The sequence below is a fragment of the Ruminiclostridium herbifermentans genome (genome assembly GCF_005473905.2).
GTDB classification, from domain to species: Bacteria; Bacillota; Clostridia; order Acetivibrionales; family DSM-1351; genus Ruminiclostridium; species Ruminiclostridium herbifermentans.
The window spans coordinates 57,672-115,342 of sequence record NZ_CP061336.1 but is presented as its reverse complement, the minus strand read 5'-3'; the positions used below and the strand labels follow the sequence as shown (position 1 = coordinate 115,342).

The 57,671-nt window shown below is 32.1% G+C and carries 47 protein-coding genes and 1 tRNA gene (2 of these 48 cut by a window edge); 20 read left to right on the top strand and 28 right to left on the bottom strand.

The window, feature by feature from the left end:
• The 19 genes from EHE19_RS00485 to EHE19_RS00395 all read right to left on the bottom strand — a co-directional run.
• On the bottom strand, positions 1-845 hold the 5' portion of the coding sequence (locus tag EHE19_RS00485; RefSeq protein ID WP_171003543.1) for an HlyD family secretion protein. Its footprint begins 289 nt before the window's first position; only the first 845 of its 1,134 coding nucleotides appear in the window; it begins with the start codon at positions 843-845; its stop codon lies off the left edge, out of view.
• A gap of 41 nt (positions 846-886) precedes the next feature.
• A complete protein-coding gene (locus EHE19_RS00480; RefSeq protein ID WP_137697137.1) occupies positions 887-2,956 on the bottom strand; it encodes a B12-binding domain-containing radical SAM protein in 2,070 nt (689 codons plus the stop codon).
• 143 nt (positions 2,957-3,099) lie between these two features.
• The gene (locus tag EHE19_RS00475; protein ID WP_137697136.1) at positions 3,100-4,746 is read right to left on the bottom strand and encodes a hypothetical protein; all 1,647 of its coding nucleotides are present in this window, start codon (positions 4,744-4,746) and stop codon (positions 3,100-3,102) included.
• Positions 4,743-5,453 (bottom strand): ABC transporter ATP-binding protein, encoded by a 711-nt coding sequence (locus EHE19_RS00470; protein WP_137697135.1) that lies wholly within the window; start codon positions 5,451-5,453, stop codon positions 4,743-4,745. Before EHE19_RS00470 ends, EHE19_RS00475 begins: the two co-directional genes overlap by 4 nt.
• Before the next feature lie 79 nt (positions 5,454-5,532).
• Positions 5,533-6,414 carry a class I SAM-dependent methyltransferase gene (locus EHE19_RS00465; RefSeq protein ID WP_137697134.1) on the bottom strand — a complete coding sequence of 294 codons (882 nt, stop codon included), beginning with the start codon at positions 6,412-6,414 and terminating at the stop codon, positions 5,533-5,535.
• Between the two features lie 55 nt (positions 6,415-6,469).
• Positions 6,470-7,831: a B12-binding domain-containing radical SAM protein gene (locus tag EHE19_RS00460; protein ID WP_137697133.1), complete on the bottom strand. Its 1,362-nt coding sequence runs from the start codon at positions 7,829-7,831 to the stop codon at positions 6,470-6,472.
• Positions 7,828-8,793: a radical SAM protein gene (locus EHE19_RS00455; protein WP_137697132.1), complete on the bottom strand. Its 966-nt coding sequence runs from the start codon at positions 8,791-8,793 to the stop codon at positions 7,828-7,830. The genes EHE19_RS00460 and EHE19_RS00455 overlap by 4 nt, the downstream gene beginning before the upstream one ends.
• Complete coding sequence (locus EHE19_RS00450; protein WP_137697131.1) at positions 8,756-9,076, bottom strand: PqqD family protein; 321 nt, start codon at positions 9,074-9,076, stop codon at positions 8,756-8,758. Before EHE19_RS00450 ends, EHE19_RS00455 begins: the two co-directional genes overlap by 38 nt.
• Positions 9,077-9,078: 2 nt before the next feature.
• The gene (locus EHE19_RS00445; protein WP_137697130.1) at positions 9,079-10,119 is read right to left on the bottom strand and encodes a radical SAM protein; all 1,041 of its coding nucleotides are present in this window, start codon (positions 10,117-10,119) and stop codon (positions 9,079-9,081) included.
• A gap of 15 nt (positions 10,120-10,134) precedes the next feature.
• Positions 10,135-11,283 (bottom strand): radical SAM/SPASM domain-containing protein, encoded by a 1,149-nt coding sequence (locus tag EHE19_RS00440; RefSeq protein WP_137697129.1) that lies wholly within the window; start codon positions 11,281-11,283, stop codon positions 10,135-10,137.
• Positions 11,284-11,296: 13 nt separating this feature from the next.
• A complete protein-coding gene (locus tag EHE19_RS00435) occupies positions 11,297-11,746 on the bottom strand; it encodes an SPASM domain-containing protein (protein WP_244648410.1) in 450 nt (149 codons plus the stop codon).
• A 411-nt stretch (positions 11,747-12,157) separates the two neighbouring features.
• On the bottom strand, positions 12,158-12,337 hold the full coding sequence (locus EHE19_RS00430; protein WP_137697127.1) for a FeoB-associated Cys-rich membrane protein: 180 nt from the start codon (positions 12,335-12,337) through the stop codon (positions 12,158-12,160).
• Positions 12,338-12,445: 108 nt separating this feature from the next.
• Positions 12,446-14,455 carry a ferrous iron transport protein B gene (gene feoB / locus EHE19_RS00425; protein WP_137697126.1) on the bottom strand — a complete coding sequence of 670 codons (2,010 nt, stop codon included), beginning with the start codon at positions 14,453-14,455 and terminating at the stop codon, positions 12,446-12,448.
• Positions 14,452-14,691, bottom strand: a complete 240-nt coding sequence (locus tag EHE19_RS00420; protein WP_137697125.1) for a FeoA family protein — start codon at positions 14,689-14,691, stop codon at positions 14,452-14,454. The genes feoB (EHE19_RS00425) and EHE19_RS00420 overlap by 4 nt, the downstream gene beginning before the upstream one ends.
• An 897-nt stretch (positions 14,692-15,588) precedes the next feature.
• Positions 15,589-15,762, bottom strand: coding sequence for a FeoB-associated Cys-rich membrane protein (locus tag EHE19_RS00415; RefSeq protein ID WP_137697124.1), 174 nt, complete (start codon positions 15,760-15,762; stop codon positions 15,589-15,591).
• A gap of 13 nt (positions 15,763-15,775) precedes the next feature.
• Positions 15,776-17,932, bottom strand: coding sequence for a ferrous iron transport protein B (gene feoB / locus EHE19_RS00410; RefSeq protein ID WP_137697123.1), 2,157 nt, complete (start codon positions 17,930-17,932; stop codon positions 15,776-15,778).
• A gap of 111 nt (positions 17,933-18,043) precedes the next feature.
• The gene (locus tag EHE19_RS00405; RefSeq protein WP_137697122.1) at positions 18,044-18,271 is read right to left on the bottom strand and encodes a FeoA family protein; all 228 of its coding nucleotides are present in this window, start codon (positions 18,269-18,271) and stop codon (positions 18,044-18,046) included.
• A 213-nt stretch (positions 18,272-18,484) separates the two neighbouring features.
• Positions 18,485-18,694 (bottom strand): FeoA family protein, encoded by a 210-nt coding sequence (locus tag EHE19_RS00400; protein WP_137697121.1) that lies wholly within the window; start codon positions 18,692-18,694, stop codon positions 18,485-18,487.
• Between the two features lie 514 nt (positions 18,695-19,208).
• A complete protein-coding gene (locus EHE19_RS00395; protein WP_137697120.1) occupies positions 19,209-19,583 on the bottom strand; it encodes a metal-dependent transcriptional regulator in 375 nt (124 codons plus the stop codon).
• Positions 19,584-19,889: 306 nt separating this feature from the next.
• On the opposite strand from EHE19_RS00395, the gene EHE19_RS00390 reads away from it, so the two are divergent.
• Positions 19,890-21,137, top strand: a complete 1,248-nt coding sequence (locus tag EHE19_RS00390) for a YibE/F family protein (RefSeq protein ID WP_137697119.1) — start codon at positions 19,890-19,892, stop codon at positions 21,135-21,137.
• A 193-nt stretch (positions 21,138-21,330) separates the two neighbouring features.
• Here EHE19_RS00390 and EHE19_RS00385 read toward each other — a convergent pair whose 3' ends face one another.
• The 8 genes from EHE19_RS00385 to EHE19_RS00350 all read right to left on the bottom strand — a co-directional run bounded on the left by EHE19_RS00385 (position 21,331) and on the right by EHE19_RS00350 (position 33,642).
• Positions 21,331-21,852, bottom strand: coding sequence for a cob(I)yrinic acid a,c-diamide adenosyltransferase (locus EHE19_RS00385; protein ID WP_137697118.1), 522 nt, complete (start codon positions 21,850-21,852; stop codon positions 21,331-21,333).
• A gap of 282 nt (positions 21,853-22,134) precedes the next feature.
• Positions 22,135-24,447 (bottom strand): anaerobic ribonucleoside triphosphate reductase, encoded by a 2,313-nt coding sequence (locus tag EHE19_RS00380; RefSeq protein WP_137697117.1) that lies wholly within the window; start codon positions 24,445-24,447, stop codon positions 22,135-22,137.
• Positions 24,448-24,782: 335 nt separating this feature from the next.
• Positions 24,783-26,315: a methyl-accepting chemotaxis protein gene (locus tag EHE19_RS00375; protein ID WP_137697116.1), complete on the bottom strand. Its 1,533-nt coding sequence runs from the start codon at positions 26,313-26,315 to the stop codon at positions 24,783-24,785.
• Between the two features lie 302 nt (positions 26,316-26,617).
• On the bottom strand, positions 26,618-29,845 hold the full coding sequence (locus tag EHE19_RS00370; protein WP_137697115.1) for an AAA family ATPase: 3,228 nt from the start codon (positions 29,843-29,845) through the stop codon (positions 26,618-26,620).
• Complete coding sequence (locus EHE19_RS00365; RefSeq protein WP_137697114.1) at positions 29,846-31,009, bottom strand: exonuclease SbcCD subunit D; 1,164 nt, start codon at positions 31,007-31,009, stop codon at positions 29,846-29,848.
• 118 nt (positions 31,010-31,127) lie between these two features.
• Positions 31,128-32,012: a diacylglycerol/lipid kinase family protein gene (locus EHE19_RS00360; protein ID WP_137697113.1), complete on the bottom strand. Its 885-nt coding sequence runs from the start codon at positions 32,010-32,012 to the stop codon at positions 31,128-31,130.
• A 124-nt stretch (positions 32,013-32,136) separates the two neighbouring features.
• On the bottom strand, positions 32,137-32,787 hold the full coding sequence (locus EHE19_RS00355) for an ABC-2 transporter permease (protein WP_137697112.1): 651 nt from the start codon (positions 32,785-32,787) through the stop codon (positions 32,137-32,139).
• A gap of 3 nt (positions 32,788-32,790) precedes the next feature.
• Entirely contained in the window at positions 32,791-33,642 is an 852-nt protein-coding gene (locus EHE19_RS00350; protein ID WP_137697111.1) for an ABC transporter ATP-binding protein, read from the bottom strand.
• A 946-nt stretch (positions 33,643-34,588) separates the two neighbouring features.
• Between EHE19_RS00350 and EHE19_RS00345 the strand changes: the two genes are divergently transcribed.
• From EHE19_RS00345 to EHE19_RS00310, 8 genes are all read left to right on the top strand, one after another.
• Entirely contained in the window at positions 34,589-34,726 is a 138-nt protein-coding gene (locus EHE19_RS00345; RefSeq protein WP_171003542.1) for a hypothetical protein, read from the top strand.
• A 164-nt stretch (positions 34,727-34,890) separates the two neighbouring features.
• Positions 34,891-35,145 carry a PqqD family peptide modification chaperone gene (locus EHE19_RS00340; protein WP_171003541.1) on the top strand — a complete coding sequence of 85 codons (255 nt, stop codon included), beginning with the start codon at positions 34,891-34,893 and terminating at the stop codon, positions 35,143-35,145.
• A gap of 25 nt (positions 35,146-35,170) precedes the next feature.
• Complete coding sequence (locus EHE19_RS00335; protein WP_137697109.1) at positions 35,171-36,436, top strand: B12-binding domain-containing radical SAM protein; 1,266 nt, start codon at positions 35,171-35,173, stop codon at positions 36,434-36,436.
• A 24-nt stretch (positions 36,437-36,460) separates the two neighbouring features.
• Complete coding sequence (locus tag EHE19_RS00330) at positions 36,461-36,646, top strand: hypothetical protein (RefSeq protein WP_137697108.1); 186 nt, start codon at positions 36,461-36,463, stop codon at positions 36,644-36,646.
• A gap of 1 nt (position 36,647) precedes the next feature.
• On the top strand, positions 36,648-37,982 hold the full coding sequence (locus EHE19_RS00325; RefSeq protein WP_137697107.1) for a PqqD family peptide modification chaperone: 1,335 nt from the start codon (positions 36,648-36,650) through the stop codon (positions 37,980-37,982).
• Positions 37,983-37,986: 4 nt separating this feature from the next.
• Positions 37,987-39,687 carry an ABC transporter ATP-binding protein gene (locus tag EHE19_RS00320; protein ID WP_137697106.1) on the top strand — a complete coding sequence of 567 codons (1,701 nt, stop codon included), beginning with the start codon at positions 37,987-37,989 and terminating at the stop codon, positions 39,685-39,687.
• A 14-nt stretch (positions 39,688-39,701) separates the two neighbouring features.
• A complete protein-coding gene (locus tag EHE19_RS00315) occupies positions 39,702-40,958 on the top strand; it encodes a radical SAM/SPASM domain-containing protein (RefSeq protein ID WP_137697105.1) in 1,257 nt (418 codons plus the stop codon).
• Positions 40,959-40,966: 8 nt separating this feature from the next.
• On the top strand, positions 40,967-42,265 hold the full coding sequence (locus EHE19_RS00310; protein WP_171003540.1) for a B12-binding domain-containing radical SAM protein: 1,299 nt from the start codon (positions 40,967-40,969) through the stop codon (positions 42,263-42,265).
• Positions 42,266-42,331: 66 nt separating this feature from the next.
• Here EHE19_RS00310 and arfA read toward each other — a convergent pair whose 3' ends face one another.
• Positions 42,332-43,843 (bottom strand): arabinosylfuranosidase ArfA, encoded by a 1,512-nt coding sequence (gene arfA / locus EHE19_RS00305; protein ID WP_137697103.1) that lies wholly within the window; start codon positions 43,841-43,843, stop codon positions 42,332-42,334.
• Positions 43,844-44,543: 700 nt separating this feature from the next.
• Here arfA and EHE19_RS00300 point away from each other — a divergent pair.
• From EHE19_RS00300 to EHE19_RS00250, 11 genes are all read left to right on the top strand, one after another.
• On the top strand, positions 44,544-46,166 hold the full coding sequence (locus tag EHE19_RS00300) for a response regulator (RefSeq protein ID WP_137697102.1): 1,623 nt from the start codon (positions 44,544-44,546) through the stop codon (positions 46,164-46,166).
• Positions 46,163-47,659: a sensor histidine kinase gene (locus tag EHE19_RS00295; RefSeq protein ID WP_137697101.1), complete on the top strand. Its 1,497-nt coding sequence runs from the start codon at positions 46,163-46,165 to the stop codon at positions 47,657-47,659. The genes EHE19_RS00300 and EHE19_RS00295 overlap by 4 nt, the downstream gene beginning before the upstream one ends.
• Entirely contained in the window at positions 47,652-48,671 is a 1,020-nt protein-coding gene (locus tag EHE19_RS00290; RefSeq protein WP_137697100.1) for an ABC transporter substrate-binding protein, read from the top strand. Before EHE19_RS00295 ends, EHE19_RS00290 begins: the two co-directional genes overlap by 8 nt.
• Before the next feature lie 366 nt (positions 48,672-49,037).
• Positions 49,038-50,015, top strand: coding sequence for a substrate-binding domain-containing protein (locus EHE19_RS00285; RefSeq protein WP_137697099.1), 978 nt, complete (start codon positions 49,038-49,040; stop codon positions 50,013-50,015).
• Positions 50,016-50,203: 188 nt separating this feature from the next.
• Positions 50,204-51,730, top strand: a complete 1,527-nt coding sequence (locus tag EHE19_RS00280; protein ID WP_244648409.1) for a sugar ABC transporter ATP-binding protein — start codon at positions 50,204-50,206, stop codon at positions 51,728-51,730.
• On the top strand, positions 51,714-52,820 hold the full coding sequence (locus EHE19_RS00275; RefSeq protein WP_137697098.1) for an ABC transporter permease: 1,107 nt from the start codon (positions 51,714-51,716) through the stop codon (positions 52,818-52,820). The genes EHE19_RS00280 and EHE19_RS00275 overlap by 17 nt, the downstream gene beginning before the upstream one ends.
• Position 52,821: 1 nt before the next feature.
• On the top strand, positions 52,822-53,898 hold the full coding sequence (locus EHE19_RS00270; RefSeq protein WP_137697097.1) for an ABC transporter permease subunit: 1,077 nt from the start codon (positions 52,822-52,824) through the stop codon (positions 53,896-53,898).
• 272 nt (positions 53,899-54,170) lie between these two features.
• Positions 54,171-54,247: transfer RNA gene (locus EHE19_RS00265), tRNA-Arg, on the top strand.
• A 505-nt stretch (positions 54,248-54,752) separates the two neighbouring features.
• Positions 54,753-56,525 carry an HD domain-containing protein gene (locus EHE19_RS00260; protein ID WP_137697096.1) on the top strand — a complete coding sequence of 591 codons (1,773 nt, stop codon included), beginning with the start codon at positions 54,753-54,755 and terminating at the stop codon, positions 56,523-56,525.
• 1 nt (position 56,526) lies between these two features.
• Complete coding sequence (locus tag EHE19_RS00255; RefSeq protein ID WP_137697095.1) at positions 56,527-56,775, top strand: hypothetical protein; 249 nt, start codon at positions 56,527-56,529, stop codon at positions 56,773-56,775.
• A gap of 865 nt (positions 56,776-57,640) precedes the next feature.
• A protein-coding gene (locus tag EHE19_RS00250) for an ABC transporter permease (protein ID WP_137697094.1) crosses the window boundary here: on the top strand, positions 57,641-57,671 show its start. It continues 893 nt past the right edge of the window; only the first 31 of its 924 coding nucleotides appear in the window; it begins with the start codon at positions 57,641-57,643; the stop codon falls past the right edge of the window.

Below are 57,671 nucleotides of genomic sequence, written 5' to 3'. Positions count from 1 at the left end.
GTGCCCTCATCAACATATATATCATTTATAATTCCTTGGTTTAATCCTGATGTAATTTCATTATTCCTAATTTTGGAGTTATTTATTTTCTCTTGAAGTCTTTTAATATCCTCTTCTAATATGCTTATTTTTTGGTTTTGTATCTCTATTTGGATACTTTCTGATGCCTGATTGGGTTTATCTAATGTAATTAGTTGTTGGTTAAGTGCAAGGATTGACTCATTAATCTGATATTGTGTGTTTAACTTATATGCTTCTAATTCATTCTCAATGTCATTTATTTTTTTTTCATTTTCTTCAACTACAATAGCAGATTTGTCCAACTCACTTTTAGAAATAGCTCCCTCATTATAAAGTCTTTGATTTAACTCCATATCTTTTTTTGAGTTTAAATAATCTTTATTTGCTTTCTCTAAATCACTTTTATATTTCCTTATTTCCGGGGTATTATTTGTTTGAATTAATTTTAGCTGCTTCTTTAAGTTTTCTATCCTTTCCATTAAATTAGACTTCTCATTATTAGAAATAGATTGATTACTTTTCCCATATGTTTCATTATACCTAATTTTTTCCAATTCAAGTTTCTCTAGCTTTAATTGACTTTCTTTCTCTGCTATTTGATTCTCAATATCTTCCATACTAATTTGAACCAGAGGATCGTTTTTGTTTACTTTTTGTCCCTTCTTTACAAGAACTTTTTCAATTACTACAGGGATATCAGCTATTATATCATTCGAAATCTCTGCTTTTACTTCACCTGATATAAGGTTAAAATCATTTATATTACATGAACTTGTAAAAAGCAAAACAAAACAAAGAAAAATAGAATATATTAATCGTTTCATAATAGGTATCCTTTCAAAAGCTTCTTGCATATATATAATATCTATTCTGCTAAGCAAAACAATCCTTTTTGTCCAAGTTGCTGAATAGCATAAACTAATTCAGTTTCAATTTGCAAAGCCATATCAGCATCTTCAGTATATAATAATACTACTTCTGAAACAATATCTTTTACAGTTTTTGTGTTATTATTTTGGATTCTTACAATAACTTCAAATAATGACTCCGTTATTTCATACGTACTAATCTTGTCATTTTCATTTAAAAACAATAGCCAATTGTCTCTTTCATCAAATTCTATAAATTCCTTATTTTGAATCAAATGGTTAGTGGTCTTATAAACATCATATTTCAAGTCAACAACAGAAGCTTTTGGAACAAGTTTTATCTTACAATCATTTATATCAGTATAATCACTTTGATTCCATATCAAATAATCACCTTTTTTCTCTAATATCACATTTAAGTATTGAGTATAGCTTATAATATCTATTATGACGGGATTAATATCATTTCTTTTTTCAAGAACCTTTTTAGAATAACTTTTCAATTTCTCTAGGAGCACAAATTGATCTGTTACTTTAGAAGCCTCGTCTTTATCGTAAAGATTAACTTCCTCGTAGAAAGCATCCAAATAATTTATGAAATCATTAACACTTGGAAATGCTTTTATCAATAGTTTTATTTGATACTTAAAAATTCTTTTAATTCCAGAATCATAGAAAATAGTTTTCTCGAATTTTTCTTGGAAACTTTCTGGAACTGTATTGATGGAATGAACAAGAATGTTACTGTTTTTATATTGTCTTCCCTTTTCAATATGCTCCTTCAAATTTGAGACCTTAAGAGTTACATTATATTTTTCAGGTTCCCTATATAACGGTGATGCAGGGTCCGTGGATATTTTTATATAAATTGCCTCAATATAGTGAGCATATTCACTGTTTATCTTCCAGAATGCTTCTCTATCTGCTTTTAAATCATCTATTGTTTCACCAGGAATAAAATAACAGAAATATACATGTATATAAACTTTTTCATCATATAACATGTCCAAAGTATCATATAATTCTTTATTTGAGTAATAAAAAGCATCTTTTGTTATTTTTCTTACGTTCTCAGATATTGTTTCAGGTGATATGTCAAACAAAAGATTCTTAGTTACCTTTTTGAATTCATGCACTATTTCCCTAGTCGGTAGCCTCCAGAATCCAAATGAAAAATCTACATCAAGATTTTCTTCACGTATTGCTTCTAAGTATTCAAAATATTTAGGAGCATTTGGAAGAGGATCAAAACAAACGTACATGTTCTTATACCCATGTGCCATCGCTTGCTTTACAGTTTTTACTATTTGCTCTTTTTTTAAAAACATACATTTTGAACGCCTGTTCAATATATTTTGTGCATCCCTTCCTCCACCACATATTGAGCAATTAATGGGGCACCCCTTTCCAGTTAATAAGTAAAATGTGCTACTTAAAGGTATATCTGTTGGAATAAAGTCCGCTACAAGGCTACTTTTTTCAAAGTAATAGTTTTTTCCATAATCGTAGTTATATAAATATTTGCTGTAATTAGCATATTCTATATTTTCAAGATCCTCAGGCGTACTAATATAAGAAATTTCATTTTTAATAATATCATTATTTGAACGCCAAATAAGATTGGGTACACTGCTAAGATTATTATTCTTATTTTTTAAACTATCGGCTAATTCTAGCAACGGTTTCTCCCCATCGCCTCTTATAACCGCATCTATCCAAGGATAGTTTTCCATAATTTCTTCTGCAAAATAGCTAGCTGAGTATCCACCTAAAAAAGTAAATACATATGGATTAATTTTCTTAATATCTTTAAGTATATCAATAGACTCTTCTACCATGGGGAACCAATGAGCTGAAGCACCAGCAAGCATTAAGTCCTTATGAATATAATCTTTTACGTCAAAATTTTTATTTAATTCATTCTCAATTCCTGTATGTACTATTTTAGTTTCATAACCATTCTTGGTCATCAAATCTGCCAATCCCCACAAACCCATTGTTATGATTGGAGTTATATTATTATACTTACAACAATGAAAAAGCAAACAACTTGTATCATTTATCATAATTATTACCCATTTCCTTTCTACACTTTATGTAATTAATCATTAAGCTCATTATTTTTAATAAAATCAAACTCATAATAATTAATAAACTCTGAAAGTCATTTAGTTATATAAACACCAAAACTTTATTTAATAGCTAAAATTTATATTTCAATTTTCATATAGAAATTTTCAGCCTTATTTCTTAAAAATTTTCCAACTACAAATGAAGAAACTAATGATATTACAGTCAAAGATACTAATATAATAGAATGTCTTATATTTAAAAAAACTCCGATAAATCCCATACCTATAAATACACCAACTACCACGAAGACCCACAGCATATTCAAGGCAACATTCGTATTAGAATTCAAAGCCTGTCGTGGATGATTCCATGTAAGGTTTGGCTTAACCATATCAAAAAATAAAGTACCTGTTTCTATAAGAATAATTAAACTCAATGCAGAAATCAAAACAAGTAATGGATGTTTCATATTCAGTCCAAGTAATAATAGTCCTGCAAAGGAAATCACACATGACCCTAATGCAAATAATGTACTAAACAACAATTTAACAAAATACTGTGTTGAATATGGTATTGGTATAACCTTTGAAATATAAAAATTTTTACCTTCTCTAGATATACCTGTAGGGCCAATTGTACTCATTGTTGATAGAAAAACGAACATAATTACAAGAACTAAATCTAGATATTTAAAATCTTGAATAAGTAAAAATACTTGTTCAAATTGAGGAATAATAGAATGTGAAAAAACTGTAAACAGACTAAATATCAATATTAATAATGGTCCTATAAAAAGTTCTGTCAATCCTTCTGCAATAAAGAAGAATTCATTATTCAAAATCCACCATTCACGTTGAAACAATCGTCCCGTTTTACCACCTATGCTAAAGGTTTTTAAGCGTTTTACTCTTTCAGGGATCATCAAGAGTTTTTCCCCAAATGAACTATATGTACTAGCAGCAATACAAACAAAAATGCTTGAAAAAATAATATTTAACAAAATAAGCAGTATAAATGAAAGGACTCCATTTAATGTGTTCATTTCAAGAATGGTTGATACTGCAAAGCCAATAGGCTTAAAAAACAATACTATGCTGTTTGAAAAATCCATCCATTTTTTAAGTATAACATTTATGGAATCTATCTCGAAATTTGCTAGTATTGGGTATATAATAGAATTTAGCAATAATGATAGAACTATTACACCAGCAAAAAATAGAAGATTAGACCCAAAAACAATCAACCCTCTATTTTTAATCATTACATCACCTTTCACAATAAGCCATGCTAATATTCCAACTAATGACACCAAAAATATAGGATAAATTAATAATATACAAAGTGCCCATAAGCATTGAAGTATTGATAACGAACCATACAAACAAGCTACAATAAAACCAGGAATAGCTATAATCAAATTTATAGGGACTATGTATAAATATGATACACATACTTTTGTAAATATTATTTTTTCTTTTTTAACAGGCATGCATGATAGTAACTGATAATCCTTACTATAAAAAACATTAGAAACAGCTATAGGGAATGTAAATATTACACTCATAGCGCTACATAAAATAAAAACACTTTGAATAATACATTTTGTTCCAAATAAATCATTAAGAAGTTCATATGCAAAAAACTCTTCTACTAAAATGCTACTTCCAAATAAAATTGCTATTATAGCAAGAAACACGTTAAGCATCCTGCCTCTACTGAAATTATTACTTCTAGTTCTAAAAGTAGCTTTTATTAATACTATTAGCATTTCAAAAAATTTCATTTTTCTGTCAACTCCATAAATAGATTTTCAAGATCACTTTTCTCTCTAATCTTGGAAGTTTCAATTACAATTTTAAGATCTCCATTATTGATTATGGCAACTCTATCACATATCTTTTCAGCAACCTCAAGTATATGTGTAGAGAAAAAAACTGTATTACCTTGTTTAGCATACTCCTTCATCATTTCTTTAAATATAATAGAAGCCTTTGGATCAAGCCCTCTCATTGGTTCATCAAGAATAAGTACCTTAGGTCTATATAAAAGAGCAGCCATTGTTGCAATTTTTTGCTTCATACCATGTGAATATGTTCCAATTGCATTATTTAACACTTCGCTCATCTCAAATTGGTTTGCTAGTTCTGCAATTCTTTTATTTGATTCGCCTTTTGGAACATTATATACTGTGCTAATAAAATTCAACCATTCTTGTCCTGAAATTTTTGGATAAATAGTAACCTCATCTGGTACATATCCAAAAGATGCTTTGGCTTTATATGGATCCTTTTTCATATCAAATCCATTTATAATTACATTTCCTTGGTCAGGACTTATTATACCCGTCAGAATTTTTATTGTTGTAGTTTTCCCAGCTCCGTTAGGCCCTAGAAATCCAAATATCTCTCCACTTTTCACTTCCATTGAAAGGCAATCAACTGCAAGCTTATCCTTTTTATAGCTTTTTGATATTTTGTCAATTTGAATCATTATCTAACCTCCATAGCAAAATCGTTAGTATGTTAGTGTACATAAAGACTTAACAGACAACTCTATTGTAAATCCTAATTTATTTTTTATTAGTCCCTTTCACTAACATATTAAACCCTGCAGTAAACATTCCTCCATCTCTTAAAAAATCTGGATTATTTATTATTGCTTCTGACAGTTTAATCTGTGTATTTATATATGAATCAATTTCAGTTTCAGATAAATTCTTTAAAACAGGATGGGATTTAAACGACTGAGCAAGCATAGCCTTTTGTGAAATTACTTGCTGCGACTGTCTTTTCATCATCTCAATAGTTTCTTCAGTAAAATCAAGTGAGCAGCTGTAATTACCATGAAGTTTAATTTTCATTTCAGAAACATCGTTATCTTTAAATCTTTTAGGTAACGATGTTGCTATAGTTCTATCAATTCCCATACTTCTTGGAATATCAACTATCATTTTTTTATAGATTTTTGCCATTATATCTAATTCATCAGGGTTCAATAAAGGCATATAACAGTTTAGCATATCAATTTGATAGATAGGTTCAATACAACATACTGTAGCTCCAAGTTTTGCAACTCTAAACATTTCGCTTAATACCTTATCTGGTTTTTGGCAATCTACAAGAACATAATGACAAAATACAAGGTCGAAGCTGTTATCTTCAAATTCTAATTCATGTATGTTACCTTTCTGGTATTGGATTTTATCTAATTTTAAATCAACCAATCGCTTTTTTGCTATTCCTAATGATTGTTCATTCAAATCAACACCAATTACATTTTCAGCTTTAAGATGTTTTGCTAAAATCTCTGTCATAAAGCCTGTACCACAACCCACATCAAGAACTTTAGGATAAACTTTTGTAGTATCTATAAAATCAAGAAATTCGTTAAGTGAATCTTCCTTCCAATAAAAGCTTCTACTCTGTTCTAAGCTACTTCCTGTAGCAAACATAGTTCCCACCCTTTCAATAAAATATTAGTAACACCGATATTACATCTTAATATTTCTAATTATCTATAAGCTTAATACCCATACTCTCATAAAGGAATATAAGTTCTTCCACTCTATTAAATGATTCTTCTGTTAGTTTAGGATGAGTTTTAAAAAAATTCTCTTTATTACCATTTGGATCTCTAGGAGGTAAAAACCAATTCGGCAAATCAAAGAATTCCTCATTCAAATTTATACCATACTCGGAACGCTTGAACCATAATTCGGACGGTATTAAACTATACCAGCTAATACTACATTGTACGCTATACTCTTCAACAATTTTTGCTGCAAAACGTACTGTCTTAATACACTCCTCTTCACCTTCCCATGGAAGACCTATCATAAAAGAACACCATAAACAATGTGAACTATTAAAAGCTTTAAACTTTGATAAAATCTTCTCTATCTTTTCAGTTGTAAGCCCTTTTCTAAGCCTTTTCAGTCCCTCATTATAACCAGATTCTATTCCTACAAGAAATCTATGTATTTGGTTTACTGGAATACTTTCAATTATCTCTTTTGATTGCAAGTCAGTAATTCGCCCTTCCAGTACAAATTTTGTATTAGGACATGAAATCTTTACTTGATTAAAAAATTCGACTGTACGATTATGGTTAGCAGAAAAACAATCATCTGTTATAAATACATAATCATAATTGAAACGTTTATCTGATAATTTAATTGTTTCACATAAACGCATGATACTTTCATTTGCAGTAAAAGCCCTCCAACTCTTATGATGTAAAATACCACAAAAAGTACAGTTATATAAGCAGCCTCTTGAACTCTCAAATGGTGGTGCAGAATACTTGCCAGAAGGTACTTCATTAAATACTGGTAAAGGTAAAAGTCGATATTTTTCTTCTTCAAGCATATTACTACTAAGGTTACGTATTATTTTCCCATTGATATCTTTATAAGTAATTCCCTTTATATCTGAAATAGATTCAGTACCATTGTTTAAAGCATTTAATAAATCAATTAATGTCTCTTCACCTTCGCCACGAATTATATATGTTGCTGGAGTTGTTTTTAAAATATACTCATCAAAAAATGTTGGATGTATTCCTCCAAGAATAATTGTCAGATTAGGTTTCATTCTATGTATTTCTTCAATAAATATTTTTGAACTTCCCCAATTAAATGTATTTGACGAAATAGCAACTACATCTATTTCATCCAAAAAATCTGCTGGTAGCTTATTGGTTTGCATAAACTTGTTTTCAAAATAACAGGAGGGGTCAACAATCTTACGATTAAAACCATGCTTATCAAGTAATGCTGCCAACAGATAAATTGAAGCAGGAGGTAATACATCCATTCCTCTTGTGTGCTTTGAACTAATTACTGGTAAAAAAGTCAATAATACATTCATAATGAATTCTCACCTTTAGACATAAAATTGTTATTAATTCCCATATTATTAACATTTTTGAAGTTCTTAAATAAGTTCTTTGTCTGAGGATTTTGCCAATAAACACTCAAATTATTATTCCAAATGTCCTCTAGAGAACTTGATAAAATGTTGCCACCGCTAAATCTCACCAGTTTGTTAACATAGACTTCACCATTTTCAGCTATATAAACCTGATAATTAAATTGCCTGTCCTCAAGTAAAGCTTTTATTTCAGCAGATTCTTCACTTATTCTAATATTAATCTTATCTTTATATTGTTGTTTTAACCTTGCCAATTCCAGCATCAATTCTTCCATCTGAGGTCTGTCCAAAGTTAAATCTGTATCTGTTTCTTTATTAGTATCTATGTACTCTTGTATTGTAAAATAAGCAATATTATCAAATGTACTGCATAATTTAATTATTTCCTTCAATTCACAATAATTTTTTTTTGTTAATAAAAAAAATATTTCTATTTTATTATTTTTTAGAAGCTTTATACAATTTATGGTGTTCTCAAAAGAGCCATCACCCATTTTCAAGTCATGGCTTACTTTATTTCCTCCTGCAAAAGTAAATGATACTATATCACACATTTTGGCAATATTATCAGCCACAGTATTACTTATTAAACCTGTATTTGGACATAGCTGAACATAAATACCATTACTATAAAGATTATGTAATATTTCTATCATCTCTTCATTAATAGATATCTGCTCTCCAATGATTAAGACTACTTGCAACGGAGTCCATTCTATTATTTTCTTTAGAATAGAACTTCTTTTCTGCTTTTCAAAATCAGTTATATTATTCACATCAATAGAATTACAATTTACAAAATTATTTGAATTATCAGCCACTTCCCATATAATTTTAGCTGGAGATTTTAGTGTAAACATTTCATACCTGTTCCTCTCTTGAACTAATTTCTTTCTCATCATCTAACATCATAATTACTCCCGACTTAATCATAAAGTCTAGAAATGAATACACATCTTCCCGTACAAGTTCAACACTAGGTGCAGAATATACTTCAACTATTTTATCAATTATGTCTTTTATTGTATTGGTTCCATCACTCATATGAAATATCATGGCAGCAATAGGATTAAAAACACATATTGAACCGCTTGCAGGATTTAAAAAGGTAATATGTTCTCCCTCTGGTCCGTCCCAACGCCAGCGAATGTTTTTTTTCTTTGGATATAGATCTTGATTCATATTCACTTACCATCCCTAATAAAAATTTTACCATCTATGGCATCTTTGATTACTTCATTCTCACACATAACATAATTATTAAGCAAGTTTAAGACTGTTTGGTTATGCCAGCCTTCTTTCATACTTTCCCAAATATCCTTAAATTTATCTTCTTTTAAGTCTCCGAAGAAAATATCAAGGTAAGGCGAAATACCCATATAACCCTCAGCTGTAATTCTAGCCATTACAGACATCCCAAAATCCTTCCCGAAATTAACATGCGTTGTGGGATCTCCGTAAACTATTTCTGTTTTGCCACCTTTATATTCTTCCATATACTGCTTTAGTCTAATATATGCTTTATCACTAGCTACAAAATCAGAATTACTTTTTACTTTGCCTGATATAGTAAGCTTTTGAGTTCGTAAAGTTGCTACTCCAATATCCTCACAAAGCTTATATACTGCAGGAAAATCATCTACATTATCCTTGGTCACAGCAAAAGACACATTAACTTGTGTTCCTAGTGATACAAAATGTTTAATTGCATTGATAGCATCATTAAAAGAATTGGTCCTTCTTCTGATGCTGTCATGAATTTCAGCACTTGAGCCATCAAGGCTTACCTGGACTGTATTGGCGTAATATGCGATATGCCTTGCTCTTTTTGGATCAATGTTCCATCCACTTAATACAGTCCCCACTTGGATTCCTGAAGTAGCTAAATACTCTAGAAGATGAAAATACTCAGGACGCATTGTAGGTTCACCGCCGCTTAAACAAATATTAAATATTTTTGCTTCAATTATTTGATCTGCTACATCAAATAATTGCTTTGAGGTTAACTCCTCCACTTTTTTAGGTGAGCCATTATAGCAATAAACACAATTTTGCGGACACTTTCCAGTTAATTCCCAAAGGACAAAAATAGGCGATGACAATGACTTAGGTGCCATACCATTTTTAATGGCTTCTGAAAATTCCTTTGACCAATTATCAATTGAATCCTGAAAATCTAGTGATTGCTTTTTTATACCAGAAAAAACCTGCACAACACTTGACAAATATGCTGCACCTCCTCATTTAGGTTTTACTATCTGAACATCTAAACTTTTAGCCTTATAGTTCATATTTTTTGCTGCAAGTTCTATGTCCTTTATATTTCGTACACTACTTAGAGTTGAAATAAGTTCAGGATGTCTCCATCCAACATTGTATCCATTCCTCCATATATTCATGAAACCATTGCTATTTCTTATGTTTCCAAATGTATAATGTAAATAGGCACTAATCTTTAATGTTCCATCATACTTTATTATGCCACCAATGTTTCTGCCTGTTTTAATGCCATAAATAATATGTGTAGACTGATCAATAAGGTTAACTTGAATTTTAGGTTTATCAACATTATTTATTATCTCGGTAAAAATTACATTTCGTATGTCTTTAACTTTAGCTGCTAGCAATTCTAATTGCTCTTTAGACAGACCTAAATCGTTACGTTCGTTACCTCTTCCAATCAATACAACTGGTTGAAAACGAATTTGACTTATCCCATTATCCCTACAAAATTCAACCATTTCATCTATGTAATCTATGTTTTTCTGTGTTATAACGGATTCTACTGAGATATAAGCCATTCCAGCTTCTCTCAAAAGATGTATAGCATTTAGTGCTTCTTTAAAAGCTCCCTTTCGACCTCTTAGTTCATCATGAATTTCTTCCCGAGGTGCATCAAGAGAAAATACTACTCCTACCATATTTTTTTCCGACAATACTTTTGCTATTTCTTTAGTCATGCCCCAGCCTGATGTTACTATATTTACTGCAACTCCATTATCTGAAAACATGTTTACTAAAGTTAATAAATCCTGAGAAAGAAGAGGCTCTCCTCCTGATAGATTTATTCCCCAAATTTTTGCATCAATTAGTTCTTGTGCTAAAGAAATCTTTTCTTCACTAGTTAGTTCATCCCCATTCTCATTAGGAAAATCACCTGAGCAAAAACTACATCTAAGTGGGCAATTACTTGTAATTTCCCAAATTAAAAATGTCGGTGCAATAAAATATTCCATAAACAAGCCCATTTCCTCCAGCCTTCCAAGCTGATCCATGGATTGTTCAAAGTCTATGAAGTATTCTGAAGTATTAGTTGAGTACATATCTGGAAGCACTTCATTTTTGTCTATATGAGAAATTGATTCCCTTTCATAATCAAATAAAGGCAAAGTGTTTTCCTCCTTAAGCCTGATATTTTTTAAGAAAGTTTTTTCTACATTCTGGATCTGGTCCTGAGCCTACTTTCCCATACTTGTGGAATGTACGTACATGACATCCGCCCATACAATTTTTATATTCGCAGGTGCTACAGCCAGGTATATTTGGTTGTCTAACGGCCTTAAATACGTCGCCTTCCATCCATATCTTTTTGAAGTCTTCTTCAAGACAATTACCTGGTGTTATTTTAATCTGTTTTCCTGCACCTGGACATAGTATGACATTCCCATCTGGTCCAATTGAACAATGATATTTTCCTGCCCCACACATAGGCATTATTTTATTTGGATCAATAAAGTCTACAACAGGATTATCTCTGTTATCTGTTAAAAAATCTGTAGGTGCGACATATGCAAATTCATTATTAAATTTTTCCTTAGTCCACTCAGACACCTCTGCATAGAACTTTTGCATTTTCACATGATCTTCCAGAGAAATTTCTAAGTCTGACGCATTTGAATATCCTCTTCCACCTGGTTCTAAAGGTACTGCACATAATTCCCTAACCCCTATATCCCAAGCTTTCTGAATTATTTCCTTTTTGGTATATGTCTTATTTAAAGTTAAATTCTATTATTCTATACTTAAGTGTCATAATAATCGACATCTACACAAGAAAGTATTAATCTTTCTACAATGTCAGATAAAAAAATGTCATATAAAAATTAGTAGGTTAAAAAAGAGGGTCTTGTTTTGAGAGAAACTCTCGTCAGAATAGAAAAGTAAAGGTTTTCATCAAGTACTGCATGAACATGAAAAGACAGTTCAAAGTAGGAGTTATATTTGGATGTATTGAACAAGTGGTAAAGAAAATATTATGATAAGTCAATTTTTATTTTTGTAATTTTTCACTTCGTTAATACAATTGTTGCAACCTGAAGAACAAGAGCTACATCCTCCACAACAACCTCTCTTGCCCTTCTTTTTTGCCCTCACCATAAAACATACTGCTGCTATAATCCATACTACAACTATTGATATAACTATATAGTCTAAAGCATTCATATATGTTCATCCTCTCACTAGATAATACTGTTACAGGCATTTCCTACACTCCACCTATGCAACTGCTTAAAATGTAATTTCATATTATAAAAATTTCACATATTAAATTTAGGCTAGTACCAATCTGCATAGTTGATAAATAATAAATGCCGTCACCCATGCAATTCCACATTGAGCTATTACAATAGCAACAGTCTTAATACCTGAATCCAATTCTCTTTTTATTGCAGCAATCGCCGCAACGCAAGGTGTATATAGCAAAGTAAATGCAAGAAAGCTTAATGCTGTCAATGGTGTAAAAATAGAACCTAAGGCCGTACTTAAGTTAGCAGCTGTCGTACCTGTCAAAACACCCATTGTGCTAACAACAGCCTCCTTCGCAGTAAATCCTGTAATTAGCGCAGTAGCTACTCTCCAGTCCTCAAACCCCAAGGGCCTAAAAATAGGCGCAATAAATTTGCCAATAACTGCCAGCAAACTGTCAGCACTATCTATAACCACATTCAGTCTGCTGTCAAAGGTCTGCAAAAACCATATTACCACAGATGCTATAAATATTACAGTAAATGCCTTTACTAAAAAGTCTCTAGCTTTATCCCACATCAAAATAACTACACTTTTGAAGGACGGAAATCTATAATTAGGAAGTTCCATAACAAAAGGAACAGGATTACCACGAAGAATAGTCCTATTAGAAACAAGTGCTGCTGCAATGCCTATTAGTATCCCTGTTACATAAAGCCCTATCATTACTATTGCCTGGTATTTTGAAAAAAATGCAGCTGTAAATACTGCATAGATTGGAATCTTTGCAGAACAGCTCATGAAAGGCGTAAGCAATATTGTCATCTTTCTATCTCGTTCCGAAGATAAAGTGCGTGTAGCCATTACAGCCGGAACAGTACATCCAAAACCTATTAGCATTGGAACGATACTTCTTCCTGACAGACCAATTTTTCGCATCAGCTTGTCCATCACATAAGCCACACGCGCCATGTAGCCTGTATCCTCAAGTATTGACAGAAAGAAAAACAATGTCACAATAATAGGTAAAAAGCTCAGTACACTTCCAACACCGGCAAACACACCATCTATTGCGAGGCTATGTACTACAGGGTTTAGTCCATAAATGTTTAATCCTATATCAATTAAATCAGTCAATGCAGTAATTCCTAAAGCTAAAAGGTCGCTTAAGTAAGATCCTATTACACTAAACGTAAGCCAGAAAATTGCAAACATTATCCCTAAAAATATTGGAATAGCAAAATACTTATTAGTCAATATATTATCTATTTTTACACTTCGCTGATGTTCCTTGCTTTCTTTACTCTTAACCACAGACCTTGCACATATCTTTTCAATAAAAGTATACCTCATATCTGCAAGAGCAGCATTTCTATCCATTCCGTAATTTGTTTCCATCTCAACTACATTGTGCTCTATCATATCTAGTTCATTCTGATTGAGCTGCAATCTTGATGTAATATCTTCATCACCTTCAATAACTTTAGTTGCCGCAAACCTGAATGACATACCGCATCTTTCGGCATGATCCTCTATAATATGAGATATTGAATGTATGCATCTGTGTATAGGGCCAGCCTCGCAAAAGTCTACTTTTTTAGGATACACCTTATTTTTTGCGGTACTTAATATCTTGTCAATAAGGTCAGCTATACCTTCATTTTTTGATGCACTAATGGGAACAACTGGAATACCTAAGTCTAAAGACAATTGGGCTATATTAATTGTTCCTCCGTTCCCCCTCACCTCATCCATCATATTTAGAGCAAGTACCATTGGTATATTCATTTCAATAAGTTGTAGCGTAAGGTAAAGATTTCGTTCAATATTTGTAGCATCAACAATGTTTATGATTCCGTCAGGTTTATTTTCAAAAAGGAAATTCCTAGTTACAATTTCCTCATTTGTATATGGGCGAATTGAATATATACCAGGTAAGTCTACCACTGAACAATTTTTTTCAGTGCGAATTTCACCTACCTTTTGGTCTACAGTTACACCAGGAAAATTCCCCACATGCTGATTTGAACCGGTTAACTGATTAAATAGCGTTGTTTTACCACAATTCTGATTCCCAACAAGAGCAAATATCATATAGCTTCCTCCTCTAGTGGTTCAACTTCTATTTTTTCAGCATCTTCCATTCGAATTGTAAGAGTATAATCTCGTATTCTTATTTCAATAGGATCTCCCAAAGGAGCGACAGAGCGAATTATAATTTTTGTTTTGGGAATAATACCCATATCTAAAAGTCTAAGTCTCAAAGGGCCCTCGCCGCCAACCTTTGTAATAACAGCATTCTTTCCAATAGGCAATTTACTTAGTGTCATATAATTGCTACCTCCCTTGAAAACCTCGAATATATTTGTTACAAAATACTAACTAAATTTTTAGTGATTATTCAACTTCTCATTTGATATGGGCTCTCACAACCTATAAATACAACTGCGAAAGTTGAATAAATTACTATATATGCAATTACATCTTATATGGTCTCTCACATCTATAAATTCAACTGAGAAAGTTGAATAAGTTACTATATATGATATGCAATCACTTAACTTTTCATCTGATTGGGCCTCTCGCACCAATAATACAACTGCGAAAGTTGAATTATTTACTATTATGCAATTGCTTAACCTTTTACTTAATAGGGCCTCTCATACCTATAAATTCAACTGCAAAAGTTGTATTTTACTATTATGTAATTACTTAACCTTTCATTTGAAAAGGTCTCCTATACTTAAAGCTAAATAGAAAAATTAAGGTTGTAAACTCGGTTAGCTAATTCTAACTCCACGGTTAGTATATTCTAACTAACAACAATTGTCAATATGCTATGGGCATTATTGTTTATTTTTTGTCAATATCATTACTATTCAGCCCATAAAATTAGCTAGTCTATGAGTGTTAAATTCATCAATGTTTTTGCAAAAATAATTGCTAGCAGGCTTAATCAATCCGTATATATTTTTTTATAATAAATAATAAAGCAATCTACCTAATGTAGGTGTTTCTTTCAAATAGGTTCTAAAACATATAACCTGCTAAGGTTGAGAAGCATAAAAAAGATATTATCTGCAGCCGTAAATCTGCAAATAATATCTCACAATTACAAATTGAAACCAATACTATATAGTCTTGCCCAAACTTTAATAATATATCACATATTTCATAGGGTTATAACTCAATTTATCACTAACTTAATTTGTTAATAGTTTTTTATATTATTTATGACACATTGAAGAACTTGGGCAGCTTCCACATCCGCTGCCACAGCCAGAACAAGACTTACCAGCCTTCTTGTCCTTTCTCATTTTAATTATAATAAGCACAACTGCTGTTAAGATTACTGCACTTATAATAATAGTGGCTAAATTTTCTTTTAAAAAAGCTAACATGGTCGTTCCTCCTTTACATGTTTTGAACTACCGCTTTTGTATTTAGAGTTTTGCTTTCCTCTTTATATGGCTTAAATAAAGCAAATAAGAAAAATGCAATAACCGCAAATGCCACAACAGTACCAACGCCAAATGCACCTTCAGTAATCAATTTCCCAATTTGGAATATGCAAAGTGCAATTGCATAAGCAAATAATGTCTGATATCCTATAGCAAACCAAGTCCATTTTGCTGAATTCATCTCACGCTTAATTGCTCCTATAGCTGCAAAACAAGGAGCACAAATGAGGTTAAATACAAGGAAGGCGTATGCTGAAATTGCTGTAAAGCTTGCAGCAAGAGTGCCCCAGATTTCTACACCATCTTCTGCTACTTCCGCAAAGCCATATAGAACACCAAATGTACCAACAACATTTTCTTTTGCAACTAACCCAGTAATAGTTGCCACTGTTGCCTGCCAATTTCCAAATCCGAGAGGAGCGAAAATTGGAGCAATTATACTGCCTAATACAGCAAGGAATCCATGGCTCAAATCTTCTACCATCATAAACCTTCCATCTACTATTCCAAAATTAGAAGCAAACCAAATTACTATTGTTGAAAGTAATATAACTGTTCCTGCTTTTTTAATAAAAGACCAGCCACGCTCCCACATAGAGCGCATTAAATTTCCAAAGGTAGGCATATGATATGCAGGCAATTCCATAACAAATGGTGCAGGATTACCACTAAATACTTTAGTCTTTTTAAGTATAATGCCAGACATTATAATAGCTGCTATTCCTACAAAGTATGCACTTGGCGCGACCCACCAGGCACCTCCAAACAGTGCACCCGCAATAAGAGCAATAATAGGCAGCTTAGCACCACAAGGAATAAACGTAGTAGTAATAATTGTCATTTTGCGATCACGGTCATTTTCTATAGTTCTTGATGCCATAATACCGGGAACACCACATCCTGTTCCAACAAGCATAGGAATAAATGATTTACCTGAAAGACCAAACTTACGGAAAATTCTATCCAATATAAATGCAATACGAGCCATGTATCCGCAGGATTCAAGAAATGCAAGCAAAGTAAATAATACAAGCATCTGCGGTACAAATCCAAGTACAGCACCAACACCGCCAATAATACCATCAACAATCAGCCCTTGTAACCAGACTGCAGTGCCAACTGACTCAAGAGCTGCAGCTACAGTTGGTGCAATCCATTCTCCGAACAAAACATCATTTGTCCAGTCTGTCAGAATAGTACCAATTGTTGTAACAGAAATAAAGTATACAAGGAACATAACAACTGCAAAGATTGGAAGTGCCAGCCAACGGTTTGTAACGATCCTGTCAATTTTGTCTGTTGTAGTTAGTCTGTCTTTGCTTTTTTTCGTATAACAGCTGCCGATAATTGATGAAATGTATGTATACCTTTCATTAGTTATAATACTTTCTGCATCATCATCTAGCTCCCTTTCACATTTTGTAATATCATCCTCAATATGAGAAAGAGTTTTTTTGTCAATATTTAACGCATGTATTACCTTCTCATCACGTTCAAACAGTTTTATGGCATACCAACGCTGTTGGTGCTCAGGTAAGTGATGAAGAACTGCTTCTTCAATATGAGCAATGGTATGTTCTACACTTCCGCTAAAGCTATGCCCTAGAATTGGCATACTATTTTGCTGTGCCGCATTAATCGCAGCCTCTGCAGCCTCCATTATTCCCATTGATTTTAGTGCAGATATTTCTACAACTTGGCAGCCAAGCACCTTAGAAAGCTGCTTCAAGTTTAGCTTATCACCATTTTTATTGACAATATCCATCATATTAATAGCAACAACAACAGGGATTCCTATTTCAATCAATTGTGTTGTGAGATACAAATTACGCTCTAGATTTGTACCATCAATAATATTTAAAATGGCATCAGGCCTCTCGTTTATCAAATAGTTTCTTGCAACTACTTCCTCAAGAGTATATGGTGAAAGAGAGTATATACCTGGCAAATCAGTAATAATTACATCTTTATTATTTTTCAGTTTCCCTTCTTTTTTTTCAACCGTAACACCTGGCCAGTTTCCAACAAATTGGTTTGAACCTGTCAAAGCATTAAATAATGTAGTCTTGCCACTGTTAGGGTTTCCGGCAAGTGCAATTTTAATAGACATTTTCATTCCCCCTCCATATTAAGTTAGCCTTAACTAACCTACATCTAATAAAAATAGGGAATCCCCCCTGATTTTTTTAACAATAATGCAGTTAGTATCAACATAAAAATTTTATGCAAATTGAACTTCAATCATTTCAGCATCAGCCTTACGTATAGATAATTCATAACCGCGTACATTGACTTCAATAGGGTCTCCAAGAGGTGCTACCTTACGAATATTAACTTCAACACCTTTTGTAATTCCCATATCCATGATTCTGCGCTTTGTAGCCCCTTCACCATGAAGCTTTTTTACAATTACAGTCTGTCCTGTCTTAACTTCCTTGAGAGTATTCATATTTATTTGCTCCTTTCAAAATTACGTAAACACATTACCAGTAAATTGTGATTTACAATTTTATGTATATATAGGCATACAAACTCTTCAACCTCTTCAACTATCCAAATATTTTAATTATATTTATTAAAATAGATATCTAGCTTAATTAAAGTTTTAACTTATATAGAACTCAAATAGAACAAAAAGATATTTGCAACCTGTAATTAGCATCTAAATAATAATTCTATTAGCCATTTCCTTGCTGATGGCCACACGTGTATCCTTGACATTTACAATCAAATTCCCTGCATTTTCAGTAATAACAATAATTTCTCCACCTTCTATAAATCCCAGTTTATTAAGAAAATTCTTTGTTTCATCTTTTCCGCCAATTTTTTTAATTTTATTTACTTCTCCTGCTTTCGCAAATACTAAGGGCATAATAATCCTCCTCTCCTACTATGGATTAAAATTTATTAATGACTTTGGTTTCTATCAAAACAAATCTGTGTGAACATTGTACATTTCCCATTAGAGGTAAGCCAAAATTATCTTCTCTTTACTATTTGTGGCGTTTGTGACAAACTATCTTGGCAAAATGCAGGTCATTTCTAAATAAAGTAAATTAGCCTTCCTATACATTAAAGCTTTTCTCCTGAAGCCTTTAATCGGATATATCTGCCTTAATCTAATATTAATATTTTCACCTTTCGCTACTTATCTCACCTATCTTTAGAGCCAAATACCACCTACTTGTATACTTACAGTTCTTGATTCGTCTTAGTAAGACTAGGTTCCTTGGTTAGTTTGCGCTAACTCATTGGCAAAAATATTAGCTAGCCTTGCTAACTAATTAATTTATTACTATCCACTAATAAATTAATTAATAGTTAGTCCCAACTAACTAAGTATATCTTAACATCGATTCCCAAACATGTCAATAGATTATTTACTACTACTTTCTTAATCTCTCATTAACATGCTTTTTTATTGCCTCAAAGCTTTCTGCACTTATTACATGCTCGATTCTGCATGCATCTTCAATAGCAATTTCCTTTGCAACTCCAAGCAAAATCAAACAGTCAGACAACAGTGTATGCCTCTCAAACATTGTCTGTGCAACCTTTATTCCCTCATCGGTCAGAGTAATAAATCCATCGCCGTCAACCTTAATATATCCATGTTCTCTTAAATTCTTCATAGCCACGCTAACACTAGACTTCTTATAGTCAAGTTCCGAAGCAATATCAATTGATCTGACACAATTATTTTTTTTACTTAAAACAAAAATTGTTTCTAGGTACATCTCGGCAGATTCTTGTATTTTCAAAATAGCATCTCCTTTGCCCATTTCATTACCATAACAATTATAATAGCATATTATATGTCTAAAAACAAATTGAATACTTTCACACCAACTTCTAACAAGAAAATATTAGCCAAAAACCTAAGCTTCGAAAAGTAACGCCTCCCTTTTGAAAATCCAATTCCCAGCACATCCTCAAATATATGATTTAGAGAATATATCTCTAATATTCTATTGACAAATCAAAATGATATATGCTAGCTTATGTTTAATCATGCAATACTAACTACAATAAATACTATTGCAATCCATTTATAACAGGAGGCTCTGATGTCTAACATAAAGCCAGTAAAATCATTATTAAGCAAAAATACATTAATATATATAATCACTATTGTTGTTTCTATAGTTCTTTTGGTGTTAGGAAATAAAATAACTACAAGGAACTTATCTCTATTAAAAGGGATGGAAGGAGTTACTGCTGAAAAGGCCCAAGTAATAAAAATTATAAAAATTAAGTCTGTACAGTATAATTTGGGCGGCGAAGATCTAGAAGAAGGTAAAGAAATTGTCTTTTCAGCAGAGATACTATCTGGAGAACATAAATCTCAACAGGTAACTGCTGTTCAAACAACAGACCCTTTTACAGGCATTCCATTAAAATATGTTGAAGCCGGAGACAAAGTCGTTTTATATAGACTAGATAATCAAGATTCTGAATACGATTATGTATTAGGAGAATACTTGAGGACAAATTTATTGATAGTTCTAAGTATTGTCTTCTTCCTATTGCTTATATTATTTGGACGTTTTAAGGGCTTTAACACTATACTATCCTTAATATTTACTGGTATTGCAATTTTTGCTGTTTTTATTCCTGCCGTATTACAGGGCTTTAACATTTATTTTTGGTCAATAATAACCTGTGTATTTATAATAATTATGTCACTACTAATAATATATGGTGCAAATAAAAAAAGCTTGGCAGCTGGTATTGGCTGTATTGTTGGAATATTAATATCTGGAATTTTAACATTAATTATGAACAAAGCTTTGCATCTTACAGGACTGGTAAATGAAGAGTCCTTATATATAATTCGTATGAATAGCCAAAATCCAATAGATTTAAAAGCAATCATATTTGCAGCCATAATTATAGGTGCAGTGGGAGCAATTATGGATATGTCTATGTCTCTTGCCTCAGCTCTTTCAGAACTCCATGAAAAACTGGAATACTCACCCTTTACTCTTCTTGTGAAGTCTGGAATGGCAATAGGAAGAGACATGATGGGAACTATGACTAACACCTTAATACTGGCATATATTGGAAGTTCGCTTTCGGCTGTTCTCCTTCTAGTTTCATATAATAGTTCCTTGCTGGAACTTCTTAACAAAGAAATTATAGTAGTAGAAGTTCTTCAAGCTCTTGTTGGAAGTATTGGAATACTATTTACAATACCTCTGACTTCTGTGGTTTGCGGATATCTGTATTCCGAAAGAGTAAAATCAGAAAGTAAAAAAGATTTCTTAGAAGAATATTCTAATTCAAATGATGAATATACTGATGGTTGGAAGTAATATCTTATGGCATGCTAAACAGTTTCAAATATACAGAAAGTTTATACAAACATTTAATCAACATAGTTTACAATAAAGATAGACATACTCATTCTGTGTTCTATCTATTTCCTCAGCACTTTCTATATAAATAGCAGAGATATTTTTGCCGTTAACTAATTGTATAGTTTTCCATACCCACTTTATAGCTTTATTAAAATTCAATTCCTTTTCTAGCCATTATACCTGAATCCATAGGATGCTTTACAGGGTTTATTTCTGACACGTAGTCTGCCAAGTCAATTAGTTCCTTAGGTGCATTTCTTCCAGTGAGCACTAATTCAAGGTGAGAAGGCTTGTTTTTTATAAACTCAACAACTAGTTTCATATCTATAAAGCCATTTGTTATTGCAGCCATAATTTCATCCAAAATAATCATGTCCTTATTCTTTGAACTGTCCATAGCGTAATTAAACAAATGCAGCGTGTACTCCTCCATTTGCTTTTTTTCTTCAGGAGTCATCTGCCATACAAATTTGCATATTTGTTTATATTTATAAATCTCAAAATCAGGCTTTAACTTGTCTATTGTGTTCTCCTCATTCGTTGAACTTCCTTTACAGAACTGAACCATTAATACCTTCATGCCACTTCCTGCAGCCCTTATTCCAAGACCAATAGCTGTAGTAGTTTTTCCCTTTCCATTACCCGTATATATATGAACTAGTCCATCCATAACCCGTATCCCTCAATCAATCCATATTATATTTGTTTTACATATAATTCTTGTATGTTAAGTATAAAAACATGCTAGCATATCCATTTATAAAGTGTAAATCATTGTTGAGATTTTCAATTTTAGTATCAATTAGTTCAAATGATAAAAGGAGTATGTTAGCACTAATTATAATATTATTAATCAAACTTTGCAGCTAAAACCATTGATAATTCTGCATCACCAATATATTCTTTATCTGCAAAGTTTGATTTATCTAGATTCAATGCTATTATGAATTAACTAACAGTGCTTAACCCTGTCTCTCTCCTCAGCTTTTTTAGCGTCATTAAAGCGGTCAAGGGTTCCTACTAAATAGCCTGTTATACGCCTAATTCTTTCAAAACTTGTATTTCCTTCTGCTCTGCCGCATTTTGGGCATTCATCTCCAATTATACCTGTGTATCCACAAACAGGGTCACGGTCAACTGGATGATTTATAGCGCCGTAGCCTATTCCTGATTCTTTCATGCAGCGAATGATTTTCTCAAAGGCTTCTAAGTTCTGCGTAGGGTCTCCATCAACCTCTACATATGTTATGTGCCCAGCATTTGTAAGTTCATGATAAGGTGCCTCCAGCCTTATTTTGTTAAATGCTCCAATAGGAAAGTATACAGGAATATGAAAACTGTTTGTATAATATTCCTTATCTGTTATTCCCTTAATTACTCCAAATATATCTCTGTCTTTGTTAATAAAACGTCCTGAAAGCCCTTCTGCTGGTGTTGCTAAAAGAGTAAAATTCATTCCATATTTTTTGCTTGCCTCATCCATGCGCTTTCTCATATATCTAATAATTTCAAGTCCTAATTTTTGCGATTCTTCAGATTCTCCATGATGTTTTCCTGTTAAAGCCGTCAAGCATTCTGCGAGACCAATAAAGCCCATTGATAGCGTACCGTGCTTAATAACATCTCTAACTTCATCCTCCCAGCCTAGCTTATCAGAATCAATCCATATTCCCTGCCCCATCATAAAGGGATAGTTTTTAACTTTCTTTCGTGCCTGTATTTCAAAGCGTTCAAGAAGTTGATCTATAACAAGATTTATTTTCTTGTCAAGTTCTTCATAAAAAGCAGCAATGTTATCTTTATTCTTTATAGCAATTCTAGGAAGATTAATTGTAGTAAAACTCAAATTCCCTCTCCCGTTGATTATTTCTCTAGAAGTATCATAAACATTACCTATAACTCTTGTCCTACAGCCCATATATGCTATTTCCGTTTCGGGATGTCCTGGCTTATAATATTTTAAATTAAAGGGTGCATCTAAAAAAGAAAAATTAGGGAATAATCTTTTAGCACTTACTTTGCAAGCCAGCTTAAATAAATCATAATTTGGGTCTCCCTCATTATAATTTATTCCATCCTTTACTTTAAAAATCTGTACTGGAAATATTGGAGTTTCACTATCTCCTAATCCTGCTTCAGTTGCAAGTAACAGATTCTTTATAACCATTCTTCCTTCTGCAGATGTGTCCATTCCATAATTTATTGAACTAAACGGCACCTGAGCACCAGCTCTGCTATGCATTGTGTTAAGATTATGTACGAAAGCCTCCATTGCCTGATATGTACTATTATTAGTTTCTATTTCTGCTTTTTTTATAGCAAACTCTTGTGCTTTTATAACAACAGACTTATCATCAATAATTCTGCCTAAATATTGCTGTTCAATACCTATATATTCTTCCATTCTTCCAAGAGCAGGTAATATACCTTCTTTATTATTTATTTCCTCAAAAATGCTATTTATCTCTGCTCCAATATCTAAATCCTGTAAAGTCCATTCTAATATCTTTATTAAATTACGTCTATATAGCTTTATATATGTTTTTGATACTCCTGGAGCCAGCCCGTAGTCAAAATTAGGAATACTCTGCCCGCCATGTTGATCGTTCTGATTAGACTGTATGGCAATACAAGCAAGTGATGAATAGCTTTGAATATCATTTGGTTCCCTTAAATATCCATGCCCAGTACAAAAGCCTCCTTTGAAAAGCTTCTCTATATCTATCTGGCAGCATGTAGTGGTTAATGAAAGGAAGTCCAGATCATGTATATGAATGTCCCCATTCTTATGGGCTCTTGAATGTTCTGGCTTCAACACAAACATCTCATTAAACTGTTTAGCGCCCTCAGAACCATATCTAAGCATAGTTCCCATTGCTGTGTCTCCATCGATATTTGCATTTTCACGCTTTTTGTCATTGTCTTTTGCTTCTTTAAAGGTCAAGTCCTCATAAACCTTCATAAGACGGGTATTCATCTCTCTTATACGGGTTCTTTCCGCTCTGTAAAGAATATATTCTTTTGCAGGCTTTGCATAACCCTCTTCAATTAAAACTTTTTCAACAATATTCTGGATTTCCTCAACACCAGGTACTTTTTTATCTGGATTTTTATCTAGCTGCTCAGCCACCTTTTCAGCCAAAACTAATGCAATTGAATAATCTTCCTCCCCTGCAGCATTTGCAGCTTTAAATATGGCATTGGCAATCTTCTCAATATTAAAGGGTACTTCTCTGCCATCTCTTTTCCTAATTTTTGTTATCATAAAGTCTTTTTACATCTCACTTTCATTAAGTCTATTTACAGTTGCTATCCATACATTATTTACATAATATAAACATCTATATTTAGTCGAATTGATACTATCACATACAATATATTGTGTCAATATGTTCCACCAATATGTTGTTCTACCCTCTATTTGGAAAGTAAATAACTATCTATATAAAAATCAATTATATCAGCGTATTTACTAAAATACATGCAAAAAAAGAGCATACTTTATAACTTATTAGGGTAACACCAACCTAATTATAGAGTACGTTCTTTTTTAAACTTGCATTTTATTTGAATGTCTATAATTTATTCTATCTTTCTCCATTAATTCTGTGTAATATCGAGTAATTCCTTAGACATACTCTGAATATCTTCAACAGATGAATCAACCTCTTGCATTGATGAAACCAATTGCTCAATGGCAGCCGCAATTAATTCGATATCTTTGAGTGAATTCTCATTTATATTTTTAACATCAATAACTAAATCTACCATTTTCTCTCCATGCTTAGCGGCTTCTTTTGTATCTTCTTCAACTATAATAAGTTTGTCATTCATTTCTTTATTAGCATCAGCAACCTTTGTAAAAGAAGTTCTTGCCTCTTCTATAACTTTAAGCCCATTATCTACCAGTATGGAGCCGTTGTCCATGGAGCACACTGCATTTTTCGTATCCTCTATTACCTCTTGTATTATTGCAGAAATGTCCTTTGCCGCTTGTTTTGAACCCTCTGCCAAATTTCGAATTTCTTGTGCTACTACTGCGAAGCCTTTTCCCTGTTCACCAGCTCTGGCTGATTCAATAGCTGCATTCAGTGCAAGTAAATTAGTTTGTGAAGATATCTGAGAAATTATCTCTACAAATCCCGATATCTTACTGGATCTCTGTTCAAGTTGACTAATAATAGCCTTGCTATGCTTAGTAGCCTCTGCTATAGCCTCCATTTTCTCTGCTGCACTACCTAGAACTCTTTCATTATCAACCGTCAGGTTCTTTACTTGATTTGATAGAATCCCTATTTGTTTGCTTTCTTCTGATATTTTATGTAAGTTTTCAGACATATTTGTTACTGCCAAAGTTGCTTCTTCCATACTCTTTATAGAATTTCTTGACCCTTCAGCAATCTTAGAGGTCTTTTCAGCTATATCTTCATTTGACCTTGCAGTACTTTCTGTCATTATTGATAGACTTGAAACAGAGGCAGATAAAGCATTAGACACCTCTGTGGATTTTTGAGTGACCTTCATCATTTTGTTAATTATTTCTTCTTGTTCCTTAGCCCCCATCATATTTCCCAGCATCGCACGGGTTCTTTTTGACAGCATAATAAAGATAAAAGATATCATTATTAATTGAAATGCTCTTGGCATAACTCCATATTTCATCATACTTCTCATATCCATATAATTCCTATCAATAACACCTACTGTATTTAGTGATAAAATTTGTGAAATTGAATATAGTAAAATGGAAAGTACTGACGTATACCAGCTAAGTTTTGTTGAAAAAAATAAACTTGCTATTGCTAATGGATATGCAAATAGTACAATTGCAAATTGTTTTAAAACTAATATGGTTATACTTACCATAAGTATTGCTGCTGTTACAATTAAATATTTAACCCATAACCCCTGTTGTTTAAGCAGAATTACAACAATAAATGGTAAAGACAATAACACTATGGATGTAATTGTTACAATTGCCATTGTGCCTCTATCTACTGCAAATATCCCCATCAAGTTTACAAAAAAAGCAAATATAACAACTACATTTGTACAGAGCATAACAAGTGCGGCAAACTTATTAGCCTCTATTTCGTTCTGTAATAAAATTGTATTATTACTGTTCTTGCTCATTACCAGTCCTCCCAATTACGCTTTATTTTAGTTATAAACGTTTACTTGATATTATACTACAAACTTTACCATATTTCATCCTTTTTGCACAAAATTTACTATAAAAATTACTATTCCCTTTTATTACCACATTTTTATACAAAATTTTTACATCTATTAACATGTTTGGTTATTATTTATCAATAATGAGAAGTAATAAAAAAAGCTACTGCATTTGAGCAGTAACTTTTCTCTTTTTATAATTTATAAAATTTTGTATATAAAAATTACAAAAAATATCATAGAATCAACTGTAAAACCCTCTAAATTACAAATCTTGCATAGCTTCCTTCTTTATTTGAACAAATCTCTAAAACACCTTTAATTCTCTCTTTGAGTTCATCAACATGAGATATAACACCAACTAATCTGCCTGTTTTTTGGATATCAACTAAACACTGTATGGCGCTGTCCAAGGATTCAGGGTCTAGCGAACCAAACCCTTCATCTACAAAGAGAGTATCCAAACTAATTCCACCAGCGTAAGATTGTACAATATCAGCTAATCCTAGAGCTAACGCAAGTGATGCCTTGAAGCCTTCTCCTCCCGATAAAGTTTTAACATGCCTTGCCTTACCTGTATAGTTATCAAACACTTCAAGTTCCAGCCCCTGTTGTGCTCTACCCTTACTTTTGTCTTCCTTCCTTTTGAGCAAATACCTAGAACATGTCATCTTTTCAAGTCTTAGGTTTGCAGCAGTGATTATCTCATCAAAATATGCCGCCAATACATATCTTTCAAAAGTAAGTCTTTGGGAATTTTCTCCCTTTGCCACCTTGTACAACTCCCCAACTAATCCGTATTTCTCCTCAAGAACTTTCACCTTTGCTAATAAACTTTCCAATTGACTTAAGGCTTTCTGATTATTTGTATTCCTTGAAAAAATAACATTCTGCTTAGCCTGAACATTTTTCTGTTCTTCAATCAATAGATTATACTTAGTTTCCAACTCCTCGATATTTTGGAACTCAAGAGCCTTAGTTTCCTCCTCTAAATGTGTCAGCATATCCTTTTGTGATTTTAATTTCTGAAAAAACAAAGCAATTTCATCTTGTAAAGCAAGTATTTCTGCTTTTGTCTTCTTTATTTTGACATAATGATTATAGTCCTCAAAACCGCCTTCAATAAGTCTTTCATTTAAAATTCTTTCAAGTCTGGCACTCTCTTCGATATTCTCATTCAAAGATGTAGTTTTAACAGCCACAGCTGTTTCTGCCTCACTCTGTTTTTCTTTTGCAAGTTCAGCAGCTTGCTCTGCTTTTTTTAAGTCTGTCTCAAGCTTCTCAATTATAGCTTTTTTCTCATCTAATTTTGCATTTAGCTTTGCTACCGAACGTATATCTTCTGGAACCTCAGCCTCAATGCTAGATACTGCTGTGCTAAGCCTTGCAAGTTCTTCTGAAGCTGATAATTTCTGAATATTAAACCTATTTACATTTGCCTCTAATTCTTCTATCTTAGCTGACGTTACCTTATATTCCTGTTCAAACGTGCCTTTCTTGTTTACTACACCTATCTTTTCCTTATATTTATCTATTAAAACCAAAGTCTCAGCTTTAAGCTTTTTGCCTCTGTCCATTATTTCCTTACGAACGCTTTCAAGTCTATCCTTTGTCAACTTATCTATTTCAAAATAAGTTTTATTATCATTATTTTCTTGGATAGATTGCTGCTTATCTTCACTTAGCTGATTGAAGCTATCCATATCAAATAAATGTATTGACTGAGACTCAAGAGTCAAAAACTTATTTTTTATTTCCAGCTTCTTGCTCTCTAAATTTCCACCTAGTTCTGAGATAACTTTGAGTTTGTCTGTCCTTTGATCACTCAGACTTGCATATTGTTTCTTTAACTCTTTCAGTTCATCTTCGCTGGGAATACTCTCCATTGCCTTTGCTGGATTTGGGTGTTCTAATGACCCACAAACAGGACAAGGTTCATTTTCATGTAATGTTTTGGCTAATATTCCAGCTTGTCCACGAATATAATTATCCTCAAGCTGTTCTAGTTTGCTTCTGAATTTCACAAACTCTGTATCAAATCCTTCAAAGTCTAGCTTTTTAGCCTCAAATAATTCTGCCTGCTCTATAAAAGAAATAATCAGTTTGTTAATGTTGTCTAATTCAATTAAGAGTTTTTTATTTTCTGAAATGTCCTTATCTAACTTAGCACATTCAGACTCCATAATATATAATTGTTTAAGATTTTCTTCCTGATCTTTATAATTCTTTTTTGCTACTTCTAAATTCCTCTGTTCAGCCTCAAGTAAATTAATGATCTCAGCACTTTTTACTTTTGCAGTCTCTAAAGCCTTTAAACTTTTATCATACTGAATTACCTTTGGTAACATATTATTAAGTACAGATAGTTCTGCTTCGTACTTCTTTTTGAGAGGCTCCTTTTCCTTCTCCAAAATAAGCTTCTCTTTGCAAACCAAATAATACTTGCTGCTATTCTCAGCCTGCTGCTTTGCTAATGTCAATTCACCTGATTTTGTCTCTATACTTTGCTTCGTAATTTTGCATTGTTCATCAATCTCACTAATTGACAAAGCTTTTCTGGCAAATTCTAAGTCTGCTTCCTTCTGAGAATATTCCTCCGTTCTAGCAATTGAAATAGCATAATCCCTGCTTATTTGTTCTTTATCCTTGAGTTTTTTATTTATTTCATTGCTCTTTGCTATTTCCTCCTTCAGAGTCCCTTGATTTGCCGTTATAATTTCAAGCTGAGACTTTAATATTCCTAATTCTTCTGTATCTGCCACAGATAATTTCTTTATTTCTTCCAAAAACAAGTCTATATTAACGTTCTTACTATTTCGTATTTCTTCCAGCTCTATTTTATTTCCACAGTCAAAATGCTTAATATATGTATCAATCCGAGTTTTTATATCATGGACTTCCTTGTATAACTCCTTGCTCTCATTCTCAAGCTTTTTTTGAATTTCAGCAAACGCCTCTGTTCCAAATATTTTTCTGAATATTATCTCTCTTTCATTGCTGTCTGCTTCTAACAGTTTCCTGAATTCGCCTTGAGGGAGCATTACAATTTGCTTAAACTGAGATTTATTTATCCCCAAAAGCATATTAATTTTTTCATCTACATTTGATATTTTTGTTATCAATGTCCCATCAGGCATTAGCAGTTCTGCGTCAGCATTTCTAGTTGTATATCCCTCTCCCCTTAGCTTTTTTTGCTCCTGCTGAGGAGACCTTCTTATTTTATAAACTTTTCCTCTAAGTTCAAAATTGAGTTCAACAAAGGTTTCTGTCTCAGGTTCTGCAAAATCACTTCTCAAACTATCTCTATCTCGGCTGCTTCCAGATGGTTCTCCAAAAAGGGCAAAGCTTATAGCATCAAATATTGTTGTTTTGCCTGCACCTGTTGGACCAGAAATTAAAAAGATTTGCTCATTTAATATTGTAAAATCTATTTCCTGTACTCCCGCATAGGGTCCAAATGCACTAATTGTCAACTTTAATGGTTTCATCTATACACCTTCCCTATCTACTTCTCCAATGATTCTTGTCATAATTTCAGTCTGTTCAACACCAAGAGTTTCTCCCTGCATAGCTTCATAAAACTCTTTAAAAAGCTCAAGCTTGGATTTTGATTTATACCCCTCAGCAGCAGAAGTACAGTTTTCTTCCCTTTGACTTGCCAATTCCTTACTTAGTCCCATAATGTTAGGATAAACCGTTCTAAGCTTGGAAATAGGATCTATTAACTCACCTTTATCTGTAAGAATAGCATAAACATAATCCTCAGTATTAGCGTTTCTATATACCTCAGAATTTATTAATTCATTAATGGGGCCTTTTATAATTCTCATATCTCTCTTAGGAATAAGGGGATTAAATGTTACTTTGGTATTTCCTGCCTTATCAATCTCAACTATATTAATGCCCTTACGCTGATTTACTTCAGAAAAAGAATACTTTAGAATTGAACCTGAATATCTGATGCTTTCTGCTCCAGCTTTTTGTGGTGCATGCAAATGTCCTAGCGCAGTATAATTGAAAATTTTAAAATAATCAGAACTTACAAATTCGGTTCCGCCAATACTCAGCGGTCTTTCCGATTCAGAAAGAAGTTCAGCCTCTCTGCCCATATGAGTAATATAGCCATGAGTAATCATGACATTTCTCTCATTATGTTTTATAGCCTGTCCAATAATTTCAATCATCTTTTTCATAGCATCATCATGGGTAGATATTTTATTGTCATCAAATATGTGCCGTACATTTCGAGGATCAACATATGGAAGCATATAGAAATTTACAACTCCAAACTCATCCTCAAGCGTTGTACAATGAACACTTCCGTTGAAGCCTCCCACGATATGCAATCCATTATTAATTAATATCCTGCTGGCAAAGGATAACCGCTCTGCGCTATCATGGTTGCCTGCTATTGCTAGAATAGGAACCTTCAAATCAAGTAGCAGCGTGTTAAATACCTCATCAACTAATTCCACAGCTTCTACAGGTGGTATGCTTCTATCATAAACATCACCAGCAATTATAATGGCATCAGGCTTTTCTCTCTCAACAATTGAAATAAGCTGTTCTAAAACATGCTTCTGTTCTTCAAGCATACTGAACTCATTTACTATTTTCCCAATATGCCAGTCTCCAGTGTGAATTATTTTCATTTGGTACTCCTTTAATGTCTTTCCTATAATATAGATATCTTATATAATTTCCTCATGTATATAATCATCATATATCAACTTTTATCAAATTTCAAAGCACTTCAATGAATTTACCCAGTTAAATAGCTGGCACAACCACCTTTATTCCCTTTTCAATTATTTCAAAAGCTATTTTACTAGAGGAAAATATTTCACCGTCTATGTTTAAACTAAGTACTTCGTCACTTTCTATTTGAATTTTTTTCCCTCTCAAAAACTCAACTTCATCTAATTTCCCATGTTGTCCTTTAATATACATAGGAAATAACCTCAAAATCTTAAATCTACTTGCTTCACTTACTAAGCAAATATCAAATAGTCCATCATCAATTTTTGCCTCAGGTGCAGCAAGCATGCCACCACCATAAAATCTGCCATTTGCAATAGCTGCAAGAAGTATTTTATTCTCCATTCTCCTATCATCAATATTTATCTTTACTTTACAAAATTTCTTTTTAATAACGGTATAAATAATTGAAATTACATATGCCATACTTCCTGTAATTCCTGGAACCTTTTTGAATTTATCAGCATTAAAAACAACATCAGCATCAAACCCTATTGATGATATATTTATAAAATAATTGTCATTAACCTTACCTAAGTCAATGCTTTTTTCTTCTCCCTTAATTGTTCTAACTAGTATATCCTTTATGTCATATGCAGAAGTTAAACTCCGTATAAAATCATTTCCAGACCCTGCTGGTATAACGCCTAATGCTGACTGTGTTCCTGCAATCCCATTTACAACCTCATTTATAGTTCCATCTCCACCAACAGAATAAATCCTGCAATCTTCAATAGCAGAATACTTTCTTGCAATCTCCGTTGCATGACCCGGATGGTCTGTAATTTGTATTATGAATTTCTCAGCTTTATCCTTGAAATACTCTCGTATAATCGGTATCATCTCAAGGGCCTTCCCTTTTCCAGCCTTTGGGTTAATAATAAAAATATGTTGCATTTATACCCTCATATTACCTAAATATTATTTTTTCTTGTTTTAATAAACCGTACTATGCGATATACACCTATTATACCTGCAAATATCAAGCAAAAGATAGTAAATTTAGACATAATTACTCCTTTTAATCTTCTTTATTTTTTAATATATGGGTACTTATAATAATAGAACTAGCATATAGCCCAATAAGTAAAATTAATAAACATATAATAAATAACAGGGGATTTTCGCTTATAAATCTAAATACAAAGGAGAAATCAGCGTTTTTCTTATCCAGTATTAAAAGGATTGCTAGAAACCCCACAATTGGGATATACATAAATGCACGACCCCTAATAGGACCAAATTTATAGTAACCTGGTAATTGAAAGCTTATGTAAATGATATATAAACAAATTCCAACTAAACTAGATGCTACTATATCACCAATAGTTATTGAAACATTTATAGCATTTAACGCAATGGAATCCATAATCAAAGAAAACAATAATGTAAAAATTCCTAAACATAGAAGAAGAAAGTATCTTCCTATGACCATGTCAGATTTAGAAGCAGGTAAAATACCATAAAGTCGATTCATATTGTTTTTCTCTGATATACTGAAGGTATAACCTGATGTCATAGCCATAAAAGTCATAGAAAATGATATACCAGATATTAAAGAACGATTAATTAATACAAAGAAAACAGGTATTAAAAGTACAAAACAAATGGATTTCTTATAATATTTCAACAGATAAGCATCTAGCAAAGTACTTTTTATTATGTCTGTCATATATTATGCTCCTCTCCTGTTTATAAAAACTATAATATCATCTATAGTTGCAGGCTCCGTATTAACTGATGACCCCTTAGGTAAATCATTAGTATAAATAAGTCCTTCAAAACCAGTTGCAGATTCTCGCAAACTGATTAGAGATTGTTTTAAATCACTCGTTAGTTCTTTGATTTCACCTTTCACAATGGAAAAAGATTTGATAAATTTATCTTTTAAACCAGAATATAACAGTTTTCCTTCATTAAGAAATGTAATATAATCAGCTATTTTATCCAAGTCAGATGTAATATGTGTTGAAAATAAAACACTACGCTTGCCGTCTTTAATAAATTCAGAAAGTATATCCAACAATTCATCTCTTGATACTGGATCTAATCCACTAGTTGGCTCATCTAAAATTAATAATTTAGCATCATAGGAGAATGCGCAGGCTAACATTAGTTTCATCTGCATACCTTTGGAAAGTTCTTTTACTCTCTTTGATTTATTTACCTTAAACCTATCTAGGTAATAATAAAATTTACTTGTGCTCCAATTTATGTAAAACTTGCCTATAGCTTTTTCTACATCTGCCATTTTCCATTCATCAACAAAGTAGTTAGAATCAAAAACAACGCCTAAATTCTGCTTGATTTCTTTTTCTTCCAAAATGTGATCCTTACCAAATATTTTAATATCTCCGGAAGACTTTTTAAGCATATTTAATATTAATTTAATAGTTGTGGTTTTGCCAGCACCATTTGGTCCGATAAGGCCCATAATATAACCCTCTGGTAGGCTGAAGCTAATACTATCTAATGTAAAATGATTATAGTTTTTGGATAAATTTTTTATACTTAGCAGTTCATTCATTATCTCTAACCCTCCTTCAATAGGTATGCTTCAAGGATATGTGAAATTCATATAACCATGATTTTCATTTGTATAAGTTTTCTTCTATATTATTTTTTTGTCCGATTAGTTAAGTGTAATTAAATATAAAACATTCATAACCCGGGGGGTGAACTTAATGGTAACTATATTATTTTATCAGTCTACTTAAACTAAATATTAGATTGCAGTATTGTAATTTTTTAAATTCATATTATTTTATCTGTGAAACAAAATGGGTTTAAGTTATAGATTACTCTAACCGTTCCATGACTACTTTATAAACATAAAGTGGTGTTTACTCCCAAATACTGATGAAGTCTTTCTTTGTTATTATTATAGTTTTAATTTACTTGTAAATATGTACACGAGATATAATTAGATATACTTGATATTCACCCACTTTAATGTTTATGTGTATAAAATGTATATTGTTATAATATAGCATTCGCAATTCTAAAGTCAAGAAAAACTGGGAATTAATTTTATAATAGTAAAAATGTCTTATTTACCAATGTCCCTTATCTATTCGGTAATAATATACATATGGAAATTTTATCCAACTCCTTTATTTGTTTATGATTCACATCTATTCTTTCAATAACAACTAATTTCAACTCATTTCTATTTACTCAGACAAAATATTGCATTTATTTTAACATCATTCCATAGAAAATGCTAATAAACTTCATTACTATGGACATAAAGTAAATAGTTGTTATTTTATAATATCTATAAAAATCAAATATTATTGTAAAAAGTAAAAAAAAATAAAATTTTTAAGAAATTTATTGACAGAGTTATACATTTGAATTTATTATTAATTTATAGAATTTTCTTACATTATTGTATATTCATTTTAATTTATGTAGTATGTATATCAATTTCAATTGATTTACATAAATTTAATAGCAGGGAGGTGAACTAGATGAACGTTTATGAAGCACCTAAAAGCGAAAGTTTAGAATCAGCTGCACAGGAAGCAATTTGTGGTTTTAACTGCAATACTGGATTTGGTATAGGTATAGTTATTGCCATGATAGGTCCATTACCTGGTCCAACATGATAACTTTTCAATGAGTTGTCAGATGATAGCTTACCTACATAAACGAATTAGGTGCAGATATGATGCACCTAATTCGTTTACAACTGTAAACTAGTCTCATATGGCTGCTCTCTCGTGAGTAAAATAACCGTTCATCTAAAAGTATGATTAATAAGAGCGATATCTTGCATAGAACAACTTATGTTTGGAAAGAGGATGAGGGTTACGCTATTATAATAAAAAATGATGGTAATAAGGTTATATTAAACCAAGATGCTACTAAACTTTGGAAAATTATTAATGATGAGGATTCCGTAGAAATCATATGTGATCTGATTAAAGAAAAATATAATATATCTGAAGATAAAACCTTAATAGCCATTAAAGCGCTAATCGAAGCTGGAGTTGTTTCTAATCTAGATATGTTTTGGGGGGATTAGTATTTTTAAAAAAATATTGCTGATTATGCCCAATAACAATAAAACCAAAAAGGTTGGTTATTCTGAAAAAACCACTATGCCACCCTTAGGTATTATTTCAATTGGTAGCTATTTAAAGATGCATGGATACGAGGTGGATTACCTCGATCTATTTGCCTGTAGTATGAAAAAAAGTGAATTTCTAAATTATGTATCTGATTTTAATCCTGATATTATTGGAATAAGTTCCTATACGGAGAACTTTAATGTTGTTATAAAGCTAACAGAATTAATTAAAAACGCCTTCCCAAAAATCATAATTATATTAGGAGGGCCTCATGTCACATTTTGTCCAGATGAAGCTTTGGAGCATTCAACAGTTGATTTTGTGAGCCGTGGGGAAGGTGAGATGACTTTCGTTGAGCTTCTGGAAGCTTTAAATTATAATACCCTAAAACTTGAAGAAATTGATGGGTTATCTTTTAGAAATAAAAACGGAGACATAGTCCACACCAATAACAGAAAATTTATTGTAAAATTAGATAGCCTTCCATGGGGTGATATGAATCTCAAAAAGAAAGAGATTTATAATATAAAGCAACTTATTATCACCAGTAGAGGATGTCCGGGAAGGTGTATTTATTGTGCTTCATCGGCACTCTCAGGCAATAAATATAGAATGCGTAGTGCAGAAAATGTATTTAGTGAAATTTATTACAAATATAAATATAAGGGAGAGCGTTATTTCGCATTTTTAGATGATACTTTTACTGCCAATCGAAACAGACTTAATCAATTCTGTGAACTTATCAAAAAACATAAATTGGATATCGTATGGAGATGTGATTCCAGAACAGATATTTTAAGTTATGAGATGATTGACAATATGTATGATGCTGGATGTACTTCTGTTCATATCGGTATTGAAAGTGGATCTCAAGAGGTAATTAACAAAATAAATAAGAACATTAGCCTTCAAAAGTCAGAAGATTTATTGGCATATATGTCAAATAAGGGAATGCAGGTAATGTGCTCTTTTATTATTGGACATCACTGCGACACAAAAGACACCATAAGGTTGACCATTGACTTAGCTCGAAAATTTAAAAATAACTACGGTGCTGTGGTTGGTATTGGCGTTAATACTCCATTTCCGGGTACTACTTTATATGAAGAGAGAGACAAGCTGGGTGTAAAGTTGGAAAGTACAAATTGGTCAACTTATGATCTTGTACAGCCTGTCATATCGACAAAATATTTGACTAGAGAAGAGTTACAGGAAATATTTTATGAAATGCAAGAGCTGATGTAAATAAAATATTGAGAAGGAGATATTATGGATAGAATAGTTGTTGAATTAAAAGGTAATTTAGTATTCTGTGGTGTGGACAAGGGATATTTTGAAATAGAGGGTCAAAACGGTATATTTGTTGAAACTGACAGTGAATATGGATTGAAGGTATGGTGCCCAGAAAAAATGATTGAAAAGATTCACAGAATTAATATTAAAGAGGAGGTTTAACATGGTCATTGAATTAAATAAGGATGTAATAATTAAGAAACATAATAATATAGGATTACTTATCAATACAGAGCAAGCTAGATACCGTAAATTAAATAGTTCAGGCCTTGTTATTGCTGAATTTTTGCAGGAATCACCTAAAATGAGCAGAGATGAACTATTTGCTAAATTAAGTAATCATTATTGTATACCAAAAAAATTATTGGTAGACGATGTTAATAAATTTCTAGATGAGTTGATAGAATTAGGTTTCTTAAAAGACAGTTCTAGTGAAGAAAAAAATATTGTACCAAATGATGATTTTACAGGTAACGGTTTGTGGTTAAAGGTTACAAATCGTTGCAATCTAAAATGTGTATATTGTTATGCCAATTCAGGAACATTTGACTCTAAAAGTGAACTTTCCATTGAGGAAATTGAAAGTTTATTATCTACTATGACCGAGCCAATTAAAAAGATAATTATAACAGGAGGAGAACCTCTTTTAAGGTATGACATATTAGATATAATTAGGCTATGTAATAAATATGGAAAAGTACAATTATTAACAAATGGTACTTTAGGTGATGCGGAATTATATAAAAATATACTTCAGCTTGTTGACAGTATTCAGATTTCAATTGATTCAGATATATCAGAATATCATGATAGGAATCGAGGTGCTGGTAGTTTTGAAAAAGCTGTTAATAATGCAAAAATCATCAGTGAAATTGACAACTCCAAACTGGCGATTGCCATGACACCTACTCCAAAATATAAACCAGATATCGTTGATATGATAAAATTCTGCCAAAGTATTGGAGTATATCAATTACATATTAATAGGTTCGTGCCTTATGGTAGAGCTATAAAATACGAAGATGATTTTGACCTCCAAGAATTTTATAACTGGGTAGATAAAGGATATGAATATATTTATGAAACTTATGTAAGCTATTATAAACAGAATAGGAAATTCAATTTCCTCTTAGATGTGGCATCTGATTTAAACCGAGAAGTTTATTCAACAAATAGAAAATGCTCTTGTGGCATAAATCATAATCTTTTAAGTATTGACTGTAATGGAGATGTATATTTATGTCCTTCACTTCATAAAAAAGAACTTATTCTTGGAAATATAAAAGAAAAGTCGCTGGTGGACATAAAATTAGACAGTAAAAAAAGATTTAAAAGCTTTTCGGTAGGAGATTTAGATAAATGTAAAGACTGTGAATTAAAGTATTTCTGCGCTGGTGGATGCAGGGCAATTGCTTTAAATAATACAAATGATTTATATGGTGTAGAGAATAATTGTGCTGTTTATAAAAAACGTATATTAGACTTAATGGTGAGGTAATCTAATGAAATTACTGATAAGGTCTTTTCTAAAGAAAAATATTGCATTCCTTAGTTTTAGTGTTATCTTACAGACTATAGCCAATATATGCACAATCATAATTCCGTTAAGTTATCAATACTTAATAGATAAAATAATTTTAAAAAATTCATTTGATAAGTTACCTTATTATGTTGTCGGTATTTTAGTAGTATTTATAGTGTACATGATAACAGATATTTTTTCAAATAAAGTATTTATTAAGTATACAATTGAATTTAAGAAAATATTGGAAAAAAGTGTAATGGCAACTCTTTTAAAGTCTGAGGACAAAGCCATGAAAAAGGCTACTAAAGGAGAAGTTATTACAAGGTTAGCTCAGGATATTGATACAGTCATTAATTTCTGGGCAGAATATTTTATAGCACTTTTAATGGGTGTAGCAGAGTACCTTATAGTTATAATCGTTATTTTCAGGATACATTTTGCATTAGGTCTGATAAGTTTGGTAGCTACTCCCCTGTTTTACCTGTTAAGTAAGAAAATGGGCAAAAATATTGGAGAAGCAAGCATCAAACTCAGAAACAGCAGTGAGAAATTTATTGAACAGATTGATGAATGTCTTGATAGCCGTGAAACAGTGAAAATTTACAATTGTTTTAATTATGAATATAACAGATATGTGAATACTTTAAAAACTTATTTAGGAAATACCAAATGGTTGATGAATATTACACTTCTGTCTAAAAAATTTATAGGGGGATTAAGTATACTATTTCCTCTAATAATACTACTAAGTGGTAGTTTTCTTATTTCACTGGAACAGATTACACTAGGTTCTTTAATCAGTGTATTATCAAGTCTCAATTATATATTAGCTCCTTCTGCTATGTTATCAAACAGCTTAATAGCATATAAGCAAGTTAAGGTATCTTACAATAGGCTCCTTCCATTTTTTGAACGCGAAAAAAATATGAATGAGGAGACAGAAACTATAAAAGAGCCTTTACCCTCGTTTGATAAGTGTACCGAAGTGCCTGTATTCTCCGTTAATAAATTATATTTTCAGTATGAAGATTATGAGGTATTAAAAAATATTTCATTTCAAATTAATCAGAAAGATTTTATCAGCATAGTAGGAGATAACGGAACTGGAAAAACTACATTGATTAGAATTTTATCTGGACTATTGGAGCCAACCCAAGGTGAAATATTTATTAATGGATTATTGCTTAATAAGGATACTGTAAACAAAGTCAGAGAAGATATCAGCATTGTAATGCAGAAGGAATTTCTTTTTCAGGATACCATTGAAAATAATATACTTCTTCAAAAAACAGATTCATTAAATGAAATAGCTAAAAAAGTGATAGATTCTAAACTTTTATGCCTAGATGTGGGCAAGAATGGTTCAAAACTATCTGGCGGAGAAATACAAAAGGTAGCTATAGCAAGAGCACTTCAAAAAAATAGTAATATATTTATGATAGATGAAGGTAGTACAAATTTTGATAAGCGTTCACGAGAAACCTTATACGAGATTCTCCAAGCATTGAAAGGCAAGAAAACCATTATGGTAATAGACCACTATTTATCATATATTTCTCTCAGTGACAAAGTATTATATTTTCAAGATAAGGAACATATATTTTTAGATACACATGAATCATTATATAACAATAACAGCCACTATAGAGATTTTTACTCCAGTATGGAAGCAATATAACATGGAGGTGAATTATGGATCATAATGAAATAAAAATAGAAGATTATACTATTAATAGTAATATCACATTAAAAAAAAGAATCGATAAGAAAATTTCTGTAGTTAATCAAGATGGCGTCAGAGAAGTTCTGGATATCGGTGCTTCTTATTTACTTGATCTTTTTAATGCGAGAAAGTTTGATATAATTACTCAATTAAATAAAGGCAGTCATACAGAAATTAAAAGGCTAATTGATAAGGGAATATTAGTGACTGATAAGTCAAATAAAATCTTTGATTTAACGCCTAGATGGACTTTAGAAGAAGTTTTCTTTGAACTTTCAAAACGATGCAATTTAAATTGCAAGCACTGTTATATTCCAGAAGATATAAATAAATTGGAACTTACTTTTGATGATTGGATCAAACTAACTGATATTTGTGCCACACTTGGAGTATATATGATAAAATTAACTGGTGGCGAACCTATGATTAATTCTTATTTTTTCGATTTAGTTGAATACATCAAAAGTAAAAATATTAAAATTCGACTATATACAAACGGAAGCTATTTGAATCATGAAAATATAAATAAACTGAAGTTATTGGGGCTAGATGAGATTCAAATAAGTATGGATGGAGCCTGTGAAAAAACACATGATAATTTTAGAAATACGAAAGGTAATTTTAGTAGAATCCTTACAGCCCTACCGCTATTAGAAAGTAATGGTTTTGCCGTTACTCTCTCATTTACTGTTTCTTCATTCAATGTTAAAGAATTAGATAACTTTATACAGTTAGTTAGAAACTATAAGAACATAAAAGTAGTAGTAAGTCCTTATATAAATTACCATCAGACTTATCAAAATAAAAATGACTTTTTGGATATAAAAGATGAGGATATCATAAAAATAAAAAATTGTTTTAATGAAAATAAGGACATATGGTCCGATAAAACTAGGTATTATTTATCTTATTCAAATAAGTATATTGGATTTTGTGGTATGGGTGTATATAGTTTATATATTGATTCTAATGGAAAAGTAATGTTATGTCCACTACTTAACCAAGAGGAAAATCTTGTTGGAGATATTCATGAGGAAAGCTTAAATAATTTATGGGAGCATTCACCTTTGTTAGTGGAGTATCGGAGTAAAACAATAGCTGACATTAGTGACTGTAATACATGCAGCAACTCATATACTTGCAGAGGAGGCTGCCGTGCACGTGCATTTTTTAAACATAAAAATCTATTAACTAAAGACCCAATAAGTTGCAAAATGTACATATGAGGTGGATTATGGTTAGAAAATTTGAAAGAATATTATTAGTAAATTGCACTTTGGACAAGATTAGCAGACAAAAAATTAAAAATACCGTATCAACACCTAACCTTGGTTTGCTTTCAATCGCATCCGTTTTAATTATGCATGGATATAAAGTAAAAATAATTGATTTTTTTGTGGAAGATATATCAGAAAATGAATATATTAATATTTTACATACTTGGAATCCTTCAGTGATAGGATTTTCAGTTTATACCAGAACATCCCCTTTCTATAATCGGATTATGAAAATAACGAAACAAAGTGGATTTAATGGAATAACAATTGCTGGAGGACCTCATTCTACATTTAATGAAGAAGAAATGTTGAAAAATACAAAAGTAAATTATGTAATTAAAGGAGAAGGAGAATTTACTTTTCTTAAATTATTAGAACATTTAAATTATCCAGATCAATTCCCGTTAAAATATGTAGAAGGAGTATCATATATTGAAGAAGATAATGTGATTATTAATGAAAAGTTTAAATTCATCGGAAAATTAGATGCATTGCCTCTTCAACCTATCGGGTTAATAGATCCATCTAATTATTCTACTGCATTTACTATGATTACCAGCCGTGGTTGTCCTGGAAACTGTATATATTGTTCATCTAGAAGTATGTCCGGCAATAAGTACCGGATGAGAAGTGCAGAAAACATTATATGTGAGATGATATATCTAAAAGATATATTAAAAACAGATAAAGTAGTTTTTTTAGATGATACTTTTACAGCCATTCAAAGCCGTTTCAACAGATTTATAGAGCTTTTAAGGCATTTGGAATATAAGTTTAGCTATAGAATTGAATCTAGAGGTGATACCCTGATAGAAAAAAATTTAGACGACCTAAAAGATACTAATTGTAATGTAATACATGTAGGAATTGAAAGCGGATCACAGGAAGTAATTAATAAAATAGGCAAAAAAATTAATTTGTCTGAAACCATACAAAGATTGCTATATGGTAATAAGATAGGTATCCATATGGTTGCCAGTTTCATAATCGGTCATTATTGTGATAATAAAGAAACCATTAGAGAAACCATAGAATTAATGAAACATCTTAAAAAAGCAGGAGTAGAAGTTTCTGTAGCTTCTTGTACACCTTTTCCTGGGACAGTGTTATATGAAAACCGCGATAGACTAAATGTGAAGATATTAGCATCCTCTTGGCAGGATTATGATTTTGGCAATGTTATTATAGAAACAGAATTTTTAAAAAATGAAGAATTACGTGAATTATTATTTGAGGCTGTTATGGTAAGCATGTAGATTAAAAGGGTAAGTCCATTCAAAATTTAACTGCCCGAATGTGTCCAATTCGGGCAGTCAAATAAATTAATCATTATTCTTTCTTAATTTTATTACATTCCATGATAATTTTCCTAATGTAGCCTTGACATTTCCATCCTCAATAGCAGCATTTCCATTACTGTTAGGAACAACATTATTTGGATTTTCTTTAGTATTTGTAGCTTTAATATCACTATTTTCTAAAGTTATATGCTCAACAACTTCAAATGTACCAAATCCATTGAGTTCTACATCAAGAGTAATACTATTATCTGTATCCTTATTAACTGCAAATATTGTTATTTCATTATTGTCATCACTGATAACAGCGACAGCATCTATACATGGAACATCTGTAAAATCCTTACTATCGTACTTAGGAGACTTTATAATTGAGTTTAAAACTGTGCCCCTTCCATAAATAGATGTATGAAGATAAGGATAGAAAATTGTCTGTTTCCATACACTACCACCATTTTCAGTCATAATTGGAGCAATGACGTTAACCAACTGAGCAAGACATGCTATTTTCACGCGGTCTGCATTTTTCAGAAGAGTTATTAGCATACTTCCAACTAATAAAGCATCTTCAAAATTATATACATCCTCAAGACGATGAGGAGCTATTGACCATCTCTCTATTTTCTTGTCCTCTTCATTTGAATGGAACCATACATTCCACTCATCAAAGGAAAGGTTTATTTTTTTCTTTGAATGCTTTTTGGCTTTCACATAATCACAAATGGCTACTACTGATTTTATAAAGTCATCCATATCTAGTGATCTTGCAAGATAGTTTTTTATATCGTTATCTTGGTTCCCATAATAAGTATGTAAAGAAATATAATCAACATGCTCATATGTATGCTCCAGTACTGTAGCTTCCCACTGTCCAAATGTAGGCATCCCGCTTCCTGAACTACCACATGCTACTAATTCAATCGTTGGGTCTACCCATTTCATCATTTTTGCAGTTTCACATGCTAATCTTCCATACTCATCAGCTGTCTTAGCACCAATTTGCCATGAACCATCCATCTCATTTCCAAGGCACCATGTTTTAATATTGTGCGGTTGGCTATATCCATGTGATTTTCTCAAGTCACTCCAGTATGTACCTTCCTCTAGATTACAATATTCCACTAAATTTCTGGCAGCATCTGCTCCCCTAGTACCCAAATTTACCGCCATCATGACTTCTGTTCCAATGTCTTTTGCCCACTGGCAAAACTCATTTGTTCCTACAGAATTTGTCTCAATTGTTGACCAAGATAATTCTGCGCGTCTTGGACGCTTTTCAATAGGCCCTACTCCATCTTCCCAATTATATCCCGAAACGAAATTTCCACCAGGATAACGAATTATTGGTACTTGTAACTCTCTAACTAATTCTGCAACATCCTGACGGAATCCTAGCCTATTAGCTGTAGGATGATTTGGTTCATAAATTCCTCCATAAACTGCTCTGCCTAAATGCTCAATAAATGATCCAAATATTCTTTTGTCCACGTCGCCTATAACGTAGTCCTTGTTAAGGATGATTCTTGCTATCGTCATACTAACCTCCCACGCCCCATTTGGGTGCTAAAATTTTATTAATAATATCGTGGAGGTACGCATTGTTAAAAGCATACAACCACATTTTTTTATTGCTAACCTCCCACGCCCCATTTGGGCAAAAAATATAATTATATTATTTGGAAAATCTAAATTCTTTGGATTGCTGACTTCTATCACTCTCATTTGGTACAAAATATTCAAAAATATATTAGAGCATATTGGCTTATACTTCTGTACTTACTTAAAGCTTCTCTTAAACTAATATTACAATTATTCTTGAAGAATGAATTTAATATAATCATATTAATGTTCAAAAAATATGAAGTCAATACTATTAATTAACACTTTATACCTAAAAATTTTTTACAACATACCAAGTATTGTGATATTATTAATTTATCCCCAGTATAACGAGGCATAAAAGTATCCTCCACTTCTATAAGTGGCAGATATCGTTTTGGTTTTCAGGCGGTGACAAAATTCCCGCCCAACTTACACGCTGCTTATACTAATGGAATTTATCTAAAATTGAAACTTACAATAGAAATTTTCAATAGAAATTTTCAATAGAAATTTTCAATAGAAATTTTCATTTTGAATCTAGGCGTTATAAAACCTACTAAGTTAAACTCTCAGCAGCTAATCTTATTATAAATTTTGAAATTATACTTTATCAAAATATTTCTAGGGGGAAATTATGTATAAGGTTTTTATAGTAGAGGATGAAATTGTAATACGAGAAGGTATCAAGAACAAAATTCATTGGGAAGACGAGGGTTTCATAATTGTAGGAGACGAGAGTGATGGCGAATTAGCTTATCCTATGATTATTAAAGAGCAGCCGGATATTCTGATTACTGATATAAAAATGCCATTTATGGACGGTCTTGAATTAAGTAAGTTACTGAAAAAGGAAATGCCGCAGCTAAAAATCATAATTATAAGCGGATATAGTGATTTTGGTTATGCACAAAAAGCAATTGATATTGGTGTCAGTGAATATCTGCTCAAGCCCATCACATCCGATAAACTGGTTACTGCAGTAAAAAATGCAGCTTCAGCAATTGAAAAGGAACGAAAAGATAAACAGATACTAGAACAGTATCAGCTTTTGGTTTATCAGAAGCAAGGAGAAAAAAGAACAGATTTTTTTAATGCATTAGTTAGTGGCAAAATGTCTCTTTCACAAATTATTGAGCAGGAAAAGGAACTTGGAATTGATATGGTAGCAAGAGCCTACTGCGTTATGCTATTTCAATTTAAAGGTCAAGAGGATATGTACGAGTATTCAAATGAAATAGTACAATGTGAAACTCGAATGACTCAAGCTTTAAATAGATATCCCGACATAAAAGTATTTGAGCGCGGTATGGATGGATGGGCTTTTATACTTATGGGTGAAAATGATTTGCAAATTAAAGAATTAACTAAGGAACTTTGCAATTTATTAATTGATATCTGTGGTAACAAGACACATTATTTCGGAGGAATCGGCAGAGTTGTTCATCGTATCCGGGACATGCAGCAATCCTATCTTGATGCTAATAGTGCTTTTTCCCTCCGTTATTTTGAAAGCAGAGATCAGTTCTTATCTTATAATGATGTACGAAATATTAAGGCTCAAGTAGGAAACAGAATTAGTGTTAGTGAGTTAAATCTTGAGAAGCTTGACAGAGATTTATTGGAAGAATTTTTAAAAAGGGGAACAATTAATGATGTAGATGAATTTGTAGACAGCTATTTTGATGGATTTGGTTCTAATGCTATGAAATCAACCATCTTCCGTCATTATATTATAATGGATGGATATTCAGCTATCGTAAAATTCCTCAATACATTGAAATACCCAAAAGAAAAGATAGATACCATTCTTAAGGACATGAATAATATCATTGATCATCTTTCTAGTTTTGACGACTGCTGCAAATTTTATAAATCAATACTAAAAGAAGCAATTGATCTTCGAAATAAGAATAGTCAAAAAAGATATGCCAGTCTTATTGAACGTGCAAAGGAATATATGCACCTTAATTATTCTATGAGTGATCTTACACTAGATCAAGTCGCAGCTACGGTTAACCTAAGTCCCAACTACTTTAGTTCCCTTTTTAATCATGAAACTGGCATGACATTTATTGAATATCTAACAGATATCCGAATGGAAAAAGCAAAAGATTATTTAAGATGTTCAAGCAAAAAAATAAGTGAAATTGGATTTTTAGTAGGATATTTAGATTCCCATTATTTTAGTTACATATTTAAAAAAACACAGAATTGTACACCATCGGAATACAGGATGCAAGGTAAAGGTGAAGAATGATAAACTATAATGATAGAAAACAAATCAAGTATCCCTTAAGGCTGAAGCTTTTTATGGTAGCAATTGTTATTATCATACCTATGATTATTCTCTCGGTTTACCAAATTACTGCTCTGTACAACTATAGTACATCTTACGATGCAATAGTCCGAAGAATTACTTCAGCTAATAATTATAATCTCAACTTCAAAGAGGAAATGGATGAAAGTATGTATAAGATTGTTGTAGAATCAGAGACTTTCGAATCCATTGAAATAAATAGTGATTTAAAGAATCCTTACAAGTTGATTGAAGATGCAAGAGAAAATTTTACTAATCTCAAGAAGATAACCTCAAGCAGAGAAAGCCTTGATTGGATTAAACGTATACTGCTTAATCTTGATACTCTTAATGATAGAATTAATGAAATACGTGATAATCTAAATCAAAAGGGACATTATGAAGAAAATATTCAAATGCTGGAATCTGATATTTATATTCTGACAGAAATGTTTCAAGAGGAAATTCAGTATTACCTTTATTATGAAACCCAAAATTTCGAAGAAATTAGACAAAACCTTAATGAGCAAGTAACCAATGCAATTTGGATAATGATTGTTGCATTATCTTTTATAATTGTAGCATCTATTTTAGTCAATATTTTTGTGACAGAAAGTATTACAAAACCAATCCGAACATTATGCGATAAAACCGCCATGGTTGCAGGGGGAGATTTTACAACTAGAACCACCTGCGATAATCATGATGAACTATCAATACTATCCGACAGCTTTAACGACATGGCTTCTAAGCTGGAGCAACAGGTTAAAAGTATAAAGCTTGAACAGGAAAACTTAAGGCATATGGAATCAAAGCTTCTTCAAACTCAGATTAATCCACATTTTTTGTATAATACATTAGACACAATTATATGGCTTATTGAAGGAGATAAAAATAAAGAAGCTATTGATATGGTAGTATCTCTTTCTGAATTTTTCAGAATCGTTGTTAGTAAAGGTAAAGATTTCATTACCGTCCGTGAAGAAGAAACACATATAAAAAGTTATCTGCAGATACAACAGTCACGATATAAAGATATCCTTGATTACGAGATTAATATTCCTGAGGAATTGTATGGATATCAAATTTTGAAGCTTACAATGCAGCCAATCATTGAAAACTCCTTATACCATGGTATAAAAATGTTAAGGGCTATAGGAAAAATAACAGTAACTGGTGAAATATTAGATGGTATAATTTATTTCCATGTAATTGATAATGGAATTGGAATGGATGAACAGAAATTAAGTGCCTTGAGAAAAGAAATTGAAAGACCAGGTAGCAAGCAGAGCTCTGGGTTTGGGCTTGCAAATGTTAATAAACGAATAAAACTAAACTATGGTAATAATTATGGTCTGACTATACAAAGCACAAAAGGAAAAGGTACAGACATCACAATTAAAATTCCTGCAAGGATAGCAGAAGTTGAACGAATTGAGGTGGGCTATGAGTAAAAATGTTAGAATAGTATTTTGGATTTTCTTTATTGGATTGATAACGCTTGCAAGTTGTAGTCTGAGACCATCAAAAAACTTCCAAAGCAATGAAACTGTAAAAGCAGAGCATATGGATTCTGATCTAATAATTGTAGGTTTTTCCCAGCTTGGTTCTGAATCAGACTGGCGTACGGCAAATACTAAATCTATTCAAAATGCGTTTTCAAAAAAGAATGGTTTTTCTTTGATTTTTTCAAATGGCAGACAGAGACAAGAAAATCAGATTAAGGCCATAAGAAGCTTTATATTTCAAGAGGTTGATTATATTGTGATTGCCCCAGTAACAGAAACAGGATGGGATACAGTACTTCAAGAAGCAAAACAAGCAGGTATTCCAGTAATAATTGTAGATCGAATGATCGAAACAGAGGATGATAGTCTTTATGTCGCATGGGTAGGCACTGATAAGTATGCTGAAGGTAGCAGAGCAGGACAGTGGTTGGAACAACATCTAAAAGGAAAAAATAATGATACTATAAATATCGTTGTCTTGGAAGGTACTCCAAATTCAACAGCTCAAATTGGACGTTCTAAGGGCTTTGAGGATATAGCAAAAAAACATAAAAATTGGAATATTCTTGCACGTGAAAATGGCGATTTTACTAAAGCAAAGGGCAAGGAAGTAATGGAGAAATTATTGCAAAAATATGATGACATTGATGTATTAGTTTCACAAAATGATGACATGACTTTCGGAGCAATAGAGGCAATACGTGAAATGGGATTAACCTGTGGTGTCAACGGTGATATAACCATCATTTCCTTTGACGCTGTTTCGGAAGCCTTTGACAAAATGGAAGAGGGCTTAATTAATGTTGATATTGAATGTAACCCATTGCAAGGGCCAATGATAGCACAGATAATAGGCCGCTTGGAAAGAGGCGAAAAAGTCGAAAAAATATCATATGTGACTGGAAAGGTATTTGAAGCTGAAAGAGCAAGTAGGGACCGCATTGGACGTAGTTATTAATTATTTGTACCCATATCATAATATAGAATAAATATGTTGTTTTTTATAATGATTTAATTTATGTATCTTTCAACTTATGTTATGTACTTGTTTTGAACTCGAAGAGTAAAATTTATTTTTCCTACTAACAGAGTTTTAAAAAAATTAGTAAAATAAGTTAAACTAATATAGTTTATCCCATATAGTAAAATTTTATACAAAAATCATAAAAATCTTAACCAACAAAATAGCAAAAAATAAGCTCAGTAAAAATATCTACAAAGAATGGGACTTTTTCCGTATTTTTATGTGTACAAGTTTCATATACTTTTAAATGTAAAAAGAAAACTCAAAAATATGAGTTAATTATGATTGGAGGAAATATCCATGAAAAAACTATTATCATTAGTTCTAGCATTGTCTCTAGTACTTACAATTGCAGCGTGCGGCAATAAATCAGCTGGCGGTGATGACAGCAAATCAGGTGACAAAGTTACTGTAGGTGTTGTTCAAACAAACGCTAACGAATCAGATTGGCGTACAGCTAACACAAAATCATTCGAAGCGGCTTTTAAAGAAGCAGGTTTTACATTAAAGATGGTATATGGTGAGGGAGATCATGCAAAACAAATCTCTCAGGCACAGCAACTTATCCAAGAAGAAGTTGACTATCTTGTTGTTTTAGGACTTCAGTCAGCTGGTTGGGAAGATGTTGCTAAATCAGCTAAAGAAGCTGGTATTCCTTTTATTATGGCTGACCGTAAGCTTGATCTTGATGAAGATCTTTACACTGCAATGGTATGTTCCGATTTCGAAGCGGAAGGTAACAAAGCTGTTGATTGGTTAAAGAAACAAGCACTCAAAGAATATAAAATAGTTGTTCTTGGTGGTGACACAGGATCTTCTGCTCAATTAGGTCGTTCTAAAGCAATTGAAGATGGTGCGAAAGCAAATGGTTGGGATATCGTATTCAACCAAAACATGAAGGGTTGGGACGAAACTCTTGCAAAGCAGGCTGTTGCTGACTTAATTGCATCTGGAACTAAATTCAATGTTGTTTATGCTGAAAACGACAACATGGCTCGCGGTGCTTGCGATGCAATGGATGCTGCTGGTATTACATATGGTAAGGATGGAGATGTAAAGGTTATCGCTTTTGATGCAAACAAGTGGGCACTTGAAAAAGTACTTGCTGGCAAATTCAACCTTGACGTAGAATGTAATCCACTTCATGGTCCACGTATTGTAGAACTTATCAACAAGCTTGAAGCTGGTGAAACTGTTGAAAAGAACGCTTTCGTTTCAGAGGAAATGTTTGATTGTGATACAATCACACAAGAAATAGTTGATAATCGTAGCTATTAATTATAAATTTAATTTTGTTGATAATCCCTGTGATTTTTAACAAGTTAACAATGTAAGCTAGATTGAAATGCGCGGCACCAAGTATTTGGATATTATTTTCAGTGCTTGGGTCGTGCATTTCTCAAATAAAAGAAGTGGCAGGATAATATAAAATATCGTGTCTGAACGGAGGTTTGAGTATTATTACTATGCAGAACACCGTACTTTCAATGCGAAATATATATAAGAGTTTCCCAGGTGTACGAGCTTTGCAGAATGTCAATTTTACTTTGCGTGAAGGAGAAATTCACGCACTTATGGGTGAAAATGGCGCTGGCAAGTCCACTCTAATAAAGGTTTTGACAGGAGTTCACGCCAAGGATGCTGGAGAAGTTCATATTAAAGGTATCGATAAACCAGTTAATATCAAATCTCCACAGGAGGCTCAAAAACTTGGTATAAGCACTGTGTATCAAGAAATAACATTGTGTCCAAATCTAACAGTTGCTGAAAATTTATTTATCGGTAGAACAAATGATCTTGTACTTGATTGGAAGCAGATAAATAACAAGGCAGAAAGTATTCTTAACAGTCTCGAGATACCCGCAAAGCCTACTCAGCAATTATCCAATTGCTCTATAGCAGTTCAGCAAATGGTAGCCATTGCACGTGCTGTTGATATGGACTGCAAGGTATTAATACTTGACGAGCCTACATCCTCACTAGATGAGCAAGAGGTTGCCAAGCTGTTTACACTTATGCGTGAACTCAAGAGCAGAGGTGTAGGAATAATATTTGTTACCCATTTTCTTGATCAAGTGTATGCTTTATGCGATAAAATTACAGTTTTGCGAAATGGCGAACTAGTTGGAGAATATCAAATTAAGGATTTGCCTAGAGTAGAACTAGTTGCCAAAATGATGGGTAAGGAACTTGGTGATTTGGCTGAAATACATAACAATTCCAGTTCTAGTTCTGACGGCACAAAAGAAGCAATAATTGAAGCAGAAGGACTTTCAAGTTCTTCTGGAATTAAGCCATTTAACTTCACTGCATACAAGGGCGAAGTAACAGGATTTGCTGGGTTACTAGGCTCTGGCCGTAGTGAGTGTGTACGTGCTATTTTCGGTGCCGACAAAGTAACAAAAGGCAAACTTAGAATTAAAGGTGAAGAAGTAAACATTACGTCTCCACTAAAAGCCATAAAGAAAGGAATCGGATATCTTTCCGAGGATCGTAAAAGAGACGGAATCATTGGTGATCTATCAGTTCGCGATAATATTATACTTGCACTTCAGGTTATGAGAGGCTTTTTCAGGCCATTTACTAAAGCTCAGGCACAGGAATTTGCAGATGAGTATATAAGTCTCCTCGGCATAAAAACAGCTTCAGCAGATACCCCTATCAATGCGTTATCTGGTGGAAATCAGCAAAAGGTAATTCTTGCCCGTTGGTTACTTACTCATCCCGATTATCTTATACTTGATGAGCCAACACGTGGAATTGATATCGGCACTAAGGTAGAAATTCAAAAGCTAGTGTTAAAGCTTGCTTCTGAGGGTATGAGCATCACATTTATTTCTTCAGAGATTGAAGAAATGTTGCGTACCTGCTCTAGACTGATTGTTATGCGTGACTTGTATGTAGTAGGAGAATTAAAGGGAGAAGATATGACACAGGATAAAATAATGTATACCATTGCGGGAGGAGTAAGCCAAAATGAACAAAATCAGTAGCGAACTTGATACCGACCGTTCTACATCTGTTATTAAATTAATAACTAAACACAGATTGTTTATTCCCATTGCGTTTCTTGCATTCTTATTGTTAATTAATATATTTATCAATCCAGGTTTCCTTAAAATCAGCTTGGGTAGTGACAGTACTGGAAATCCCGTTTTAATAGGGAACTTGATTAATATACTAAGTAATTCCACTGAACTTGTTATTCTTGCTATTGGAATGACACTAGTTACAGCCTCCTCTAGAGGTCAAGATATCAGCGTAGGTGCTACAATCGCCATAGTCGGAGGAGTGATTATGCGAGTCCTATGCGGGAATGAAACACAGCCAACAGAATTACATGCACCGATAATTGTTGCTCTTTTACTCGGATGCTTAGCTGGTATGGCTTGTGGAGCTTTTAATGGCATTCTTGTTGCAAAATTTAATATACAACCTATGGTAGCAACACTCATCCTCTTTACAGCCGGCCGTTCAATTGGCTCTATGGCAATGGGAGGACTTAAGCCAAAGGCTGTTGCATCCTTTGGGTATTACGGTAACTTTATACCAGGAGTACCAATACCTACACCAATACTTATTACGGTTGTAATTATTGCAATAACTTTTCTTATGTTGAAAAAAACCAACCTTGGTCTGTACACACAGGCTGTAGGAATCAATGATAAATCCTCAAGACTTAACGGTCTTAACCCAGCTAAAATTAAATTTTTGACATATGTTATTTTGGGTCTTTGTGTGGGTATCGCCGGTTTCATTCAGTCAAGCAGAGTACAAACTGTAAATCCTTACACAATAGTACCTAGTATTGAAATGGATGTTATTTTGGCTGTCGCCCTTGGCGGTAATTCACTGGGCGGTGGTAAATTTAACATGACTGGCTCAATTATTGGAGCATATACTATCCAGACACTTACTTCAATGTTGACTACACTTAATGTCAACACAAATGCTGTTCCAGTCTTTAAGGCAGTGATAATTATTATACTTGTAGCCATTCAAACACCAGTTATTAGAGAGTTTTTTGGCAAAAGAGTTGCATTATCCAGATTGACTGATAGCAATGTAAAGGAGAGTGGTTAGTATGTTATTCTCTAATAAAACTCAAGATGCAAACAATTTAACAGTCATTCAAAAGAAGCTTTCTCGTAAAGATTCTATGACTGATACAGCCTTCTTACTTACAATTACTATTTCGCTGTTTATCGCAATATATGCTCTCTCCATCATATTCCTTGGAGATAAGGGTTTCAACAAGGTTCAAATGTTCTTTAACCTTTTTAATGAAAATGCAGCACTTATAGTAATTGCTTGTGGTCTTTCAGTTGTTATGATAACAGGCAGTATTGACATTTCTGTAGGAGGCTCTACTGCACTTATATGCACGGCTTGTATTGTTTGCCTAAATAATTATAACTTTAATTTTTATACAGCTTTACTTTTGGCCTTAGCCATAGGTCTTACTTTTGGAGCAGTTCAGGGGTTCCTTATTGCATATCTTGATATGCAGCCCTTTATTGTTACGTTGGCAGGAATGTTCTTAGGCAGAGGATTAGTTGCTCTTATTGAAGTCAATCAGATACAGGTTAAAAATGCTGACTTTGAGAAGTTATCTGGTTCACGATTACAGATTCCTTTTATAGGAGACTATAATAGAAAAGGTGACTTTATTCAATCAAAGTTGGAATATGGAGTTATCGTAGCACTTATTATTGTTTGTATTATGTATTGGATACTCAGAAAAACAAACCTTGGACGCAGCTTCTATGCTGTAGGTGGAAATTCCCAAAGCGCCTTGATGCTTGGAATAAACGTCAGACGAACAAGGTTTAATGCTCATTTGCTTTGCGGATTACTTGCAGGTATAGGCGGGTTCTTGTACCTTTTCCATACACGTTCTGGTTCTGTTCAACAAGCAACTGGCCTTGAAATGGATGCAATTGCTGCTTCTATCATTGGAGGAACACTGCTCACTGGTGGTGTTGGAAATATATTCGGTACTTTATTCGGTGTGTTAACAAGCGGAATTGCATTACTAGTAGTTACAGCAATAGGTAGTCAAGATCCATGGTGGCCGCAAATTACACGTGCAGCAATGCTCTGCTTCTTTATTGTACTGCAGAGTATAATTTGCTCAAGAAAAAAAACTAATAAATTATAGCTTAACATTAGAGAGTGTTACTGTTTTTTTCACTCTCCACTAAAATTAGATTATTGGAATCCCCTTTTCAATAAAGGAATATAGGAATTAATTTGTCTGAAATTTATGAGGTTCACATTAGACTCATGATTTCAATTGTTCCAACAAATCAATTCCTATATTCCGAAAAAACTATTAAATCTTGTAAGCTTTTCTTTTCTAGAAATACTTGCTTTTTTATTAAAAATGTATTATTATATTATTTGCGTCGTGACAATTACGATATTTTATATGCGCCCGTAGCTCAATTGGATAGAGCGTCTGGCTACGGACCAGAAGGTTGTGGATTCGATCTCTGCCGGGCGCGCCAAATCACATGGTTAGAGCCTATAAGTATAAAAGCTTATAGGCTTTAGTTTTACTTATGGCTAACATAGTCAAAAGTAAAATTATTTTCATCATCAATATCGCTATCATCCTCTTTTCTTAAATAATAAATATAATCAAATTGTTATACGAATTTATTCTTATAATATTGTTTTTCAGCATGATAGTAACTAATAATATTCTGTGCTTTGTGTCTTTTTTCATATCTTCTTTTATTTCAACAAAACTACCTATTAAGATTTTTTAACCCTATAAAAATAAGAGCCTCATCTATATACGTTGTAATGAATTGAATAAATTGAAAAGAATTTTTTATGTAAAAACTATCCTATGTTTTGCTTTTTATGATTATTTATTCTATTAATTCCAAAATTTTATCAAAAAATAAAGGATAATTATTTTTAATGCAGAATACTGTATTATGATAAATTAAAACAAACATAGAATAATCAGTGTTAAATTTTCACTTAACAAAAGGATGCGTACATATGGCAAATGAAAAATGTATCAGAGACCCAATTCATAATTACATATATTTAACAGATGTTGAGTTTAAACTTATAAAACATCCTTTATTTCAGCGATTAAGATTTATTACTCAAAACGGGGCAGCATATTATACATACCCATCAAATAGAAACTGTCGTTTTCTGCATTCTCTTGGATGTATGAAATTGGGAGGAGATATTTTTTTATATTCTACAGAGAATTTATCTGATAATGATGTAAAGGAATATTTGAAGCAATCCTATAAAATGTTAGAAAATATAGCAACCGACAATCTGACAACTCCCATTAGTGATATAACTAAAGAATTTATTTCTACAAAAGATAAAACATTTGATAAATATGGGCTATCTTTGTGGATAAATAAATCTTCTATAGAGAATGAAATGAAAAAAGAAGTATTTCAAATGCAATTTGCACGAGCGGTTTTGTTTCAAAGTGTAAGACTTGCATGTATACTCCACGACATAGGTCATTTCCCGTTTAGCCATGCTGTGGAAAGAGCCTTTAGTCAATATTTAGATTATTTAAACCCAAGAGTAAAAGAATCAGACGATATATACATAAAGTACAATTCGAAAGTTAAATATGTTGAAAAGCAAATCCATGAAAGAATTGGATTAGGAATATTGCAAGAAATTATTCCATCAAATGAGAAAGACTTTCATAAGCTATGCAGGCATTTAGCGAGAATAATTCTTATTGGATCACATACAGAATATAATAATATAGTGCATCCTTTACATACTATTATATCAAGTGAGTTGGATTCTGATAGACTTGACTATTCATTGAGAGATCCACGTTCATCTGGTCTTGAACTAGGGGCATTTGATATTGAGAGACTAATAAGCAATTTTACAATAGTAAGAGAAGGTGAGAAGTTTGAAATATTACCAAAGGTAAATGCTCTTTCTTCTATCGAAAGTTTCTATCACCAGCGTTTCCTTACATATAAGTATTTAATATATCATCACAGTAAAGCACGTATGGACGAAATTGTAAAAGAAATAACTGTTTTATTAGTTGAAATACATAATAGTAAGGACTATAATTACGATTCAATTAAAAAGGTATTAGAAGATTATAATTTTAACTACCTATGGGAAAAATGTGATACAAGAGAGTATTATTATTGTAATGAAAATTGGTACTTTACTATTTTACAGGGAATATATATAATTATTCAAAGTAATAATATTGATGACAAAACAACAAAACTTAAGGTTTTAATTGAAACCTTTATTTTCAGAAAAACTGAAAACATATACTCTTTCTTTAAAAGATATGATACATATTTTAACTTTATGGAAAGAATGTATATAAAGATAAATCAATTGAAAAATATAGAATTTGATGATTTTGAAAAGAAAATGAGAGGCGTTATTAATGATTCAATTAATAATAATGCTTTGAAAGAATTAAACGATAAATTATATAAAGAGGATAATGTTATTTGTTTGATTACAAAAACTGATCCGAAAGTAATAAAGTTTTTAAAAAACCAACAGCACCCCCCTACATCAGAGTTGAATGTTGTTCAACATGAAAAAAATGGTGAAAAGAAAAAAGTTCCGATAACGGTATTTTCACCTTACTTACAAAGTATGGGCTATGCATCAGAAAAAGAACAATTCTTTAATGTATTTATTATTAAAGAAGACATTAAAGCCGATATAGAAAAAGGATTGTTAGAAAAGATTAAGGAAGAATTTATAAACTTTTTTGTTTGTAAATATAAGGAGGTTTTATAATATGTGTGTAACAATGCTAGAAGAAAAAACTTACGGTGTATTCGACATAATTGATTCATCAAATGGGATAACAATTAAGGATTTGATTGATAATCTAAATCGCAAATATTCTCGTACTTTTTTCTTTAATGCTCATGTGAGTCTTGATGACTTAATCGAGACAAATGTTCTTATTGGAAGGTTAAAGATCGATAATGATTACATTTATATAACAGAAAGAGGAAAGCAGTATTTAAGTACACTTAAGTAATAACTTTTTATATTAATATCAAAGGTCAATTTTAGGTTCTGTTAAAGCCTGTAAGCTTTCATGCTTACAGGCTTTATTTATACTTCCTTCAAGAATAACTGATGCACTCATCTCTTATATTTCTTTTTATACCTATTGGTAATATTTTATCATCTTAGTTTATTTTACACTTTTACTATATGTGCTCTTTATATACTCTTTTTTACTTGTTTAATATATTTCTACACATATTGGTATTTATTTTTATATTTGTCGAAATATAATGCTTATTTCTGCTTAATTAATGACAATTTTATTTATTTTATTGAATTATACGATATTTTGTTATATAATTCGATATTATGTTTATAGTTTCGACGGTTCTTAAAGCCAATTACCCATTATTTATAATGAGTTTTTTTATGAGTAATTTACGATTAGTTAAATAATAATATAGCTTCAAAGTAAAGTCTCCTAGAAGCTATAAAAAATTCAAACCCATATTTTATTTAATGACATTAATGCTTATTCACATAAAAACAAGGGTTTTAAATTTTATTTTGCTAAAATAAATTGTTCACTAATTATTTCCATCTCAGTTATATTGTTTTTTGTTCATTATTTGTACAAAATAACAATGTAATTAGGATTGATTGTTTTGTAGTTTAGCTGGTAATTTAAGTTTATTTTGTAATGAGCATGTTTATATAGCACTATACTTTTTAAGCTTATTGGAATTTAAGTGTCTGAAGAACTAATTTAGTACCTTAACTAACGAGATATATTTAACATTAACTTATTAAATTTATAATTATATGTTCGGCTGTTAAGTAGCATATTTAGCATTTATATAAAATTGTATCAGGAGATTCGGGGAGGTTAATAAATGAAAAGATACATCATAAAACGGTTACTTA

Coding starts and splice junctions, on each gene's coding strand:
- EHE19_RS00480 (WP_137697137.1), bottom strand. CDS start 2,956: ATGATAAATGATACAAGTTGTTTGCTTTTTCATTGTTGTAAGTATAAT.
- EHE19_RS00475 (WP_137697136.1), bottom strand. CDS start 4,746: ATGAAATTTTTTGAAATGCTAATAGTATTAATAAAAGCTACTTTTAGA.
- EHE19_RS00470 (WP_137697135.1), bottom strand. CDS start 5,453: ATGATTCAAATTGACAAAATATCAAAAAGCTATAAAAAGGATAAGCTT.
- EHE19_RS00465 (WP_137697134.1), bottom strand. CDS start 6,414: ATGTTTGCTACAGGAAGTAGCTTAGAACAGAGTAGAAGCTTTTATTGG.
- EHE19_RS00460 (WP_137697133.1), bottom strand. CDS start 7,831: ATGAATGTATTATTGACTTTTTTACCAGTAATTAGTTCAAAGCACACA.
- EHE19_RS00455 (WP_137697132.1), bottom strand. CDS start 8,793: ATGAGAAAGAAATTAGTTCAAGAGAGGAACAGGTATGAAATGTTTACA.
- EHE19_RS00450 (WP_137697131.1), bottom strand. CDS start 9,076: ATGAATCAAGATCTATATCCAAAGAAAAAAAACATTCGCTGGCGTTGG.
- EHE19_RS00435 (WP_244648410.1), bottom strand. CDS start 11,746: ATGCAAAAGTTCTATGCAGAGGTGTCTGAGTGGACTAAGGAAAAATTT.
- EHE19_RS00430 (WP_137697127.1), bottom strand. CDS start 12,337: ATGAATGCTTTAGACTATATAGTTATATCAATAGTTGTAGTATGGATT.
- feoB (WP_137697126.1), bottom strand. CDS start 14,455: ATGATATTTGCTCTTGTTGGGAATCAGAATTGTGGTAAAACAACGCTA.
- EHE19_RS00420 (WP_137697125.1), bottom strand. CDS start 14,691: ATGACACTAAGTAAATTGCCTATTGGAAAGAATGCTGTTATTACAAAG.
- EHE19_RS00415 (WP_137697124.1), bottom strand. CDS start 15,762: ATGTTAGCTTTTTTAAAAGAAAATTTAGCCACTATTATTATAAGTGCA.
- feoB (WP_137697123.1), bottom strand. CDS start 17,932: ATGTCTATTAAAATTGCACTTGCCGGAAACCCTAACAGTGGCAAGACT.
- EHE19_RS00405 (WP_137697122.1), bottom strand. CDS start 18,271: ATGAATACTCTCAAGGAAGTTAAGACAGGACAGACTGTAATTGTAAAA.
- EHE19_RS00400 (WP_137697121.1), bottom strand. CDS start 18,694: ATGCCCTTAGTATTTGCGAAAGCAGGAGAAGTAAATAAAATTAAAAAA.
- EHE19_RS00390 (WP_137697119.1), top strand. CDS start 19,890: ATGTCTAACATAAAGCCAGTAAAATCATTATTAAGCAAAAATACATTA.
- EHE19_RS00385 (WP_137697118.1), bottom strand. CDS start 21,852: ATGGATGGACTAGTTCATATATATACGGGTAATGGAAAGGGAAAAACT.
- EHE19_RS00380 (WP_137697117.1), bottom strand. CDS start 24,447: ATGATAACAAAAATTAGGAAAAGAGATGGCAGAGAAGTACCCTTTAAT.
- EHE19_RS00375 (WP_137697116.1), bottom strand. CDS start 26,315: ATGAGCAAGAACAGTAATAATACAATTTTATTACAGAACGAAATAGAG.
- EHE19_RS00370 (WP_137697115.1), bottom strand. CDS start 29,845: ATGAAACCATTAAAGTTGACAATTAGTGCATTTGGACCCTATGCGGGA.
- EHE19_RS00365 (WP_137697114.1), bottom strand. CDS start 31,009: ATGAAAATAATTCACACTGGAGACTGGCATATTGGGAAAATAGTAAAT.
- EHE19_RS00360 (WP_137697113.1), bottom strand. CDS start 32,012: ATGCAACATATTTTTATTATTAACCCAAAGGCTGGAAAAGGGAAGGCC.
- EHE19_RS00355 (WP_137697112.1), bottom strand. CDS start 32,787: ATGACAGACATAATAAAAAGTACTTTGCTAGATGCTTATCTGTTGAAA.
- EHE19_RS00350 (WP_137697111.1), bottom strand. CDS start 33,642: ATGAATGAACTGCTAAGTATAAAAAATTTATCCAAAAACTATAATCAT.
- EHE19_RS00345 (WP_171003542.1), top strand. CDS start 34,589: ATGAACGTTTATGAAGCACCTAAAAGCGAAAGTTTAGAATCAGCTGCA.
- EHE19_RS00335 (WP_137697109.1), top strand. CDS start 35,171: ATGCCCAATAACAATAAAACCAAAAAGGTTGGTTATTCTGAAAAAACC.
- EHE19_RS00330 (WP_137697108.1), top strand. CDS start 36,461: ATGGATAGAATAGTTGTTGAATTAAAAGGTAATTTAGTATTCTGTGGT.
- EHE19_RS00325 (WP_137697107.1), top strand. CDS start 36,648: ATGGTCATTGAATTAAATAAGGATGTAATAATTAAGAAACATAATAAT.
- EHE19_RS00320 (WP_137697106.1), top strand. CDS start 37,987: ATGAAATTACTGATAAGGTCTTTTCTAAAGAAAAATATTGCATTCCTT.
- EHE19_RS00315 (WP_137697105.1), top strand. CDS start 39,702: ATGGATCATAATGAAATAAAAATAGAAGATTATACTATTAATAGTAAT.
- EHE19_RS00310 (WP_171003540.1), top strand. CDS start 40,967: ATGGTTAGAAAATTTGAAAGAATATTATTAGTAAATTGCACTTTGGAC.
- arfA (WP_137697103.1), bottom strand. CDS start 43,843: ATGACGATAGCAAGAATCATCCTTAACAAGGACTACGTTATAGGCGAC.
- EHE19_RS00300 (WP_137697102.1), top strand. CDS start 44,544: ATGTATAAGGTTTTTATAGTAGAGGATGAAATTGTAATACGAGAAGGT.
- EHE19_RS00295 (WP_137697101.1), top strand. CDS start 46,163: ATGATAAACTATAATGATAGAAAACAAATCAAGTATCCCTTAAGGCTG.
- EHE19_RS00290 (WP_137697100.1), top strand. CDS start 47,652: ATGAGTAAAAATGTTAGAATAGTATTTTGGATTTTCTTTATTGGATTG.
- EHE19_RS00285 (WP_137697099.1), top strand. CDS start 49,038: ATGAAAAAACTATTATCATTAGTTCTAGCATTGTCTCTAGTACTTACA.
- EHE19_RS00280 (WP_244648409.1), top strand. CDS start 50,204: ATGCAGAACACCGTACTTTCAATGCGAAATATATATAAGAGTTTCCCA.
- EHE19_RS00275 (WP_137697098.1), top strand. CDS start 51,714: ATGAACAAAATCAGTAGCGAACTTGATACCGACCGTTCTACATCTGTT.
- EHE19_RS00270 (WP_137697097.1), top strand. CDS start 52,822: ATGTTATTCTCTAATAAAACTCAAGATGCAAACAATTTAACAGTCATT.
- EHE19_RS00260 (WP_137697096.1), top strand. CDS start 54,753: ATGGCAAATGAAAAATGTATCAGAGACCCAATTCATAATTACATATAT.
- EHE19_RS00255 (WP_137697095.1), top strand. CDS start 56,527: ATGTGTGTAACAATGCTAGAAGAAAAAACTTACGGTGTATTCGACATA.